The sequence below is a fragment of the Actinomycetospora aurantiaca genome, from assembly GCF_037401875.1.
GTDB classification, from domain to species: domain Bacteria; phylum Actinomycetota; class Actinomycetes; order Mycobacteriales; family Pseudonocardiaceae; genus Actinomycetospora; species Actinomycetospora aurantiaca.
This window is the reverse complement of the sequence record NZ_JBBEGN010000001.1, coordinates 454,385-512,055: the sequence shown is the minus strand read 5'-3', so window position 1 is coordinate 512,055 and position 57,671 is coordinate 454,385. Positions and strand designations below refer to the sequence as shown.

Here is a 57,671-nt window from a genome sequence, read left to right as displayed (position 1 = left end):
GCTGGCGGCGGCGTGGGTGGCCGCGGCGGAGAAGCAGGAACCGGACCTGCCGTCGTTGCAGGTCCTGCAGGTCGGTGGCGCGAAGTGCGGCTCCGAGCTCGCCGCGCGCATCGGCCCGGCGCTGGGCGCGCGGCTGCAGCAGGTGTTCGGCATGGCCGAGGGCCTCGTCAACTACACCCGCCTCGACGACCCCGACGACGTCGTCGTCCACACCCAGGGCCGGCCGATCTCGCCGGCCGACGAGGTGCGGGTGGTCGACGAGCAGGACCGGGACGTCCCGCCCGGCGAGGTCGGCGCCCTGCTCACCCGCGGGCCGTACACGATCCGCGGCTACTACCGGGCCCCCGAGCACAACGCGACCGCGTTCACCGCGGACGGCTTCTACCGCACCGGCGACCTGGTGCGGATCACCGCCGGCGGCGACGTCGTCGTGACCGGGCGGGTCAAGGAGCAGATCAACCGGGGCGGGGAGAAGGTGGCGGCCGAGGAGGTCGAGAACCACCTCATGGCCCACCCGGCCGTGCTCGACGCGGCGATCGTCGGGGTGCCCGACGAGTACCTCGGCGAGCGCACGCACGCCTACGTGATCCCGCGCGACCCCGACGAGACCCCCGCGCCGGCCGACCTGCGCCGGTTCGTGCGCGACCGCGGCGTGGCCGCCTTCAAGGTGCCCGACCGCGTCGAGGTCGTCGACGCCTTCCCCGTGACGGGCGTCGGCAAGACCAGCCGCCGGGCGCTGCGCGCCGCCCTGGCGGACCGTCATCGAGAGAAGGGCACCGCATGAGCAGCCTCCCGACCATCTCGCCCTACCCGATGCCCCGCGCCGGGGAGCTGCCCACCGGCCGAGCCGGCTGGGACGTGGACCCGGCCCGCGCGGTGCTGCTGGTGCACGACATGCAGCGCTACTTCCTCGCGCCGTTCCACCGCGACGCCGAGCCGATCAGCGTGCTCGTCGACCACGTCGCCCAGCTGGCCGAGGCGGCCCGCGCGGCCGGGGTGCCGGTCGTCTACACCGCGCAGCCCGGGGAGCAGCCGGCCGAGGACCGGGCCCTGCTCATGGAGTTCTGGGGCGAGGGCCCGGCGGCCGCGTACCGGGAGGACCCGGACGTCGTCTCGATCATCGACGAGCTCGCCCCGCAGCCCGGCGACGAGGTGCTGACGAAGTGGCGCTACTCGGCCTTCGCGCGCACCCCGCTCGCGGAGCGGCTCGCGGCGTGGGGACGTGACCAGCTCCTCGTCACCGGGATCTACGCGCACATCGGGTGCATGGTGACGGCCGTGGACGCCTTCATGCGCGACGTGCAGCCCTTCCTGCTCGCCGACGCGCTCGGGGACTTCTCGCGCGAGCGGCACGACCAGGCGCTCGAGTGGACCGCCCAGCGCTGCGGCATGGTGACGACGACGGCCCACGCCCTGGCCGGGCTGCGGGCGGGCGCGGTGGTGGCCACGCCGTGAGTGCGCCGCCCTCGACGCGACCGGCCCCGGAGACGGGTGGGCCCGCGCGCCGCCCGCGCTCGCGGCGGGCGACCGGGCTCGTCGTCGGGCTGGTGGCGCTCGGCGTCGTGCTGCTCGCCTCGCTGGCGGTGGGGTCGCGGGGGATCGCTCCGGGCACGGTCCTCGACGTCCTGCTGCACCCCGCGACGCGCGACGCCGGCGGCGACCTCGCCACGGACGCCGTCGTCGTCCTGGACCAGCGCCTGCCCCGCACGCTGCTCGGGCTCGCCGTCGGGCTCGCGCTCGGCGCCGCGGGCGCGCTGATGCAGGCGCTGACCCGCAACCCGCTCGCCGACCCCGGCGTCCTGGGCATCACCTGGGGCGCCTCGGCCGCCGTCGTCCTGGGCATCGTCGCGTTCGGCGTCGCGACCGTGACCGGCTACGTGTGGTTCGCGCTGGTCGGGTCGGCGGTGGTGGCGGTGGTGGTCTACGCGCTGGGGCAGTCCGGCCGGTCGGGGGCGACCCCGGCGCGGCTGGCGCTGGCCGGGACCGCGATCGGGGCGTCGTTGCAGGGCGCCGTGTACGCCGTGGTCCTCGTCGACTCGCGCAGCTTCGACCAGTTCCGCGTCTGGCGCGTCGGGTCGCTGTCCGGCCGCGACCCGGACGCGCTCGTGCAGGTGCTGCCCTTCCTCGCCGTCGGGGCGCTGCTCGCCCTCGGCGTCTGCCGGGCGCTCAACGCGCTGGCGCTGGGGGAGGAGACCGGGCGGGCGCTCGGGGTGAAGGTCCCGCAGGTGCGGGCGGTGACCGGGCTCGCGATCGTGCTGCTCTGCGGCGGGGCGACCGCAGCGTGCGGGCCGGTCGCCTTCGTCGGGCTCGCCGTCCCGCACCTCGCGCGGTGGGTCACCGGGCCCGACCAGCGCTGGGTGGTCCCGTACTCGATGGTGCTCGGCGCGCTCCTCGTCGTGGGCGCGGACGTCGTCGGCCGTGTGCTCGCGTCGCCCGCGGAGCTCGAGGTCGCGATCGTCACCGCCTTCGTCGGCGCCCCGGTCTTCCTCGCGATCGCCCGGCGGCGGCGGGTGGTGGCGCTGTGAGTGCCCCCGTGACCACGCGGGTCGGCGAGTGGTCGGTGCGCGTGCGCCCGCGGCCGGTGGTCGTGGTGCTCGTCCTGCTCGTGGCCGCCGCGGCGCTGGGCTCGGTGGCGCTGACCCTGGGCGAGTACCCGCTGCCGCTGTCCGGGGTGCTCGACGCCCTGCTCGGCTCCGGCTCGCGGGCGCAGCGGTTCGTGGTGCTCGAGCTCCGCGCCCCCCGGGTCGTGCTCGCCCTGGTGGTCGGGGCCGTGCTCGGGGTGTCCGGGGCGATGTTCCAGTCGCTGGCCCGCAACTCGCTGGCGAGCCCCGACCTGCTCGGGTTCACCACCGGCGCCGCCTCCGGGGCCCTCGTCGCGATCGTGCTGTTCGGCGCGGGGGCGCTGGGGACCGCAGGCGGGGCGGTCGTCGGGGTGGTCGTCACCGCCGCGGTCGCGCTGGCGCTGCTCGGCGGGGACACCGGCGGCTACCGCCTGGTGCTCGTCGGGATCGGGCTGAACGCGATCCTGTACTCGCTGAACAACTACCTCATCCTGCGCTCGGACCTCGCCACCGCCTCGGCCGCGCAGACCTGGCTCGTCGGGAGCCTCAACGGCCGGGACTGGACCACGGTCGCCGTCGTCGCGATCGGCCTGGTCGTGCTGCTCGTCCCGGCCCTGCTGATCTCCCGGCGCCTGGACCTGCTGGGCATGGGGGACGAGGCCGCGAGCTCGATCGGGGTGCCGGTCGTCCCGACGCGCATCGTCGCGCTCGTCGTCGGGGTGGTGCTGGTGGGGACCGCGACGGCGGCCGTCGGGCCGATCGCCTTCGTCGCCCTCGCGGCCCCGCAGCTGGCCCGCCGCCTGACCGGCTCGACCGGCCCGGGCCTGCTCGCGGCCGGCGTGCTGGGCGGGGTGCTGCTGCTGGCGGGCGACGTGCTGGGCCAGCGGCTCGCCGCGCCCGCGCAGTTCCCGGCGGGCACGATGACCGCGTCGATCGGAGGGCTGTACCTGGTGTGGCTGTTGGCACGGGAGTGGAGGGCCGGGAGATGAGACTCCAGGCGAGCGGCGTGACGTTGGCCTACGAGGCCCGGACGGTCAGCAGGGACCTGGACGTGGCGATCCCGGACGGGTCCTTCACCGTGGTGGTGGGGCCGAACGCGTGCGGGAAGTCCACCCTGCTGCGCGGGCTCGCGCGGATGATCCGCCCGGCGGCGGGCACGGTGTCCCTCGACGACCGGCCGATCTCGTCGTACGGCGCGAAGGAGGTCGCCCGCCGGCTCGCGCTGCTGCCGCAGAGCCCGGTGGCGCCGGACGGGATCAGCGTCGCCGACCTCGTCGCCCGCGGCCGCTACCCGCACCAGTCGCTGCTGCGCCAGTGGTCGCCCGCGGACGAGGAGGCGGTGTCGCGGGCGATGGCGGCCACCGGGGTCGCCGAGCTGGCCGAGCGGTCCGTCGGGGAGCTCTCCGGCGGCCAGCGCCAGCGGGTCTGGATCGCGATGGTGCTCGCCCAGGACACCCCGCTGCTCCTGCTCGACGAGCCGACGACGTTCCTCGACATCGCCTACCAGCTCGAGGTCCTGGACCTGCTCGCCGACCTGCACGCCGCCGGTGACCGCACGCTGGTCGCCGTGCTGCACGACCTCAACCAGGCCTGCCGCTACGCCACCCACCTGATCGCGATGCGCGACGGCGCCGTCGTCGCGCAGGGGCCGCCCGCCGAGATCGTGTCCTCGACGCTGCTGGCCGAGGTCTTCGGGCTGGTCGGCGAGGTCGTGCCCGACCCGCAGACCGGCACCCCGATGATCGTGCCCGCCGACCGGGAGGCCCGACGGACCGGGCGTGCGGGACTGCGGGCCGGTGTGAGCGCGGCCACTGGATCGGGCTCCTCGTCCGGTTAGGGTGGGCTAAGACGATGACGACGACGGGAGACGACGGCGTGGCCCTGGATCGGGAGCGACTGCGGGTGGACGTGGCCGACGCGCTCGGCGAGCCACCGGAGCAGATCTCCGACACCGACGACCTGCTCGACCGCGGGCTGGACTCGATCCGCCTGATGGGGCTCGTCGAGCGCTGGCGCGGGACCGGGGTGGAGGTCGGCTTCATCGACCTCGCGGAGGAGCCCACCCTCGAGGCCTGGTCGCGCCTGCTCGCCGGATCCTGAGCCCGCCCGCTCCCGCTCCACGCCCCCGATCCGAGGAGGTCGCAGCGATGACGAACCCGTTCGACGACGAGGACGGCCGGTTCCGCGTCCTGGTCAACGACGAGGACCAGCACAGTCTCTGGCCGGTGTTCGCGGCCGTGCCGCAGGGGTGGACGGTCGTGCTCGGCGAGGGCGCCGACGGCGTGGCGCGCCCGGAGGCTGTGGCGTACGTGGAGGAGCACTGGACCGACCTGCGCCCCCGGAGCCTGCGCGAGCGCACGGCCGCAGACCGCGCGGGGTCGACCGCTGACGTCACCGGTGTTGCCCCGAATGGCTCAGCAGGAGAAGGAAGCCTAGCCTCACCCGCGACGTCGTCGTCGGCAGCGGCCGGGGGGAACCAGGGATGACCAGCAGCGAGACCGCCGTCCACCCGTGGATCGACAGCGCCCCGGCGCCGGTCTCCCGGGAGCTCTACGCGGTCACGCCCCGCCTGGCCGAGGTCGTGCGCGTGGTGCCGCTGAGTCCGCGGATGGTGCGGGTGACGCTCTCCGGTGACTTCAGCGAGCTGCTCGGGCGCGCCCCGACCGACCACGTCAAGATTTTCTTCCCGCCGGAGGGCGCGGAGCTCCCGGTGATGCCGCAGGTCGGGCCGAACGGTCTGGTCCCGCCGCCGCCCGGGTCGCCGCGCCTGTTCCGCGACTACACCCTGCGCCGGGTCGACCGCGCCCACGGCGAGATCGACGTGGACATGGTGCTGCACGCCGGCGGGCTGGGCTCGACCTGGGCGGCCGCGGCGGCGCCGGGGATGAAGGTCGGCGTGCTGGGCCCGCGGGGCTCGGAGGTCGTGGACCCCGACCTGGACTGGCTGGTCCTGGCCGGTGACGAGACCGCCCTGCCCGCGATCGGGCGCTGGCTCGCGGAGCTGCGCTCCGGGGTGTCGGTGCGGGTGGTCGTCGAGGTGGCGGACGCCGGGGAGGAGCAGGCGCTGCCGTGCGCGGCGGACGTCGACCTCGTGTGGCTGCACCGCGACGGCGTCCCGGCCGGGGAGTCCACCCTGCTGGCGGACGCCCTCGCCGGGTTCGAGTTCGAGTTCCCGACCGGTCGGGGCTTCGTGTGGGTCGCCGGCGAGGCGGTGTCGCTCAAGCCGGTCCGCCGGATGCTGCGCAACCACCCGGCGCTGGACGCGTCGTGCGTCGACGTGGACGGCTACTGGCGTCGCGGGGTGGTCAACCACGACCACCACGCCGCCTCGGAGTGATCACCGAGCACCTGCGGTGGTCGGGCACGGTGGTCGACCGCCGAGGGTGCTCGTTCGTCGGGGGCGTGTGAGGCGTCCTGTCGGCCGGCCATGATCAACGAGCACCTGCGGTGGTCGGGCGGGGTGGTCGACCGCCGAGGGTGCTCGCTCGTCACAGGAGCTTGCGACGGAACCGCTCCACGAGGCGGTCGGCGTGCCGAGGTGCCGCGAGCTGGACGGGCGCGACCCGCGTGATGTCCCAGTCGAGGTCGTCCAGGTCCCCGTCGCGCAGGCAGTCCTTGCCCTGCCCGAACGGGGATCGGTGCTCCGGGCCGTCGTACTCGGCGCCGACCGGACGGCGGCCTGGGGGCGGATCGGGCCAACCGAGGTCGAGGTGCGCATCGAAGCCGGACTTCAGCAGGATCGGGTACTGCGTCTCCGGCCGTGGCAGCCCTGCGAGCACGAACAGCAGGCGGAGCCGGGTCTCCTGCGGCGACATCGCGCCGCCGTCCATGAACTCCGCGACCCGTCGGACCTGGACGATGCCGCGCGCCCTCGGGTGCCGTGCCGCGACCTCGAGCAGGTGCTCGGCCGTGAGGTGGCACCGCCAAGCCAGGGCGTCCACCGCGGCCACGGCCTCGACGAACGGGGTGCGCCGAGCGAGGTCGAAGGCGGTCCGTGCCGGGGTGGTGATGCGGGCGCCGTGCCGCTCGGTGACCTCGTCGTCGGGTAGCCGGTCCACGCGTACCCGGACGCGTGCGGGTGTGATGCGCCGCGGCGTCGGCATGATCAGCTCCGCGTCGTCCCACGGGCAGTCGGCCTTCCAGGCGAGAGCAGCCAGTGGTCCGGCGATGACGCCGACGCCGCGGCTCCACACGCTGAGCGTCTGCACCCGGAGGGCGACCGTCTGCTCGACGTCCGCCGCGATCCAGGTGTTCGGGGCGACGCGGAGGTAGCCGGGTCCACGCAGCTTGCCCCACGAGGTGTCGCCGGCCGCGACGGCATCCGAGGCGCGAAAGGGTTCCACACCCGCTTGGAGTGCCGGCGCGGCCGATCGGTTCCCGCGAGTTCCGCCGCCCGTGATCAACGAGCACCTGCGGCGGGGATCCCGCGCACGGGCCGCTGAGAGTGCTCGTTGATCATCAGCCAAGTGGCGGAGCGCTGGGGCCTGGGTATGGGGGCGGGTGCGACAACATTCCGATCGGTCGGTGCTCCGCCCATGAACGAGCACCTGCGGCGGTGATCCCGCGCGCGGACCGCCGAGAGTGCTCGTTGATCATCGGCCGGGTCACGGGCCCTAGGTCTGGGTGGAGGCGGGTGCGGCCCAGCGCCGATTGTCGGGCGGGGCACCCCCGACCTTGATCAACGAGCACCTGCGGCGGGGGACCCGGCCCTCGGACCGCCGAGAGTGCTCGTTGATCATCGGGGGGCGGGTGCGGCCCAACGCCGACCGGCGGGCGGCGCGCCCCCAACCATGATCAACGAGCGCGTACGGCGTGGATCGGGCGGGCGGAGCGCCGAGGGTGCTCGTTGATCAACCGACCCGCCGTCGGGAATGGTCGCGCCTACTGACCCGCCGTCGGGAATGGTCGCCCGCGCCTCCGCGGAGGAGCAGACTCGGCCCGATGGGGACGACCATCGTGGGCGCGCGGGTCTTCGACGGCGAGCGGTCGCTGGGGGTGGCGACGGTCGTCGTCGACGACGCCGGGCTCGTCGCGGGCGTCGAGCCGGGGGAGCGGGCGCCGGTCGACGGTGAGGTCGACGGGCGCGGCGCGACGCTGCTGCCCGGGCTGATCGACGCCCACGTGCACCTGCGGGGCGCGGGGAACCTGGGCCAGGACCTGCGGCACGGCGTGACGACCGTGCTGGACATGTTCTCCGCGCCGCCGCAGTTCACCGCGATGCTGCGCCGCCGGGCGGCCACCCGCGACGACGAGGCCGACGTGCGCAGCTCCGGGCTGATGGCCGGCGCGGTCGACGGGTGGCCCGCCGTGATGCTGCCGCCGGACCCGAACGGCTGGCGGATGCCGGGGCTCTCGGGCCCGGACGACGCCGAGCGCTTCGTGGCGGACCGCGAACGGGAGGGGTCGGACTACCTCAAGGTGTTCGTCGAGAACGCCGCGGACGTGACCCGGCCGACGCTCACCCCGGAGACGGTCGCGGCGGTGTGCGCGGCGTCCCGGCGGCGGGGGCTGCTGACGGTGGCCCACGCGCCCACCCGCTGGGCCGCCGCCACCGCGCGGGCGGCCGGGGTGGACGTCCTGACCCACCTCCCGCTGGACGGGCCGCTCGACGACCCCGCCGGGCTCGTCGTCGTGCCGACCCTGACGATGATGGCCGCCCTGACCACGACGGAGTCGGTGCGCGAGCTGCTCGCCGACCCGCGGCTCACCACGCGGCTGCCGCAGCCGGTCGTCGCCGGACTGGAGGCGGGGGACCGGGGCGGCCTGCCGACGTCGTCGGCGGTCGGCGCGTCCTACGCGCACGCCGAGGAGAACCTGGCCCGCCTGCTGGACGCGGGCGCGACCGTCGTCGCCGGGACCGACGCGAACGACGTGCCCGGCCGGCCCGCCGCGGTCCTGCACGGCGCGTCGATGCACCTGGAGCTCGAGCTGCTCGTCCGGGCGGGCATGACGCCGACCGACGCGCTGGCGGCGGCGACCTCGCGGGCGGCGGATGTGTTCTCCCTGCACGACCGCGGTCGCATCGCACTCGGGCGGCGCGCGGACCTGCTCCTCGTCGACGGCGACCCGACCACCGACGTCACCGCGACCCGCGACCTGCGCACGGTGTGGCGGCTCGGGGTGCCGCACGCGGAGTCCGACCCGGTGCGGGCGGTCGACGTCGACGAGGTCGGTACCCCGCGGCGGCGGTAGGTCGGCGGTGAGTCTCAGCGCTGGTCGGGTTCGCGCGAGGCCACCTCGACGACCTCGGTGACCTCGACCGCCTCCGGCTCGATCGGCGCGTGCTCGGTGACACCGGGCGGGGGCTCCTCCTCCGGCGTGTGCAGCGAGGCGCGCCGCAGCGGGGGCAGGACGGCGGCCAGGGCCGCCGTCGCGACGACGCAGACCGCGCCGCCCGCCGCGATCGCCGGCCCCGGGCCGAGCAGCCGCGAGGCCACGCCGGCCTCCACACCGCCGGCCGACGGCCCGACCGTGGCCTGCGCGAGCCACACGCTGGAGACCCGGCCCTGGAGGTGGTCCGGCGTCGCGTCGGCGAGCAGCGCGCGGCGGAGGATCTCCGAGATCATGTCGGCGGCGCCCGCGATCGCGAGGAACGGCAGCGCCCACGCCAGCGAGGGCGACAGCCCGAACGCGGCGATCGCGGCGCCGTACAGCCCGACCGCGACGAGCAGGACCCGGCCGGTCCGCCGCACGGTGGTGGTCCACCCGCTGGTGAGCGCCGCGATCATCGCGCCGACGGCGGGCGCGGTGTAGAGCAGCCCGGCCGCCTGGGGCCCCTGGTCCAGGACCTCCACGACGACCTGCGGGAACAGCACGTGCGGCAGGGCGAAGAGCATGGCGGCGACGTCCACGAGCAGCACGCCCCGCACCACCCGGTTGCGCACGACGAAGCCCGCGCCCTCGCGCAGTGACTCGAGCGGGTGGGCGGTCACCTCACCGGACGGGCGCAGCGACGGCAGGAACCACAGCAGCGCCGTCGTCACGGCGGAGGCGACCGCGCAGAGCCCGAAGTTCACCGCGAGCCCGGGCCCGGCGATGAGCAGGCCCGCGACGGACGGTCCGACGACCGCGCCGATCTGGGTCGAGAGCGCCACCAGCGCCCCGGCGGCGGCGAGCTGGTCGCGGCGCACGATCGCGGGCGTCACGGCCATCAGCGCCGACTGGCTCACCGCGGTCGCCCCGTTCACCGCGACGCACACGTAGAGCACCCACAGCTGCGGGTTCGGCACGGCGGCGTTGACCGCGAGCACCCCGAAGACGACCGCCGCGGCCCCGCGGCAGACGAGGATGATCGTCCGGCGGTCCCAGCGGTCGGCGACGACCCCGCCGGCGAGCGTGCCGACCAGGGTGGTGGCGCCGACCAGCGCGGCCGCCAGGCTGACGTGCAGCGACGACCGGGTCATCGCGTAGACCTGCCAGGGCACGCCCACCGTGGTCAGCGCGATGCCGAACAGCGAGACCACCCGGGCGGCGAACACGAGCCGGAACTCCGCGCTCGACCGCAGGGGCGAGACGTCGATCATGAACAGCCGCATCGCGCTCCCTCGCCGATTCCGATGTTCCGCCGTTCGCCGAACCGTAGGTGAGGCTAGCCATACCAGCCACACCGCGGGGTGGGCCACCGGAGAGAGACTGAACCCTCACTCTGCGCAACGAGCAGGTGGTGTGGGTAGTCGACCGTGGACGTGGCGAGCATCGCGTCCGGCCAGCGGTTGTCCCGCGAACTTAGGGTTGCTTTACTCGCCGACCGGCGGACGTGCTGACGGGATCGAGGAGGAGCAGGTGGCGGACGGCGAGCTCCCGCTCACCGCGGCGCAGGCGGGCATCTGGTTCGCCCAGATCCTCGACCCGGGCAATCCCGTCTACACGACGGGGGAGCGCGTCGACCTGCACGGCGCGCTGGACGCCGAGGCGTTCGTGACGGCGGTCCGGACGGCGGTCGACGAGGCCGACGCGCTGCACGTGCGGGTCCGCGAGGTGGACGGCGAGCCGCGGCAGCGGTTCCTCGCCCCCGGGGAGCGCCCCGACTGGAGCGTCGAGCGCGTCGACCTGCGCGACGAGGCCGACCCGGAGGCCGCGGCCGCCGCGTGGATGCGCGCGGCGCTCGCGGAGCCGATCGACCCGTCGTCGGGAACGCTGCTCTTCGGGCAGGCGCTGCTGCGCCTCGGCGAGGACCACCACGTCTGGTTCCACCGCTACCACCACCTGGTCATGGACGCGTACGGCTTCTCGCTGATCGCGCGCCGCGTCGCCGCGGTGGCGAGCGCGCTGGTCGCGGGCGAGGAGATCCCGGCCCGCCGGTTCGGCTCCGCGGCCGAGCTCCTCGCCGGCGAGCACGAGCTGAGCGCGGCGCACCGCGAGGCCGACCGCGCGTTCTTCGCCGAGCGGTTCCCGTCGGCGCCCGACGCGGTCACCCTCGGCCCGGGCGCGGCCCTCACCTCGCACACCTTCCTGCGCGAGGGCACGACCCTGCCCGCCGCGGTGATCGAGGGCCTCGGGTCGTCGTGGCCGAACGCGGTCGTCGCGGCGGTGGCGGTGCTGCTCGCCCGGCACGGGTCGGGCGGGCCGGAGGACGCGCCGGGCGAGGTCGTCGTCGGCGTCCCCATGATGAACCGCCTGACCGGGCCGAACCGGTCGGTGGCCTCGACGACCCCGGGCATGCTCGTGACGATCGTGCCGGTGCGCGTGACGGTCGACCCGGCGGCCACGGTGGCCGACCTCGTCGCGTCCGTGGCCGCCGAGGTGACCGAGGCGCGGGAGCACGCGCGGTACGGCGTGGAGGACCTGCGGCGCGACCGGTCAGGCCGCACGGAGCGGTCCGTGCCGTGGGTCAACGTCAAGCCGTTCGCGGACGCCCCGACGATCGGGGACGTCACCGGCACCGCCCGCCCGGTCTCCGGCGGCCCCGTCCACGACCTCGCCGTCAACGCCCAGCGCGCGCCCGACGGCTCGCTGCACCTCGACGTCGACGCCAACCCGGCGGCGCACGACCCGACGGTGCTCGCCGGCCACACGCGCCGCCTCGCGAGGCTCATCACGACGATGGCCGGGGCGGGACCCGACGTGCGCGTCGGCGCGCTGCCCCTGCTCGACGACGAGGAGGCCGCGGCCGCGCTCACGGCCGGGACCGGCCCGTCGCTGCCGGTCGACTGGTCACGGCGGTCCCTCGCCGGGCTGCTGGGCGACGCCGTGCGCGAGGGCGGGGACCGACCCGCCGTCGGGACCCTCACCTACGCCGAGCTGGACCGGCGGGCCCGGGCGGTCGCCGCGGAACTGGTGGCCGCGGGTGCGGGGCCGGACGCGCTGGTGGCGCTGGCGCTCCCGCGGGACGAGCAGCTGGTCGTCGGGGTGCTGGCCGCCGTGTACGCCGAGGCCGGATGGGTGCCGCTGGACCTCGACGTCCCGCCGGCCCGGTTGGGCGCGATCCTCGAGGACGCGGCACCGGTGGTGGCGCTCGTGGCCGCGGACACCGCGGCGGCGTTCGGGGAGGCGGCGCCGGGCGTGCCCACCCTGGATGTCAGCAGTGCGGCCATGCTGACGTCGGACGGCACAGAAGCACCCGGTACGGACGCCCACGCGGCTCACGTCATCCACACCTCCGGCTCGACCGGCCGGCCGAAGGGCGTCGTCGTCCCGCGGGCGGCGCTGCGGACGTTCCTGCTCGACATGCTCCCGCGGACGGCCCTGGCGCCGGGCTCGACGCTGGTCGCGGTCACGACCGTCGGGTTCGACATCGCCGCGCTCGAACTCCTGGTACCGCTGCTGGCCGGCGCGCGGATCGTCGTCGCGCCACGGCGCACCGTGCAGGACCCGGCGAAGCTCACGGCGCTGATCGCCGAGACCCCGCGCCCGCTGACGGTGCAGGCGACGCCGACCCTGTACCGCGCGCTGCTCGACGTCGGGGCCACGCTGGACGAGGTCACCGTGCTGGTCGGCGGCGAGGCGCTGCCCGCGTCGCTGCACGCCGACCTGCTCGCGGCCGGTGCCCGCTCGGTGACCAACCTCTACGGCCCCACCGAGACGACCGTCTGGTCGACCACGTCCGGGGGCACCCCCATCGGCCGCGCCATCACGGGCACGACGGCCCACGTCCTGGACCCGGCGCTGCAGCCGGTGCCGCCGGGCGTCGTGGGGGAGCTCTACCTCGCCGGGGCCGGGGTCGCGCGCGGCTACCTCGACCGGCCGGGGCTGACCGCGGAGCGCTTCGTCGCCGACCCGCACGGGCCCGCCGGCACCCGGATGTACCGCACCGGCGACCTCGCCCGCCGCGACGACGACGGCGACCTGCACTACGTCGGGCGCGCCGACCAGCAGGTCAAGGTCCGCGGCCACCGCATCGAGCCGGGGGAGATCGAGGCCGCGCTCGACGAGCTGGACGGGGTGTCCCGCAGCGTCGTGACGGTGCGCGACGACCGGCTCGTCGCCTTCCTCGTCGGCCCGTCCGACCTGGACGTCGGCACCGTCCGCGAGCGCCTCGGCGGCCGCCTGCCCGCGCACCTGCTGCCCTCCGCCGTCGTCGTGCTCGACGCCTTCCCGGAGACGCCGAACGGCAAGATCGACCGCAAGCGGCTCCCCGACCCCGGGACGTCCCGACGGCGGGCCGCGCGGGCCCCGTCCGGACCGGCCGAGACCGAGGTGTGCGCGCTCGTGTCGGAGCTCCTCGGCGCCGAGGCGGGCCCCGACGACGACTTCTTCGCCCTCGGCGGCCACTCCCTGCTCGCGGCCCGCCTCGTCGCGCGGCTCGGGCGCGGCCTGACCGTGCGCGACGTGTTCGACGCCCCGACGCTGGCGGACCTCGCGGCGGCCCTGCCGGCGGAGGACTCTTCCGCGTCCGAGGCCGGCAGTGACGCATCGCCGGCACCGGAGGTGCTGTCGCGCGACGGCGAGGCGCCGCTGTCGCCGGCCCAACGCAGCCTGTGGTTCCTCCACCGCCTGCAGGGGCCGACGGCGACCTGGACGATCCCGCTGGTCCTGTACGGCACGTTCGAGGACGGCCCGCTGGAGGCCGCGCTGCGCGACGTCGTCGAGCGGCACGAGCCGCTGCGGACGATCCCGCGCGAGGACGACGACGGGGTGTGGCAGCGGGTCGTCGAGCCGGACGTGCGGCTGCACCTCACCGACACGCAGGACGCCGAGGCCGCGATCGAGCAGGCCGTGCGGGAGCCGCTCGACGTCGGGAACGAGATCCCCCTACGGGCCACGCTCGTGCGGAACGGGGCCGAGGACGCCCTGGTCCTCGCCGTGCACCACGTGGCGGCCGACGAGTGGTCGCTCGCGACGCTGGTCGACGACCTCGCGCACGCCTACGACGCCCGCCGACGGGACGAGGCCCCGGCGTTCGCCCCGCTGCCGACGACCTACGGCCGGTACAGCCGCGCACGCACCTGGTCGCCCGCCGCCCTCGACCGCCGGCGGGAGCGCCTCGCGGACGCGCCCGCCGAGGTGACGGTCGCGCCCGACCGTCCGCGGCCGGCGCGCCCGACCCCGGCGGGCGGCGAGGTCCGGTTCACCTGGGACGCCGCGCTGCACCGCGACGTGCGGGCCCTGGCGCGGGCGACCGGGACGACGACGTTCATGGTCGTGCACGCGGCGCTGGCGGTGCTGCTGGGCGAGGACGACGTCGTGATCGGCGCGCCGGTGGCACGGCGCGACGAGGAGGAGCTGGAGCCGCTCGTCGGGTTGTTCGTCGGGCTGGTGGCGCTGCGGGTCCGGACGGCGGGGGCAGGGACGGTGCGGGAGCTGCTGGCGCGGGTCCGCGACGCCGACCTCGACGCGGTCGCCGACGCGGACGTCCCGTTCGACACCGTCGTCGCCGCCGTCGACCCGCCGCGCGTCCGGGGCCGGCACCCGCTCTTCCAGGTCATGCTGTCCCACCGCGAGGTGCGCGCCGAGGAACCGTGGCGCTCGGAGCTGCGCGGCACCGGGACGGCCAAGCTCGACCTCACCGTGGAGCTCACCGAGACCCGCGGGGCCGACGGGATCGGCGGCCGGCTGGAGTACGCCGCGGAGCTGTACGACGAGGCGACCGCCCGGACGGTCGTCGACGAGCTCGAGCGGGTGCTGCGCGCGCTGGTGGCGGACGCCGACGGTGCGCTGGCCGGGTTGAGCGAAGGGGCCCTCCGGTCGGGTAGTTCGAGCGATGGTGCCCTTCGCTCGGAACCGGGCGGCGCGGCTCCGGATGGCGAAGGGCGCCCTTCGGCGACTAGTTCGAGCGAGGGTGCCGTTCGGTCGCCGGAGGCGGAGCGCGCGCTGGTCGGGGTGATCGCGGACGTGCTCGGCGTCGAGACGGTGGCAGCGGACGCCGACTTCTTCGCCCTCGGCGGCGACAGCATCGCCTCGATCCGCGTGTCCTCCCGCGCCCGGGGTGCGGGCTGGCTGATCGAGGTGGCGGACGTCCTGGACCTGCGCACCGCCGCCGGGCTCGCGACCGTCGCCCGACCCGCCGACGGGACCACCCCCGCCGTCACGAACGCACCGCTGGTGGACCTCGACGAGGACGAGTTCGACGACCTCGGGTTCGACGAGTGAGCGCCCGTCCGAAGGGCGTCGCGGACGTCCTCCCGCTCACGCCGCTGCAGCGCGGGCTGGTCTACCTCGCACGCCGCGACGGGGACGAGGGCACCGACGAGGGCACCGACCCGTACACGATCCAGCTCGTCCTGCACGGCGACGGCCCGGACCCCGAGCGGCTGCACGGCGCGCTCGACGCGGTGCTGGCCCGCCACGACGTGCTGCGCGCCGCGATCCGCGACCGCAAGCGGGGCGAGCCGGTCGCGGTCGTCCCGACGACGGCCCGGGTCGGGTGGCGCGACGAGACCGCGGCCTCCGACGACGAGGCCGAGCGGCTCGTCACCGCGGAGCGCACCGCCCGCTTCGACCTGGCGACGCCGCCGCTGGTGCGGGCGCTGCTCGTGCGGGTGGGCGAGGGCTGGCGGCTCGCGATCACGATCCACCACGTCGTCGTCGACGGCTGGTCGCTCGGCCCGCTGCTGCGCGAGCTGCTGGCGACGGCCGAGGGCACGCCGCCGACCGGCGACCCCGTCCCGTTCCGGCGCCACCTCGAGCACCTCGCGACCCTCGACCGCGACACCGCCGCGAAGCGCCTCGCCGACGACCTCGCCGGGATCGACGAGCCGACGCTGCTGGTCGGCGCGTCGTCGGGCACCGGCCTGCCGTCGTCGGTGACGGTCGACCTGCCACCGCTGCGCAGCGACCGGCACACGCTCGCGACGCAGCTGCAGGCGGCGTGGGGGATCGTGCTGGCGCGGCTGACCGGTCGCGACGACGTCGTGCTCGGCACGACCGTCTCGGGCCGCCCGGCCGCGCTCGACGGGGTCGAGGACATGATCGGGCCGTTCGTGACGACGCTGCCGACGCGCGTGTCGGTGGCGTCCCCGGGCACGGTGGGCGACCTGCTCGACGACCTCGCCCGCCGCGGCCGCGACCGACTCGCCGACGAGCACGCCGACCTCGCGGCCGTGCAGCGCCTGACCGGGGTGGACGGCGAGCTCTTCGACACGCTCGTCGTCGTCGAGAACGTGGGCCTGGATCCGTCGAAGCTGGCCGCGCTCGCCCCGTCGGTGGGCGTGCGCGAGGTGACGATCCACGACGCGACGCACTACCCGGTGTCCGTCGTGGCCCTTCCGGCGCACGGCGACGAGCCCGCGCGGCTGCGGCTGGCGCACCGGCTGCCCGACGCGGACGCGGCGGTCCTCCTGGACCGGCTGGTGCGGGTGCTGGGCGCGCTGGAGGACCTGGACGCGCCGGTGGCGGCGATCGAGGTGACCTCGCCGGAGGAGCGCCGCGAGCTGATCCGGGTCGGCAACACCTCCGAGCGCTCGACCCCGACGACGTGGCCCGCGCTGTTCACCGCGGCGGCCCGGCGCGACCCGGAGAAGCCGGCGGTCGTCGTCGGCGGGCCGGATCCGGCCGTCGTCGGGACCCTGACCTGGGCCGAGCTGGACGCGCGGTCGTCGGCGGTGGCGTCGGCGCTGCACGCCCGAGGAATCGGCCCGGGCTCCGTGGTGGGCGTGTCGCTGCCGCGGTCGCCGGACCTGATCGTCGCGCTGGCGGGCGTGCTGCGCTGCGGAGCGGCGTACCTGCCGCTGGACCCGGACTACCCGGCGGACCGGCTGGAGTACATGGTCGCCGACTCCGGGGCGGCGCTGGTGATCGACGATGTGGATTCTCTGACGTCCAACGTCAGCATGGCCGCACTGCTGACACCACCCGACCCCGACGACGCCGCCTACCTCATCTACACCTCCGGCTCGACCGGCCGACCCAAGGGCGTCGTCGTGCCCCACGCCGGGGTCGCCGACCTGATCGCCACGGCCACCGACCCGGAACGGCTCGCCGTCACCCCGGACTCGACGGTCGCGATGTTCGCCAGCGTGAGCTTCGACCTGGCCTTCTTCGAGATGTCGATGGCGCTGTGCGTCGGCGGGACGCTCGTCGTCGTCCCGACCGCCCTGCGCGCCCCCGACCACGCCCTCGCCGCCTACCTGCGCGAGCACGGCGTCACGCACGCCGCGCTGCCGCCGAGCGTGACCGGCGCGCTGCCCCCGGACGCGCCGCTGCCCGAGCCGATGACGATCCTCGTCGGGACCGAGGCCGTGCCGCCGGAGCTGGTCGCGCGCTGGGGGTACGGCCGCCGGTTGTTCGACGCGTACGGCCCGACCGAGGTCACCGTCAACGCCACCCTCGGCGCGCTGCGCCCGGACGACGTGGCCCGGACCGGCGCGGCCCCGATCGGGCGCGTCGACGTCGGCGGGCGGGCCTACGTGCTCGACCGCCGCCTCCAGCCGGTGCCCACCGGCGTCCCCGGCGAGCTCTACCTCGCGGGCGCCGGCCTGGCCCGCGGCTACCACGGTCGCCCCGACCTCACCGCCGACCGCTTCGTCGCGGACCCATTCGGCGGGCCGGGCGAGCGGATGTACCGGACCGGCGACCTCGTCCGCCGCCGTCCCGCGCTCCTTCCCGACGGCGGGTCCGACCCCTGGCCGGGCGAGCTCGACTACCTCGGCCGGGTCGACGAGCAGGTGTCCCTGCGCGGGTTCCGCGTGGAGCCGGGCGAGGTGGCGTCCGTGCTGGCGGAGGACCCGGGCGTCGGGCAGGCGCTCGCGGTGGTCCGGCATGACGACGGGCGCGCGCGCCTGGTCGCCTACGTGACGCCGGGTTCCGGGGCACCCGAGCCGGCCGCGCTGCGCGAGCGCGCCGCCGCGCGGCTGCCCGAGCACATGGTGCCCGCGGCCGTCGTCGTGCTCGACGCCTTCCCGCTCACGCCGAACGCGAAGATCGACCGCGCGCGGCTGCCCGCCCCGGAGTTCGCAGGTGGCGGCGGCCGCGCGGCGTCGACGGAGGCCGAGCGCGCCCTGTGCGGGGCGCTGGCCGAGGTGCTCGACCTCGAGGACGTCGGCCCGGACGACGACTTCTTCGCGCTCGGCGGCGACTCCATCGTCGCGTTGTCGCTGGTCAGCCGGGCCCGGCGGGCCGGCTGGATCCTCACGCCCCGCCAGGTCGTCGAGCAGCGGACGGCGGGGGCGCTGGCGACCGTGGCGGTGCGCGAGGTCGCCGAGGAGGCCGCACCGGTGGCCGACGACGGGACGGGGCGCGTCGAGCTCACCCCGGTCGCCCGCGCGTGGCTCGAGCGGGGGTACTCGCGGCGCTACCACCAGCGGGTGCTGGTCGACCGGCCCGACGGGGACCTGCCGGCGGCCCTCGACGCGGTCCTCGCGCGCCACGACCTGCTCCGCGCGCGCCTGGTCCGCGGCGACGAGCCGTACCTCGACGTGCCGGCGCCGGGCTCGGTGTCGGCGGCCGACGTCCTCGGTGATCACCAGACCTCCACGCGGCCGGAGGGGGACGCCGGAGCCACGTCAGGGACCGATGATCATGACGCTCTGGTCGAGCGCACGGCCGACCGGCTCGACCCGGAGGCCGGGCGGATGCTCACGGCCGCCGTCGTCGGGGACCGCCTGCTGCTCGTCGGCCACCACCTCGTCGTCGACGCGGTGTCGTGGCGGGTGATCACCGAGGACCTGCAGCGCGCCGCGGCCGGCGAGACCCTGGATCCGGTCCCGACCTCCTTCCGCACACACACCGCCGACCTCGCCGAGCAGGCCTCCACGCGGGCGGGCGAGCGCGAGCACTGGCTGGCCGCCGCCCCCGACCCCGGGCCCGCCGACCGGGGCACCGTCTCCGACCAGCGCCACCACCACGTGACCGTGCCCGCCGAGGTGGCCACCCCGCTGCTCACCGAGCTTCCCGCCGCCGTCCGGGGCGGCATCGACGACGTCCTGCTCACCGCGATGCTGCTCGCGACCGGCGCCGACGAGCTCGTCGTCGACCGGGAGCGCCACGGCCGGGAGTCCGACCGGGACCTGTCGCGGACGGTCGGCTGGTTCACCGTCACCCATCCCGTCCGGCTGCGCCCCGCCGCCCATCCCGGCGCCACGCTCAAGGCGGTCAAGGAGCAACTGCGCGCGACGCCGGGCGGCGGCGCCGGATGGGGCCTGCTCCGCGAGGTCGCGCGCGACGCCGACCTGCGCGCGGCCGCCACGCCGCCGGTCCTGGTCAACTACCTCGGCCGCACCACCGGCGACTTCAGCGGCGGGGCCGACGACGACATGCCGCTCGCCCACGTCCTGGAGGTCAACGCCCAGCGCGCCGACGACGACGGGCTCCTCGCGCGGTTCTCCACGGCGGTCCTGCCCGACGACGAGGTCGCGGCGCTGGCCGACGCCTTCGTCACGGCGTGCCGGCAGCTGGTCGCGTCCGAGGTGCAGGGCGCGACCCCGTCGGACTTCCCGCTCGTCGCGCTGACCCAGGACGACGTGGACGCGCTGGGCGCGGTCGACGACGTCCTCCCGCCCAGCCCGCTCGCCGAGGGCATCCTCGCGACGACGGCGCTCGAGGGCGACGACGACGTGTACGCGGTCGCCCTCGAGATCGAGCTGTCCGCCGCGCCGACCGACGAGCAGCGGGCCGCCCTGGACCGCGCCGCCACCGCGCTGATCGCCCGGCACGACGCGCTGCGCGAGTCGTTCCCGCAGGTCTCGAGCGGCCGCTGGGTCACCGCGATCGGCACGGAGCCGGTCAGCCCGCTGTGGACCTACCGGGTGGAGGGCCACCGGCTCGTCGTCGAGGCCCACCACGCGGTGCTCGACGGCTGGTCGGTGCCGGTCCTGGTGCGCGAGTGGTTCGCGCTGTGGACCGCGGCGCTGGACGGCGCCAGGGACGACGCCGACCTGGTGGCCGCCGCCGGACTCGGCCCGACCTACCCGCACCGCCGTCACCTCGCCCGCCTGGACGCGCGCGACACCACCGTCGACCGGGAGGCCTGGCGCGCCGCCCTCGCGGACCTCGACGGCCCGACGCTGCTGGCGGACGCCCTGTCGTCGGGAACGGGCGAGGGCACCGGCGAGCGCGACCGGGTGCTCGACTCCGCCGGCCTGGCCCGGACCGCCCGCGACCTCGGCGTCACGGCGGCGACGATGCTGCAGGTCGCGTGGGCGCTGGTGCTGTCGCGGACGACGGGTCGCGACGACGTCGTCCTCGGCCAGACCGTCTCGGGCCGACCGGCGGACGTCGAAGGGGTCGACGACGCGGTCGGGCTCTACATCACGACGATCCCGGTGCGGGTGCGGCTGCGCGACGACGAGCCGCTCGCCGACCTCGTGGTCCGCGTCCAGGCCGAGCAGGCCGCGCTGCTCGACCACCACGACCTCGGGCTCCAGGGGATCCAGCGCGCCGCCGGGGTGGGGGATCTGTTCGACACCCTGCTCGTCGTCGAGAACTACCCGCTGGACCCGGCCGCCGTCGACGCCGCGCTGCCCGCGGGGCTGCACGTCGAGGCCGTCCGCAACGACGACGCCCCGCACTACCCGGCGAGCCTCGTCGCGACCCCGGGCCCCGAGGGCCTGCACCTGCGGCTCACCCACCGCCGGCACGTCGTGGACGACGCCGCGGCCGACGCCCTGCTCGACCGCGTCGAGGCCGCGCTGCGCCTGCTCGTCGAGTCCCCCGAGGAGGCCCAGGGCCCGCTGGACCTGCTCGACGACGCGACCCGGGACGCCGTCCTCGCGGGTGGCCCCGACCGGGCCTTCCCGACGACGACGCTGGCGGCGGCCGTCGTCGCGGGCCTGCGGCGCGAGCCGGACGCCCCCGCCGTCGTGACCCCGGACGGGACGACGGTGACCCGGCGCGAGCTCGACGACCGCTCGGCGGCGCTGGCCTCCGGGCTCGCGTCCCGCGGCATCGGGCGCGGGGACGTCGTCGGCGTGGCGTGGCCGCGGTCGGCGGAGCTCATCGTGGCGCTGGTCGGCGTGCTGCGGGCCGGCGCCGCGTACCTCCCGCTGGACCCGGACCACCCGGCCGACCGCCGCGAGTTCATGCTCGTCGACTCCGGGGCACGGGTCGTCCTGGACGACAGCAATGCGTCACTGCTGTCACTGGACGCCAGCAGTGACGCATTGCCGGCACCGGAGGTGCACCCCGACGACGCCGCGTACGTCCTCTACACCTCCGGCTCGACCGGCCGGCCGAAGGGCGTCGTCGTCACCCACGCCGCGATCATGAACCGGCTCGCGTGGATGCAGGAGCGGTTCGCGCTCGGAGCCCACGACGCCGTCCTGCAGAAGACGCCGTCGACGTTCGACGTCAGCGTGTGGGAGTTCTTCTGGCCGCTGGTCGACGGGGCGCCGATGGTGCTGGCCGCCCCCGGCCGGCACGGCGACCCGGAGCACCTCGTCGAACGGATCGCGGCCGGGAGCGTCACGACGCTGCACTTCGTCCCCTCGATGCTGCGGCCGTTCCTGGACCACCTCGGGAGCACGGCGACGGCGGTCGGATCGCTGCGTCGCGTCGTCACCTCCGGCGAGGGCCTGCCCGGCGCGCTCGCACGGCGCTGCCTCGATCTGCTGCCCGGCGTCGAGCTGCACAACCTCTACGGCCCCACCGAGGCGGCCGTCGACGTCACCGCGATCCGCGTCGAGGGCGCGGACGTGACGATCGGGCCGCCGGTCGCGAACACCGGCGTGCGGGTCCTGGACACCCGCCTGCGCCCGGTCGCCCCGGGCGTCGCCGGCGAGCTGTACCTCACGGGGATCCAGCTCGCCCGCGGCTACCACGGCCGGCCCGCGCTGACCGCCGACCGCTTCGTCGCGGACCCGTTCGGCCGCCCCGGCACCCGGATGTACCGCACCGGCGACGTCGTCCGGCGCCGTCCCGACGGCGACCTCGAGCACCTCGGCCGCGCCGACGACCAGGTCAAGATCCGGGGCTTCCGGGTCGAGCTGGGCGAGGTCGAGAGCGCGCTCGCGGCCGACCCGGGTGTCGCGCAGGCCGTCGCGAGCGTGCGGACGACGGAGGCCGGGGCGGTGCGGCTCGTCGCGCACGTGGTGCCCCACGGCGACGTCGACCCCGAGGAGCTGCGGCAGCGGGCCGCCGCGACCCTGCCCGAGCACATGGTCCCGTCGTCGATCGTGCTGCTCGACGACCTGCCGCTGACCCCCAGCGGCAAGGTCGACCGCCGCGCGCTGCCCGACGACGTCCCCGACGTCGGGTCGCGGGGCCGGGCACCGTCCGGGCCGGTCGAGGAGGCCCTCGCGGACGCGGTCGCCGCCGTGCTGGGGGTGGAGCTGGTCCCCGCCGACGCCGACTTCCTCGCGCTCGGGGGCGACTCCATCCTCGCGATCGCGGTCGTCGCGAAGGCCCGGGCCGCGGGGCTGCAGGTCACGCCGCGACAGGTCCTCACCCACCGCACGGTCGAGGCCCTGGCCGCCGCGGCCGGCGAGGTGACCGGGGCGGTCGCCGAGCAGGACCCGACCGAGGCGCCGCTCCCGCCGATCGCGGTCGCGCTGCTCGACGCCGGGCCCTGGCGGCGGTTCCACCAGTGGCGGGCGTTCCCCCTGGCCGAGGCGCCGGACCTCGACGCGGCGGTCGCGGCCCATCCCGCCCTGCGCGTCCGGGTCGACCCAGAGCGCCGCCGGATGGTCGTGCAGGACGAGCACCCCGGTCCGGTCGTCGTCGAGGCGGACCTGCCGGTCGAGCAGGCCGCGCGCGAGGCGGCGGACCGGCTCGACCCGGAGCGCGGGGTGGTCGTGCAGGGCGTGCGGACGACCGGTCAGCTCGTGGTCGTCATCCACCACGTCGCCGTCGACGCCGTGTCGTGGCTGCACCTCGACGGGCCCGCGACCCCCGGCTACCTGCGCTGGACCACGCGGCTCGCCGACGAGGCCCCGTCGCTGCGCGGCCAGCTCGACGGCTGGGCGGCGGTCCTGCGCCGCGACACCGACGCGCTCCCGACCCGCGACATCCTCGACCCGCGCCGGGACGTCGCCTCCGCGCTGCACCGCCGCGAGCTGCGCGTCCCGGCGGCGGGGCTGGCGTCCGCGGCCGCCCGGGTCGGTGGCGGTGTGGAGGACGCGGTGCTGGCCGCGCTGGCGCTCGCCGTGACCGGCGACCTGGTCGTCGAGGTCGAGGCGCACGGCCGTCCGGACGAGCTGTCGGACGTCGTCGGCTGGTTCACGACGGCGGCTCCGGTGCGCGTCTCCTCGTCCTCGGACCCGGCCTCGTCCCCCGTCGCTCCGCTCGCCCTGGCCCGCACGCTCCGCCACGCCGTCGCCGCGCGCCGCCGCCTCCCCGGGCCGGACCGCGCCTTCGGCCAGCTCCGGTGGCTCGACGACGAGGGCGCGCGCGTGCTCGGGGCGCTGCCCGGGCCGGAGGTCGCCCTGAACTACCTGGGCCGCTCCACCGGCGGCGGTGGCGGCCTGCACGGCGGCGGCGACCCCGACCGTCCCGCGACCGTGCCGCTGTCGATCGACGCCCTGCTCGAGGACGACCTGCTGGTGGTCCGCGCCGCGTGGCCGGAGGCGGTCCTTCCCGACGACGGGGCGGGGGAGGTCCTGGACGCGTTCGCCGCGGCGATCGGCGAGCTCGCCGGGCTGGCCGGGGCCGACCTCGGGACGCTCGCCGGACCCGCCGTCGTGACCGCCCCGCTGTCCGACGCCGCCCTGGAGCAGGTGCTGGCCGAGGTCGGGGCACCCGTCGTCGACGTCCTGCCGCCGAGCCCGCTGGCCGAGGGACTGGTGCTGCTCGCGCCGGGGCCCGACGCAGCAGACTCGGGCGCGGACGACCCGTACACGATCCAGCTGACCATCCCGCTGTCCGGCGCCGTCGACGCGGCGTCCCTGGAGGCGGCGCTCACCGCGACCGTCGCCCGCCACGACGCCCTGCGCACCGTCCTCCCGGCGGGGCCCGACGGACGACCGGTCGCGGTCGTCCTCGCCGACCCGGCGTCCAGGATGTTCCGGGTCGACCGCCGCGCGCCGGACGCCGTCGCGGCCGACGACCGACGGCCCTTCGACCTCGCCCGCGGCCCGCTGCTGCGCGCGACGCTCGCCGACGGGGCGCTGGTGCTGACGGTGCACCACGTGGCGATCGACGGCTGGTCCATGCCGATCCTCGTGCGGGACCTGCTCGCGACCTGGGCCGGGTCGGCGCCCCGGGACGCGGCGCCCGCCCACCGCGACCACCTGGCCCGGCTCGCCGCGCGCGACCCCGAGGCCGACCTGGCGTCGTGGCGCGAGCACCTCGCGGGGTTCGAGAGCCCGACCGTGCTCGCGCCCGATGTCACGGTGGACGGCGGGCGCCCGACCCGCGAGCCGGTGCCGACCACGGTCGACCCGGCCGCGGTGGCGCGGCGGCACGGGGTGACCGTCGCGACCGTCCTGCAGACCGCGTGGGGCGTGCTGCTCGGGTGGGCGACCGGGTCCGACGACGTGGTGCTGCTGCAGACCGTGTCGGGTCGGGGCCCGGAGGACGGGGACACCGTCGGGCTGTTCATCGACACCGTGCCGGTGCGCGTCCGGCCGCGGGCGGGGACGACGGTCCGGGCGCTGCTGGGCGAGGTCCGCGACGCGCAGGCGGCGCTGACCGGGGCCGAGCACGTCGGGCTCGCCGCGATCCAGCGGGCGGCCGGGCTGCCGGAGCTGGGCGACACGCTGCTCGTCGTCGAGAACTACCCCGTCGACGCCGCGGCGCTGCCCGCGCCGCAGGGCGTGGAGGTCGGGCCGATCGCGGCGGACGACGGGACGCACTACCCGGTCTGCGTGGTCGGGACGGGGGAGGGCGTGCACCTCGCGCACCACCTCGGACAGGACGAGGGCCGGACGTGGGTCCAGCGTCTGGGACGCGTGCTGGACGCCCTGGCGCAGGACGGGCCGGTCGCGGCGATCGACCCCCTGGACGAGGCGTCGCGCCGGCTCGTCGTCGAGACCTGGAACGACACCGCGGTCGACGCGGGGGAGCGGACGTGGCCGGAGTGGTTCGACGCGACCGTGGCCTCGTCGCCGGACGCGACGGCCGTCGTCGGGGAGACCCTCGACGGCACGACGGCGAGCTGGACCTACGCCGAGCTGGACGAGCGCTCGGCGGCGGTGGCCGCGTCGTTGCGGGCGCGGGGGATCGGGCCGGAGGACGTCGTCGGGGTGGCGCTGCCGCGGACCCCGGACCTGGTCGTCGGGCTGGTCGCCGTGCTGCGTGCGGGTGCCGCGTACCTGCCGCTGGACCCGGACTACCCGGCGGACCGGCTGCGGTTCACGGTCGCGGACGCGGGCGTGCGGGTCGTGCTGACGGTGCCGGAGGTGTCGCTGCCCGACTTCGACGATGTGGATTTCGTGACGTTGGGCGTCAGCAAGGCCGCAGTGCTGACACCACCCGAGGTGCTCCACCCCGACCACGCCGCGTACGTCATCCACACCTCCGGCTCGACCGGCCGACCCAAGGGCGTCGTGGTGCCGCACCGGGTGGTGCCGTCCCTCGTGGCCACCGCGACCGACCGGCTCGGACTCCGGCCCGGGGCACGGGTGCTGCAGTTCGCCTCGCCCGGGTTCGACGTGGCCTTCTGGGAGCTGACGATGGCGCTCGCGGTCGGCGCGACGCTGGTCGTGGCGCCGAGCCGCGTCCGGGTGCCCGACCGCGCGCTCACCGACTTCCTCGCCGAGCACCACCTCGGCGCGGGCGACGTGCTGATCCTCCCGCCCGCCCTGGTCGCGGCCCTGCCCGACGACGCGGAGCTGCCGGACGAGGCGGTGCTCCTCGTGGGCACCGAGGCCGTGCCGCCGGCCGTCATCGAGCGCTGGGCCGCGCGGATGCGCGTGTTCAACGCCTACGGCCCGACCGAGGTGGCCGTGAACTCCACGCTCGGCGAGACCGACCCGGCGTCCGGGGCGAGCGGGCGGGTGCCGATCGGCGTGCCCGACCCGAACACCACCGCGTACGTCCTCGACCCGGCCCTGCGCCCGGTGCCCCCGGGCGGGGTCGGCGAGCTCTACCTCGGCGGTCCCGGCCTGGCGCGGGGCTACCTGGGCCGCCCGGACCTCACCGCCGACCGCTTCGTCGCGAACCCCTTCGAGGGGCCGGGGACGCGGATGTACCGGACCGGCGACGTCGTGCGCCGCCTGCCCGACGGCCGGCTGGACCACCTGGGCCGCGCGGACGACCAGGTCAAGGTCCGCGGGTACCGCATCGAGCTGGGCGAGGTCGCCGCCGCGGTCGCCGGCGCGCCCGGGGTGGAGCGGGCGGTCGCGGACACCCGCCCCGGCCCGGGCGGGACCCGGCGGCTCGTGAGCTGGTTCGTCGGGACCGCCGACCCGGAGACCCTCCGCGGGCACCTCACGGACGTGCTGCCCGCGCCGATGGTGCCGACGGCGCTCGTCCCGGTCGCCGACATCCCGACCCTGCCCTCGGGCAAGACCGACCGCCGCGCCCTCCCGGAGCCCGACCTGGACACGGCGGGGCGGGCACCGCGCACGACGGCCGAGCGGGAGATCGCGGAGGTCGTCGCGCAGGTGCTGGACCTCGCCGCGCTGCCCGACGTCGACGCCGCCTTCACCGACCTCGGCGGCCACTCGCTGCTGCTCCCGGTCCTGCGCCGGGGGCTCGCCGGGATCGGGCTCGACGTCGGGATCGCGGAGCTGCTCGGTCGCCCGACGGTCGCCGACCTCGCCCGCCTCCGCGACGGCGGGCCCTCCGACGGGCCGGGGCGCCGGGTCAGCCTGCGCGAGGGCGACGGGCGACCGGTCGTCCTGCTGCCCGGCGCCGGCGGCACGGCCTACCCCTACGCCGCGCTGGCCGCGACCCTCGGCGACCGCCCCGTCCGGGCGCTGCAGGGAGCGGAACTGCTCGGCGAGCCGGGCGCGACCACCATCGACGCGGCCGTGGCGGACGTGCTGGAGCAGCTGGACGAGCTCGAGGCCGGGGAGGTCGACCTCGTGGGCTGGTCCTACGGCGGGGTCGTGGCCGCCGCGGTGGCCCGGGAGCTCGGGGACCGGCTCCGCTCGCTCACGCTGCTCGACGCCTGGCCGGGCCTGGGTGACGCCGACCCCGGCGACCCGGCCGCCTTCCTCGCCGACGTGCTCGGCGTCGGGCCGGTCGACGACGAGACCGGGCTCGCGTCCGCGGTCGCCGCCGACGCGGCGCTGGCCGAGCTCTACCCTCCCGACGTCCTGCACGGCGCGGTCCGCCACGTCGAGCACGCCCGGGCGGTCCTGCGGACGCACCGCCCGGAGCCGCTGGCCACGGACGCGCCCGTGACCGTCGTCGTCGCGACGCACGGCGGCAGCGACACCGGCGAGCACGTCGAGCGGGCCCGGGCGGTCTGGGCGCCCGTCCTGCCCGACCACGCCCGGTTCGTCACGGTGGACGCCGACCACGTCGGGCTGCTGCGCCCGGGCGGGGTGGCGTCGACCGGACGGTTCGTGCACGAGACCATCACCGCAACCACGGACACGGAGGACGCACAGTGACGTACCGACCCACCCGACGGTCCCTGCTCGCCGGCGCGGGCGGGCTGGCCGCGCTGGCGGCGCTGGCCGCGTGCGGGGACTCCGGCGGCGGCACCGCCGGGCCGACGAACGCCGACGGCCCCAGCCGCCAGATCCAGGGTGCGAACGGTCCGGTCACGATCCCGGCGAACCCGCAGCGCATCGCGTGCGTGGACTTCTACACCACCTACGCCCTGCTCGACGTCGACGTCACGCCGGTCGCCACCGCGCAGGCCACCGTCGGCGGGGTGTACGCGCCCTACCAGCAGCGCTACGACGCGATCCCGAAGCTGGGGCAGCCGACCTCGATCAACGTCGAGGCGGTCGCGGCGGCCACGCCGGACCTCATCCTGGGCACGAAGGTCCCGACGATGCAGCCCGGCCTGGAGCAGAACCTGCAGGCGATCGCGCCGACGGTGATGTTCGACGCCGGCAGCGAGCCCGGCACGTGGAAGCAGCGCGCCCTGGCCACCGCGGACGCCGTGAACCGGGCGGCGGCCGGCCAGCAGGTGGCGGGGGAGTACGACCAGCACGCCGCGCGCATCCGTGAGCAGTTCGCCGCCACGCTCGGCCGCACGACGTGGGGCCTGGTCCGCGGCAGCTCCGGCGGGGCCTTCTTCGCGGACTACCCGACCTCGTGGAGCGGGGTCGTGCTCGCCGACGCCGGGATGCGGTTCGGCGCGGCGACCGCGGGCAAGCGCGGTGCGGGCCAGCGGCTGTCCTACGAGCAGGCCTCGCAGCTCGCCGACTGCGACGTCCTGCTCTACCTCGCCGACGCGCAGGGGCAGGTCGAGGCGAACACCCAGGCGCTGCTCGCCCAGCCGGTGTTCCAGCAGCTCCCGGCGGTCGCGGCGGGGCGGGCGTTCCCGCTGCCGAACTACTACGCCACGCACTACCGCCAGGGCGACGCGGTGCTCAGCACCCTCGAGCAGCTCCTGCCGCGCCTGTAGATCAGTCCTCGTCGGCGGGCCCGAACTCCAGGGTCGCCGACCCGTCGCGGACCGACGTGACCCGGTAGGTGATGTCGTCCAGGGTGTTGGAGCCGCCCTCGCCGGAGGTGATCCGCGAGCCTCCGGCGGTGACGGTGACGGTGTCGGTCCCGACGTCGGTGACCGTCACCGACCCCGCGTCGCCGAGGTCGACGACCGTGCCCGGTGTGACGGTGACGGTGCACTGCGCGTCCGGGCAGTCCACGGCGCGGGCAGCGGACTCCGACAGGGCCGGCTCGGCCGGCTCCGTCGGCTCGGCGGCGCACGCGGTCCCGCCGAGGCCGACCAGACCCGTCGTCAGGAACAGTGCGAGACGCGGCAGGACCCCCATGGCGGCGGAGTCTGGCACCGTCGCCCGGACGGGTCGGGCACCGACCCACCCCGACGACCCGTGTGGGTGGCCCTCACGTGTCCAGCAGCTCGGGGGCGACGATGTCCTCGACGGTGTACCGGCGGGACATGCCCTGCTCGTGGTGGTGGCGCAGGAACCCCTCCAGCGCGAACCGGTTGGCCGCGACGCCGTACGGCCACCAGTCGTCGCCGAGCAGCGCGTCGTTGCGCTCCACCAGCGGGTTCAGCCACGGCACCATGACCGGGGTCTCGTAGAGGCGGCGGAACCGCCGGTAGCGCTCGGCGCCGGCCTCCTTGGCGGCGAGGAACGCGGTGTAGAGCGCGCGGGCGAGACCCGGGTGGGCCTCGAGCAGGTCCCGGCGGGCCACCACGGCGTGCATGAACGGGAAGATCCCGGTCCGGGCGTACCAGTCGCGCTCGAGCGGCTCGTAGTCCGGGAACAGCCGGGCGACGTCCGGTGAGCCGTCGAGGAACGGCTGCGGCACGTTGGCCGTGAACAGGGCGTCGATCGCGCCGCGGGCCAGCATCGCGGACAGCGTGTCGTCCGGCGGTGCGAAGGAGACGTCGACGTCGTCGGGGTGCGGGTGGGTGGTGAACTCGAAGCCGCGGGGCAGCGGGGTGTCCAGCCCGCCCACCACCCAGCGGTTCTGCTCGGGCCGGAACCCGTACTCGTCGGCGAGGACGCCCTTCATCCAGGTCCCCGGGTCCTGGCCGTACACGCCGAACTCGCCGATCGTCCTCCCGACCAGGTCGGCGGGCCCGGTGATGCCCGACCCGGCGTGCACGTAGATCGTCGAGTGTCGGAACGCGCGGCACGGGAAGGCGGGGATGACGACGTACGGCGCCCCCTGGTCGAGCGCCCGCAGCAGGAACGTCATCCCGAACTCCGAGACGGCCGTGTCGCCGCGCACGAACTGCGTGAAGACGTCCGGCAGGGTCGCTCCCGTCATCATCGTGGTGTCGACCCCCTCGACGGTCACCGACCCGTCGAACAACGCCTCCGTGGTGTCGTAGCGGAAACTCCCGATCCTCATGGCTGCTCCTCCCCGTTTCCTCCGGTTCGATCGCCTCCCGACGATCGCGCCGGAGCCGGGGGAGCGGCCAACACCGATCCGGTCCGCGTCATACCCGATCGGTATAGCGTCTCCGGGCGTGGAGCTGCGGGCGCTGCGGTATTTCGTCGCCGTCGCCGAGGAACGGCACATCGGCCGGGCCGCCGACCGCCTCCGCATGACGCAGCCGCCGCTCAGCCGCGCCATGCACCGGCTGGAGGCCGACCTCGGCGCGACCCTGTTCGACCGCACGCCCGCCGGCGTGGAGCTGACCGAGGCCGGGCGGATCGCCTACGAGGACGCCCGCGTGCTGCTCGAGCACGCGGACCGGCTCGAGGCCCGGGTGCGGTCGACCGCCGGGCGCTCGACGCTCGCGGTCGGGTCGCTCGCGGACACCGCGGAACTCGTGGGCGGGCGGATCGTGCCGGCGTTCCGGGAGGCGCACCCGCACGTGGCGGTGCGCGTGCACGAGTCCGATCTGGGCGACCCGAGCGCGGGGCTGCGCGCCGGCCTGGTCGACGTCGCCCTGACCCGGCTGCCGTTCACCGACACCGGGTTGCGCACGCACGTCCTGCGCACCGAGCCGGTCGGGATCGTGGTGCGCGACGACGACCCGCTGGCCGGCGAGTCCGCCGTGCGCCTGGCGGAGCTGCCGGGCCGTCGGTGGGTGCGGCTGCCGCCGGACACGGACCGGGTCTGGACCGACTACTGGACCGCGCCCGCGCTGCCGGACGACCACCAGACGCCGGTCCGGACGATCCAGGAGTGCCTGCAGGCCGTGCTGTGGAACGGCATGTCCGCGCTGGCCCCGCTGGACCAGGTGATCCCCGCCGGGCTCGTCACCGTGCCCGTCGCGGACCGGCCCCCGAGCGGGCTGGTCCTCGCCTGGCCGGCCGCGGGCCCGTCACCGCTCGTGCGCTCGTTCGTCCGCCTCGCGGCGGCGACGTACCGCCGCCGCGAGGCCAGGGGTCACCGGGGCGCCGTGGGGAGGACCTGACGGCCCCAGGTGGCGTTGGTGACGACGGCGAACGAGGCGTACCAGGCCGCGAGCGCGGTGAGGATGCCGACGTAGCCGCCGACCGTCGCGATCGCGTCGGCCCCGGTCAGGTCGCCGACCGCCAGGAGCAGGAACGTCAGGAACAGCCCGGCGAACACCGCGATCAGCGCGCCGGTGGTGCGCAGCGACGCGATCAGCATGTAGCCGGTGAAGACCGCCCACCCGACCAGGAACAGGCCGGTCGCGGTGGTGTGCTGCGCCTCGGGCAGGGCGGGCTCGACGAACTGCACGTAGGCCGCGAACGCGAGCCAGAACGAGCCGTAGCTGACGAACGCCGTGGCGCCGAAGGTGTTGGCCTTGCGGAACTCCCACATCCCGGCGAGCAGCTGGGCGAGGCCGCCGTAGAACAGCGCGAGCGGGAGGACGGTCGTCTCCAGCGCCTCGGGGGCCAGGCCGGCGTTGAACAGGCTCAGCAGGAACGTGGTCAGCGCAAAGGCCGCCAGTCCGAGTGGGCCGGGATCGGCGATGCCGCGCGTCGGGTCCGGGGCGGCGGCCTCGCTCGCGGGCTCACTCACTCCTGTGGTGCGGGTGGTCGGGCGGCTCTCACTGGTCGTGGACATCGGTGTCCCTCCCCGTTGCGGATCGTGCCCGCGAGTGCCCGACCGGGTGTCGCCTCAATCACTCCACGGGATCGGCATCCGGGTGATCGTTGGCATCCGGAACGATGCTTGGGCACGACACACACCGACCGGCAGCAGGGCGGCGAGCGCGACCAGCGCCGGCAGCGGGTCGACGCCCGCACCGACCGCCAGGACCGTGACCAGCACGGACATCGACGCGGCCGCGGCCACCAGGCTCCCGGGCGCCGTGCGGGACCGGCAGGCGCCCCCCGCCACGCCCGCCGTCACGAGCGCGACCACGCCCGGCGTCGCGACGACCGCGCCCGCGAGCGGTACGAGGGCCAGCGTGGCCAGGCCGGACGCGCCGAGCAGCAGGGCCGCCCCGGCCGTCACGGCGTGCTCCAGGGCCGGGCGGACGACGGCACGCGTACGGAGGGTGACGACGACGGCGATCAGGACCGCGCCGGCGGCCACCGGCCCCGCTCCGCCCGGGACGCCGGGTCCGACGAGCCCGGCCGCGGCGGCCCCGACGGCGACCGCGGCCGCGAGCACCGCCAGCGCGGGGCCGTGCTCGTGGCCGATGACCAGGGCGCCGGCCGCGAGGGTCAGCAGCGCCGGCACGGCCAGGGCGGCGATCCCGACGACGAGCGCGAGCGCACCCGCCGTCGGGACGGCCAGCAGCGCGAGGGCGGCGGTGCCCAGCACGAGCAGCGCTGCGACGAGCGACCACGCCGCGAGCAGCGCGGCGACCACGCCGGCACACCGGGCGACCAGCATCGACGACCTCCGGGAGAGTGGGATTCCCCCGGAGCATCGGCGGTGCGGCCGTTCGGGTGACGCGCGCGGGCACGATTCACCCGGACGTGCTGTAGGTGGTTGTCAGGCCCGGCGGGCGATCCCCGCGACGAACGCCGCCTGGCCCGCGTGCTGGATGTCGTCGTCGACGACGCTGATGATCCGCACGCCCCGGGTGACCGGCGGGTCCCACGCGTCGTCGATGACCTCGTCCAGGTCGGCGTCGGAGAGCGTGCGCAGGTAGGCCAGCGTGCGCTCGTGGACGGCGTCGTAGTAGCCGGTGAGCAGGGCCGGGTCGGTGACGTGCACGGCGTCGACCTGCTCGCGGGTGTGGCCGTAGCCGATCGAGGTCGGGTCGAGGTCGAACCCGAACCGCCCGGCCCAGCCGAGCGCGGTGTAGGCCTGCTCGCTCCCGGCGAGCTCGGCGAGGTGGTCGTCCTGCACCCGGATGAGGTGCCAGACCAGCCAGCCGACCGGGTTGGCGTCGGGGTCGAGTCGCAGGTTCAGGGCGCGCTCGTCCAGACCCTCCACCGCGCGGTGCACGTCGGAGCGGACCCGGCTGAAGGCGTCGGCGAGGACGTCGGAGCTGTTCACGGGCGGCGGAGTACCCGGTAGCCGCGCCGCGCACCGTGACGTGATCGTGACGCGCCGTCATCAGATGGGGCGCTAACGGTCTCGGGGACCTCCTCGACAGCCCGTTCAGAGTAGTCAACTAGGCCGGTCGACGACGACGTCGCGAGTAGCCGCAGGGGCAGGGGGACAGCGACGTGGGACGAGACGTGGTGCGTGCCCGCCGCGGGAAGTCACGGGCGGACGCACGCGGGCTGCACGCGGTGCCGGCGGACCCGGTGTTTCTCGAGGCGCCGCGGGCGTGCACGGGACGGGTGTTCTCCGGCAGCGCGCCGGTGCGGCTCTCCGTGCTCATGCCCGTCTTCGACGAGGAGCGCACGATCGCGGAGTCGGTCCGCTCGGTGCTCACGCAGAGCTACCCGTGCGAGGTGGAGCTGGTCGTCGTCGACGACGGCAGCACCGACCGCACCCCGGTCGAGCTGGCCGCCGCGGTGCGCGAGCACGCCGCCCGCGAGGAGACCGCCCGGGCCGAGGGTCGCCCGATCGGCGCCCGCCTGCGCGTGCTGACCCACGCCCGCAACGCCGGCAAGGGCGCCGCCCTCTCGACTGCGGCCGCGGTCGCCCGCGGCACCCACCTGCTGCCGTTCGACGCCGACCTGGAGTACTGCGTCGACGACATCCCCCGGCTGCTCGAGCCGGTGATCCGCGGGCGCTGCGACGTCGTCTACGGCACCCGGCTCTTCGGGGCGAACACCGTCTACCACAGCTACCACTACGCGCTGGGCAACAAGTTCACGACCTTCGCCGCCAACGTCCTGTTCAACGCCGCCCTCACCGACCTGCACACCTGCCTCAAGCTCGTCCCGACGGCGTTGTTCCGCCAGTTCACCCCGCGCTCGCGCGGCTTCGCCCTGGACACCGAACTCACCGCCTGGCTGCTGGGCCACGGCGTGCGGCCGTTCGAGGTGCCGGTCAGCTACTACGGCCGCAGCCACTCGATGGGCAAGAAGATCACCTGGCGGGACGGCGTCGCGTGTCTGCGCACCCTCGGCCGCGTCCGCTTCGAGCGGCGTCCGCCGCTGGTGATCGAGCGCGAGACGCCGGTGACGCCGGTGGTCCCCGTGGTCCCCGTCGTCCCGGCGCCGCGCGTGGCCGACGCGCCGGCGGTGCCGTGAGCGCCGTGAGCCCCGTGACCGTGGTGGTGTGCAGCCGCGACGGTGCCCGCGGGATCGTCGCCTGCCTCGACGCGCTGGAGGCGCAGGAGCTCCCGCCGGCGGCCGTGGTCGTCGTCGACGACGGCTCCACCGACGCCACCGCCGAACTCGCCGTCCGGCACCCGCTGCGCCCCGTTGTCGTACGGCACGAGGTCAACCGCGGCCTGGGGGCCGCCCGCACCACCGGGATCGCCCGCGTGGCCACCGACCTCGTCGCCTTCACCGACGACGACTGCCGCCCCGGTCCCGGCTGGCTCGCCGGCCTGGTCGCCGCCCTGCCCCCGGACGCGGTCGCGGTGGGCGGGTCCGTGCACGCGGCCTCGACCGACACCGCGGCCCGCCGGTACGCCGACGCGACCCGCCCGCTCGCGCCGGTCGAGGAGGCGACGACGCGGTCGTCGCCCTGGGCACGACTCGCCGGGTACGTGCGCGCCGCGCGCCGCGCCCCGATCGATGGCGCCCCGCGCCCGGTCGCCTCGCTCGTGGGGGCCAGCATGCTGGTGCGGCGCTCCGCGCTGGCGGCGGTCGGCGGGTTCGACCCGGCCATCCGGTTCGGCGGCGACGAGGAGGACCTCTGCCGGCGGCTGCGCGCCGAGTTCGGGCCGGCCGCGGTCCGCTTCGCGCCGGACGTCGTCCTGCACCACGAGTTCGACCCGCACCTGCGCGACGTGCTGCGCCGCGCCCGGGCGTACGGGCGCGGGAACGCGCGGACGTTCCGGGCCTCGGGCTCGCGGGTCCCGCCGGTGCGGCCGTTCCCGCTGCTCCTGGGCGCCTGCCTGCTCGCGGGGCTGCGGTGGCCGGCGGCGCTCGTCACGGGCCTCGTCGCCCCGGTGCTGCTCTACCCGCCGTCGCGCTTCGGCGGCCGGGTGCCGTTCTCCTACGTCGCGGCCGCCGAGGACGCGGCGACGTTCGCGGGCTTCCTGCAGGGGAGCCGGCGATGAGCATCTCCGTCGTGATCGTGTCCAAGGACGAGCCGGCGCTCGCCGGGACGCTGGCCGCGCTCGTCTCCGACCCGGAGCTCGACGTCGTCGTCGTGGACGCCTCCGCCGGTCGATTGGACGGCATCCGCGACGGGTTCCCCGCCGTGCGGTGGTTCGCCTACACGCCGCCCCCGGGGGTCCGGACCTCCATCGCCCACCAGCGCAACGTCGGCGTCGCCGTCGCGCGCGGGGACGTCGTGGTGTTCACCGACGCCGGGTGCGTGCCGCAGCCGGGTTGGCTCGCGCGCCTGGTCGCCCCGATCCTCGCGGGGGAGGACACGGTCGCGTGCGGGCCCGCCGTCGGGACGGACGTCGACCTGTACGGCGGGGTCGCCCAGCGCGGCACCGGCCGCTACGTCGACGACGCCCCGACGATCAACCTGGCCTTCCGGCGCACGGCGTGGGAGGAGGTCGGCGGGTTCGACGAGCGGTTCGCCTACGGCTCGGACGTCGACTTCACCTGGCGGCTCGCCGCCGCCGGACACCGCGCCCGGAACGTCCCCGACGCCGTCGTCACGCACGACTGGGGCGGCGCGCGGCGCCAGCTGCGCCGCGCCCACGCCTACGGCCGCGCCCGCGTCCGGCTCTACGGCAAGCACCGCGACCGGCTGCGCGGGGTGCTGCGCCGCGACCCGGTGCCGGTGGCCTACGCGCTGTTCCTGGTCGGGCTGCCCCTGGCGCTCCGGTGGCCCGCCTACGTGGTCCTGCTGGCCGTGCCGCTGCTCCGGAACCGCAGCCGGCGTCCCCTGCTCACCGTCGCCGACCACCTCGCCTACGGCGCCGGGGTGCTCCGCGAACTGCCCCGCGAGGTGACCCGGTGAAGGTGCTCGCCCTGCCCCGCGACCCCGGGCCGTTCCAGCCCGGCCTCTACGGGCCGATGGCCGACCGGCACGAGGTCCGGTACGTGTCCGGGCCGACGTCCTCGCACACGCTGGACGTCCTGCTGGTGCCGGTGCTGCTGGTCGCGGGCCGGTGCTGGGGCGCGCGGGTGCTGCACGTGCACTGGACGTTCGGCTTCGTGCCGGCCTGGGCGTCCGGACGGCGGGTCGCGCGGGTCTTCCGGGCGTGGTTCGGGGGCTGCCTGCGGCTGGCCCGCCTGCTGGGCCTGCGGGTGCTGTGGACCGCGCACAACACCCTGCCGCACGCCCCGGTCTTCGACGACGACGAGGCCGCGCGCCGCACGCTCGTCGCGGCCTGCTCGGCGATCGTCGCGCCGACCGCCGCCGGTGCCGCCGAGCTGGAGCGCTTCGGCCCGCGCTGCCCGGTGCACGTCGTCCCGCTCGCCGCCCTCCCGGCGCCCGACCCGGTGCGCCCGGCCGCCGCGGTCCGGGCCGCCTACGACGTGCCCGACGACGCGGTGCTCCTCGCCTTCGTCGGGAAGGTGGAGGCCTACAAGGGCGTCACCGACCTGCTGGACGCCCTGCCGGGGCTGCCGTCGGTCGTGCTCGTCGTCGCGGGGGAGTGCCGGGACGCGTCGCTGGCGTCGCGCCTCGCGTCCCCGGATGTCAGCACTGCGGCCATGCTGACACTGGACGGCACAAGAGCCGCAACGTCGATCGCGGTTCGCCTGGACCTACGCCGGCTCGACGACCTCGAGCTCGCCGAACTCCTCGCGGCCGCGGACGGGGTCGTGCTGCCGTTCCGGTCGGTGACGACGAGCGCCTCGGTGCTGACCGCCATGGCCGCCGGCGCCGCCTGCCTGGTCCCCGACCTCCCCGCGTTCGCCGACCTCCCCGACGGCGCCCTCCTGCGCTACGCCCCCGGCCGCACCGACGCCGAGCGGGTCGCCGCGCTGGCCGGGGGACTCCGCACCCTCGTCGGCGGTGGCGCCCGGCTCCGCGCGGCGGTCGGCTCCCGGGCCGCCCTGGTCGCCGCCGGCCGGGACCCGCAGCGGATCGCCGACCGCTACGCCGACCTGATCGACACCCTCGCCGACCGTGCGACCGGCGCCTCTCTGACGTCAGGTGTCGGCGATGGACCAGTGCTGACACCGAGCGCCCCCGGCGCCCGGGTCGTCCTGCTCACCCCGTGGGCGCCCGCCGAGGACGGCCTCGCCCGCCACAGCGCCGACCTCGCCGCCGCACTGGCCGCCCCATCAGCCGCCGCGCCCGGCGTCGCCGGCACCGCCGTCGTCACCACCTCGCCCGGCCCCGCCGACGCCACGACCACCCGGCTCCCCGGACTCGTGACGCCCGGCCGGATCGCCGCCGCCGTCCGCGCCCACGAGCCCGCCGCGGTGCACCTGCAGTTCACGGTCCCGGCCTGGGGCGCAGCCACCCCGGCGCTGGTCGCAGCATTGCGCCGGCTCCGCCGCGAGGGGACGCGCACCGTCGTGACGCTCCACGAGGTCACCCGCGAGCTCGCGCTGCTCGGCCCGGTGGCCCGCCGGCTCTACCGCGCGCTGGCCGCCGCGGCAGACGTCCTGGTGGTCCACACTCCGGCCGCGCTCGAGGGCCTGGCCACCTGCGGCGTCGACCTCGAGCGGGTCACCGTCGTGCCGCACGGCGCTTTCGGCAGCGCGACCACCAGCGCACCGACCCTCGGTGCCCGCGAGGAGACCACCGTGCTGTGCTTCGGCTACCTCCACCCCGACAAGGGCCTCGAGCGGGCGATCGACGCGGTCGCCGCGCTGGACGACCTCCCCGGCGCCCGCCTCGTCGTCGCCGGCGCCGTGCGCCCCCGCCGCGGCGTGTTCCGCGCCTTCGGCCCCCGCGACCACCGGTACGCCGCCGAGCTCCGCCGCCGCGCCCTCGGCAGGAACGTCACCTTCACCGGCGCGGTCGACGACCCGACCCTGGACCACCTCCTCGCCACCGCCGCCGTCGTCGTGCTGCCCTACCGCACCGCCACCCAGAGCGGCGTGCTCAACCGCGCCGTGGCCGCCGGCGCCGCCGTCGTCGCCACCGACCTCCCCGGCCTGCGCGCCGACCTCCCGCCCTCCGCGGTCACCGTGCCCGCCGCCGACCCCGACACCACCCCCGCTCTCGCCGCCGCCCTGTCCGCCCTGCTCGCCGACCCCGCCCGCCTCGCCCGGCTCCGCGCCGACGTCGCCCGCACCCGCGCCGAGCACGCCCCCGAGCGCCTCGCCGCCGCCCTGCTGGATCTCTACCAGCGACCCCCGACAGCCATCCCGGGACCGCGCGCCGCCACCGACACCTCCACCGACACCTCCGCCGACACCGCCGCCGACACCACCGCCGACCCCACCCCGGCCGGAGCCCTCCGATGAGCCGCCCCCGCAACCCGGCCGGCCTCGCGGTCCTCGCCGCCCGCTCCGCGGCCTGCACCGCCGTCCTGCGCGCCCGCGGCGTCCGCACGAGCGGGCTCGTCCGCTGCGACGGCCTGCTCCCGGCCCTGCACACCGGCGGCACCGTCGTCCTCGGGGCCGAGCTCTCCCTCCGCGCCGTCACGGGCCGGATCGAGCTCGGCGCCCACCCCGGCGGCACCCTGACGATCGGCGACCGCGTGTTCGTCAACCAGGGCGCGAGCCTCGTCGCGACGACGGGCATCGAGATCGGCGACGACGTCCACGTCGGCGACCTCGTCGGTGTCGCCGACACCGACCACCACGCCGTCGACCACCTGGCCGCGGTCCGCACCGCTCCGGTCGTCGTCGAGCACCACGCCTGGATCGGCCGCGCCGCGACCCTGCTGCCCGGTGCCCACGTCGGGGCGCACGCCGTGATCGGGGCCGGGGCGGTCGTCACCGGGGTGATCCCGCCCGGGGTCCTCGCGGTCGGCGTCCCCGCCCGACCGGTCCGCGACCTCGCCCCCGCACCCCTCGGATGGAGGCGCGCATGACCACCGCGACCCCGACCCGCCTGACCCGTATCCGCCACGTCGCCCGCGAGAGCTTCGTCCGCAACTCCGCGCTGCTGATGGCGAACTACGTCATCTCCGGGCTGCTCGGCTTCGCGTTCTGGGCGCTCGCGGCGCGGATGCTGCCCGCGGACACGGTCGGGACCGTCTCCGCGCTCGTCGCCGGACTCGGCTTCGCCGCCGCCGCCGCCGGCGTCGGCATGCCGAACACCGTCGTGCGCTTCCTGCACGCCGAGCCCGACCAGCGGTCCTTCGTCCTCGCCGCGGTCGGTCTCGTGGGCGCGACCAGCCTCGTCGTCGCGACCGCCATCGTGACGGTCCCCGGCGGACTCGGTCTCCCGCTCGGCCCGACCTCCCGGCTGCTCGTCGTCGCGCTCGTCGTCGCGATGGCGGTCGGGCCGGTGGTCGACGCCGTCATCGTGGGCTTCCGGGTCACCGGCAGCATCGTCGTCAAGAACGCCCTCGCCGGCGCCGTGCGCATCGCCGCGCTGCCGCTGCTCGCGCTCGCCGGCGTCGACCAGCACGACGGGCTGATGTGGGCGCTGCTCGTCTCCACCGCGCTGGCGGCCGTCATCTCGTTCACCGTCGGTCTGCGGCAGACCCGATCCCTTCCCGACGACGAGCGGGCGCGGCACCCGTTCGCGGCCCTCGCCGGGAAGATCACGTTCTCCGGCGGCAACTACGCCTCGATGCTCGTCTCGATCGCGCCGCTCGCGTTCACCCCGATCGTCGCGGTCGCCCTGCTCGGCCCCGCCGCCGGCGCGTTCACGACCGCGGCGCTGCTGCTCGTCTCGGCGCTCAACGCGATCCCGACGACGATCTCGCAGTCCCTGTTCGCGGAGCTCTCGACGAAGGTGCACGACACCCGGGTGATCGTGCGCCGCGCCCTGCGCGGGACGTACACGCTGGTCGCACCCGCCGTCGGGATCGTCGTCGTGATCGCGCCCTTCGTCCTGGCGGTGTTCGGGCCGGAGTACACCGCGGCCACGTGGTGCCTGCGGCTCATGGCGCTCGGCAGCCTGCTGGGCGCCTTCAACTACGTCGCCGACGTCGTCATCAACGCCGCAGGCCGCATCGTCGCGTTCACCGCGGTCAACACCGTCGGCTCCGCAGTGGTGCTCGCCGCGACCGTCGTGGGCGCGACCCACTCGCTCACCGGCCTCGGCCTCGGCTGGCTCGTCGGCCAGGGCTGCTACTCGCTGCTCGCCGGTGCCGCACTGCTGTCCGGGAGGACCTCATGACCACCCTGTCCGTCGTCATGGCGACCTTCCGCGGCGCGCGGTGGCTGCCCGAACAGCTCGCGAGCATCGCGCGCCAGACCCGGCGTCCGGACGAGCTGGTGGTCTCCGACGACGGGTCCGACGACGCCACGCCGGCCGTCCTCGCCGACTTCGCCCGGTGGGCGCCGTTCCCGGTGCGGATCCTCGACGGCCCGCGTGCGGGGCTCGCGGACAACTTCCGGCACGCCCTGGAGGCGTCCCGCGGCGACGTGATCGCGTGGTCCGACCAGGACGACATCTGGCTGCCCGCGAAGCTCGAGCGGTGCCTGGACACCCTCGCCGGGACCGGGGCCGACCTCGTGCACCACGCCGCCCGCGTCGTCGACGCCGACGCCGAGTCGCTCGGGTTCAACCACCCCGACCCGCGCCGCACGATCTGCCTGGACCCGCTCCAGGGCGACCCCTGGCACGTGGCGTCCGGCTTCGCGACCGTCTTCCGCCGCCGCCTCCTCGACGACCTCCGCCACGGGCGCGGGCTGGACCGGGTCGCCTGGGACACCCGGCCGAACTCCCACCAGACGCTGCGCGCGATGCACCACGACCACGTCGTCGCCCTGATCGCCTTCGCCCGCGGCCGGCGCTGCGAGCTCGCCGAGGAGCTCGCGCTGTACCGCCAGCACGGCGCCAACGCGGCGGGCGCGCCGACCGTCCGCGGCGCGGCCGCCTGGTGGGGCGCGCTGTCGATCGGCGCGGACGAGTTCGCGATCCGGGCGGACGCGGCGCGCGGGTACGGGGTGTGGCTGCAGTCGATCGGGGTCTCCTCCGGCGGCTACTTCGAGCGGCTCGCCCGGCGCTGGGACCGCCGGGCGGAGACCTACCGCGACACCGACGGCGCCACCCTCGGGGTGCGGGTGACCCGGGGGCTCGGCGTCCTGGCCCGCCGGGCCACCGGCGACCACGACTACGCCGCCACCGACCGCGGCGGCATGGGCGTCGCCGCGCTGGCGAAGGACGCCCTCGCCACCGTGATCGGGACGCAGGCATGAGCACCCTCGAGGCCACTCCGCCGACCGCGGTCCACCGCCGGCCCGCCCGCGGCGTCCCGTGGTGGGTGGAGGCGCTCGGACTGCTGCTCGCCCCGGGGATCGTCGCGGTGCTCCTGCGCCTGACGCCGATGTCGGTCGGCCTGCAGACCCGGTGGACGATGGTCGACCCGAACTTCTCCACCGCCTACGCCCGCCACGGCGCGGACCTCATCGAGCGCTTCGGCACCGCGGACTACTTCTGGGTGCGGGTCGGGCAGATCCTCCCGGCGCACCTGGCGCAGCTCGCGTTCGGCGACGTCGGCGGCTTCGTCGTCCTGCGCTACGCCTTCGCGCTGCTCGCGACGGTGCCCGTCTACCTCTGGCTGCGCCGCCGCTCGCTGTCGGCCGGGGCGCTCGCCGTCGTGGTCATCCTGACCTCACCCGTCGTCGCGATGGCCTGGGGCTCGGACTATCCCGACGGCGCCGCCCTCGCCTACCTGCTCGCCGGCCTGCCCCTGCTGGTGTTCCCGACGACGGGTGCGCGGCGCCTGGTGGCGCGGGGCCTGGCCGGGGTGTTCCTCGGCCTCGCGGTGCACGCGCACCCGGCGGCGTTCCCGCTGGTGGCCGCCGCGCTGCTCGCGGTCCTGGTCAGCGGGTGGTCCCGGCACGCGGGCGTGCGCCGGGCGCGGACGCGGCGGGTGGTCGTCGAGCTCGCGGCGGTCGTGCTCGGGATCGTGGCGGCGACCGGGCTCGCGGTACTCGGCGCGCTGCTCGTGTACGGGCGCGCGGACCTGTTCGGGCCCACGGTCGACCAGCTGCTCCGCCTGCAGCGGCCCGACCAGATCCGGCTGTGGCACTCCACGACCTGGGCCTGGGCGCAGCGCGCGACCTACCTGCTGGTGCCACCCGCCGTCGTGATCGCGTGGGCCTGGCGGTGTGCGCGGCGGCGGCGCCGGACGGGGGAGTGGCCCCCGCGCGGGGACGCGGTCGTCGTGCTGGGCAGCGGTCTGGGTCTCCTCGCGTTCCTGGCGATCCAGGCGTCCAGCGGGTTCACGCTGGAGTACTACTTCTACTCGTCGCTGCTCTGGGCGGGCGCGTGCCTGACGACGGCGCTGCTGCTCTCGGCGGTGTCGTCGTCCTGGTGGCCGGTCGTGGCGGTACTGGGGCTCGCGGTGCTGCAGTCCTGGACGGGGTCGCCTCGGTTCGGGGTGGTCCCCGTGGGGCTGGCCGTGGCGGTGGTGGTCGTGGTGGCGGCCGTCGTGGCCGGTGGTCCCCGACGGCGGGCCGCGTCCGTCCTCGTCGTGACGGTCGGCCTCGTGCTGCTGACCACCGGCCAGCCGAGCACCGCCTACGCTCCCGGGCAGGTGCGCTACCCGCTCGCGGACTACGGGGCGGTCGGCGGTCATCCGGACCGGTCGGCGGTGACGGCCTACTCGACGATGGCCTCGGTGGTCGACGTCGTCCCGCGGGCCCCGGTCCGGGCGCTGACCTGGGTGGAGCCGCCGGCCGCGGGCTCCCTGCCCGACGAGGTGCCGTCGCGCGCCGCGGCCCAGTACCTCGGGCCGGTGCACGGCCTGTCGTCGTCGATGCCGGCGCTCTCGGCTGCGGACCGGAAGAAGCTGGACGCCGCTCCGGGTGCGCAGGTGATCCTGCTCGGGTCCCGCGGCACGACCTTCGCGGCGGCCCGGGCGGCGTTGGCCCCGTGGTCGCCGAGCGTGGAGACGGAGGCCGTGGTGGACGGGACCCTGCACGTGGAGGTGCTGCGACTCGGGGCTACCGCCGGGGCGCCCGCGACATCGCCCCGGTGAGGCGGTCCAGCAGGTCCCGGGCGAGGGCCTGCTCGGACTCCGACAGCGAGCGGCAGACCGCGTCGATCTCCTCGATGGCGGGGAGCCATGCCTGCCGCGTCGACGCCCGGCCGGTCTCCGTGTCGGTGACCCGGACGCGTCGGCGGTCGTCGGGATCGCGGACGCGTTCGACGTGTCCGCTGCGCTCCAGCCGGTCGACCAGCATCGTGGTCGCGGGGGACGAGACGCCCAGCCGGCCGGCGAGCTCGACGACGCCCATCGGGCCGTGCTCGCTGAGCAGCAGGATCGCCGTCATGTCGCCGACGTTCATCGCCATGTCCCGGGCGGTGCGGACCGTCAGGTCCTGGGAGGCGCTGATGAGGCGACGGACCGCCAGCGTCGTGTCGGTCAGCGCCTCGAGTCCGGGTTCCCGGCGGATCGCCTCGTCGCTCATCCTCACGTCCTCAGGTCGTTAAGTTCCTTACCGACCGGGTAGCCCGGCGACATGGGTGCACCGAGGATTCTGGTGTCCGGCGCGAGTATCGCCGGACCCGCCGCCGCGTCGTGGCTGGCCGCGGCCGGGTGGGACGTGACGGTGGTCGAACGCTCCGACCACCTGCGCGACGAGGGGCAGAACGTCGACGTCCGCGGCGCGGGGCGTGAGGTGCTGCGCCGGATGGGGCTCGAGGACGCCGTCCGGGAGCACCACACCAGCGAGACCGGCCTCGCGTTCGTGGACGAGGACGGGCGGGCGTACGCCTCGTTCCCCGCGGGCGCCGGGGACGCGGACGGTGCCCCGACCGCCGAGCTGGAGATCCTGCGGGGGCAGCTCGCCCGGGTCCTGTACGACCACTCCGCCCGCCGCGCCGAGTACGTCTTCGGCGACCGGATCACGGCGCTGCACGACGACGGCCGCGGCGTGGACGTGTCGTTCGCCCGCGGCGCGGACCGCCGGTTCGACGCCGTCGTGCTCGCGGAGGGCTCCCGGTCGCGCTCGCGGGACCTCGTGTTCCCGGAGCCGGCGATCTCCGAGCTCGGTCTCGTCGGGGCCTACGTGACGGTCCCGCGGGTGGCGGCCGACGACCGCCAGTGGCGCATCTACTTCGCGGGCCGGGGGCGGCTGGTCCACCTGCGTCCGGACAACGTGGGGAGCACCCGCGCCATGCTGAGCCTGTACACCGACCTGCGCGGGTTCGACCGCCTCGACCGCGAGAACGCCGTCGAGCTGTTCCGGGCGACCTACGCCGACGTCGGGTGGGAGGCCCCACGCGTCCTGGCCGCCCTCGACGACCCCTCGCTCTACGTGGACCAGATCGCCCAGGTGCGGCTCCCGACCTGGCACCGCGGGCGGGTGGTGCTGCTCGGCGACGCGGCCTGGTGCGCGGGGCCGTTCGGGACCGGGACGACGAGCGCCCTCGCCGGCGCCTACGTCCTGGCCGGTGAGCTGGGGTCCACCCCGGACGACGTCCCGGGCGCGTTCGCCCGCTACGAGCGCTTGCTGCGCCCGATGACCGACAAGGCGCAGACGTTCGTCCCGCGCCACGGCCACCCGCGCGTGGAATGGCACCGCACCCTGCTCCGGACCGGACTCCGACTCCTAGGTGGCCCGGTCGGCCGGGCCGTCGGCCGCGTCCGCGGGCAGGTCCCGCCCCCGCCCGTCGACCTGCTCACGCTGCCCGACTACCCGGCCCGAGCGACGGCGGGCGTGTAGGGGTCGGGCTCAGATGGTCCAGGGGCGGTTGTGTCGGGGGGTGCGGGTGGGGTCGAGCCACTTGGGTGGGATGAACCAGGGCAGGTGGTCGTGCATGACGATCTCCCAGCCGGAGTGGTGGACCAGTCCGTGGTGGTAGGTGCAGAGCAGTCCGAGGTTGTCGGGCTCGGTCTCGCCGTGGTGGGCCCAGTGTCGGATGTGGTGGATCTGGCAGTGGCGGGCTTTGCGGCGGCAGCCGGGGAACGCGCAGTGCCGGTCGCGGGCCCAGATGGCGCGCCGTAGCCCGGCCGGTGGGGTGCGGGACGCGCGGCCGACGTCGAGGACCTCGCCCTTGGAGCCGAGGACGATGGGGATGATCTCGGCGTCGCACGCCAAGCGGCGCACGGTCTCGGGGCGGATCCAGGTGGTGTCCTCGAGCAGCGCGAGGGCCTTCGAGCGGTCGGCGAGCTGGTCGCGCAGCGTCTCGAAGTCGAGGGTCACGGTCAGCTGCAGCCGCGGAACGTCTCTGGCCCGCGCCGGCCGCGGCCTCGGCGGCGGAGACGGAGACGGCGGCGGTGGTGCTGCCGGGCCGTCCGGGCCGTCGCTGTCGTCGGCGGGGTCGGCGGGGTCGGCGTCCGGGTCGGGATCGGGCGCGTCCGCGCTGGTGCCGGTGCCGGATCCGTCGGGGTCTCGGTCGGGGTCGGTGTCGTGGCTGCCGGCATCAGCGCCGGCGTCGCTCCCACGCGCGGTGTCCTCGGCGCACGGGTCGGGCTCGGGGTCGTCGTCGGGCAGGAACTCCTCGTCCGCACCGCCGAACTCGATCTGCCCGTCGGCGTCGGTTGTCTGGTGGGGTTCGTCGAGGCCGGCGGCGTACCCGGCGGCGATCAGGTCCATCAGGGCGCCGGCCTGGCGGGACGGTTTGGACTCCCGCGCCTCCACGTGCGGGTCTTCGCCTCGTGCCCCGTCGGTGGTGGTGGGGGCGTGTCCGGTGTCGGGGTCGGCGACGGCCGCGGACTGCGGCGGCAGGGTCGCCCCGCGGATGGCCTGGTCGAACAACTCCGCCGCGACCGGGTCACGCAGAATGGTCTTGGCGTGCAGGTCACCGTTCTTACGCCGGGTGTAGGTCAGCTCGTTCTCCCGCGGCGGGTCCTCGGCCGGGGTGGCTCCGTCGGGGTCGAGCCGATCGGCGATCACCCCCGCCGCCCGTGCGAGCGCGGCCGGGCAGTGCGTGCGCGCCAACTCGGCGAGCTGTTCCTCGGCGGTGGCCAGCACCTCGGCGTCGAGGTCGTCGACCCCCCGCAGCCGGGTCATCGTCTTCCAGATCACCTCGACGTGCCCGTCCCCGGCGGCACCGTCGTCGACCACCGTCGAGGTGGCGGGCAGGTCAGGCTCCACGGTGGCCCCGGCGGGGGTGACCCGAGGGTGCAGCGCCTCGGCGTGTCTGGTCAGTCGTTTGGTCTCGGCCGGGTCGAGCCGGGCGTGGTCGGTCAGCAGCCGCGGAAGGTCGCGGTAGCCGGACTCGGCGACCGCGTCCGAGGCGTCCAGGGCGGTGATCGCCCGGTAGACCCGCGCCCCGGCCCGCCGGTAGGCGGTCATGGCGTCGGCGATCTCGGCCAGCGCCGCGCGCGAGGACCGCGACAGCTTCTCCGCGGAGTCGGGCGGCTCGACCCCGGGCACCGCCCACCCGGCGTCGGGCTCAGGGTCCGGCGGGCGGAGCGGCAGGATCCGCGCCAGCCGTTCACCCGGTTCGCCCGACGGCGGGGGCTGCTGTCGTTCGGCGCGGGGTTGCCAGGACCCGTTCGGGTCCAGGTACCACACCGCCGCCGTCATGCACCCATGATCGAACACGTGTTCGATAAGATCAAGAGCCGTTCGGAGCAATCCTCGATGTGCGTCCTGCAACGCGGCCCCGATGTGGTCCGACTCGGCACGGCCGTGTGCGTCCCACAACTCTGGATCGCGCTGACCTACAGCAGGGACCGCACCCGGGCGGCCTCGCGGGTGAGGTGATCCCGCTCGGCCACGCCGGCTGCGGCCTTCGAGGCCGCGACGTACAACTCGGCGGCCACCTCCAGGTCCCCGGACCGCTCGTGCAACCACGCCAGCACCGCGTCCCGACGCGGCACGTCCGCACCGACCTCCGCCACCGCCGCCAACCCGGCGGCCGGGCCCGACGCCTCCCCGACCGCCACCGCCCGGTTGAGCCGCACCACCGGGCTGTCGGTGAGCGCCAGCAGCTCGTCGTACCACTCCACGATCTGCGGCCAGTCCGTCTCCGAGGCACTCGCCGCGTCGGCGTGCAGCGCCGCGATGGCGGCCTGCGCCTGGTACTCGCCCAGCCGGTCGCGGGCCAGGGCGTTCTGCAGCACCACGACGCCCTCCGCGATCAGGGCGGTGTCCCACCGCGACCGGTCCTGGTCCCGCAGCGGCACCAGCCGCCCGTCCACCATGCGGGAGGAACGGCGCGCGTGATGCAGCAACATCAGCGCGAGGAGCCCCGCGACCTCGGGCTCCTCGGTCAGGGCGACGAGCTGGCGGGTCAGGCGGATCGCCTCGGCGGCCAGGTCGACGTCGCCGCCGTAGCCCTCGTTGAACACGAGGTAGAGCACCCGGAGCACCGTCGGGAGGTCGCCGGGCTGGTCCAGCCGGACCCCGGCGATCCGCTTCTTCGCCCGGCTGATCCGTTGCGCCATCGTCGCCTCGGGCACCAGGGACGCCTCGGCGATCTGGCGCGTCGTCAGTCCCCCCACCGCCCGCAGCGTCAGCGCGACGGCCGACGCGGCGGGCAGGGACGGATGCGCACACAGGAAGTACAGACGCAGCGTGTCGTCGACGTCCGACACCTCGACGGGGGCCGACGACGAGAAGTCCGCCTCCTCCCGTCCGCGTCGCGACGACTCGGATCGGACGGCGTCCAGGAACTTCCGCCACGCCGCCGCGACCAGCCAGCCCTTCGGGTCGCGGGGCGGGTCGTCCGGCCAGGTCTCGACGGCGCGGATCAGGGCCTCCTGCACGGCGTCCTCGGCCGACGCGAAGTCTGCTCCGCGCCGGACGAGGACACCGATGACGGACGGGACCAGCTCCCGCAGCAGCTCGTCGTTCATTCGAAGAGGGAGGTCCCGGTGTGGAACGGCCGGACCTCGAGCCACTCGTGGATCGGCTTCCCGCCGGCACCCGGCGCGGCGGACAGCTCCCCGGCCAGCTCGACGGCCCGGTCCCACGACTCCACGTCGATGACGTACCAGCCCGCGATCAGGTCCTTCGTCTCCGCGAACGGACCGTCGGTCACCGGCGGGCGCCCCTCGCCGTCGGACCGCACGAACGTGCCCTCGATCGAGAGCGCCTGCGCGTCGACGAACTCTCCGTTGGCCTCCAGGCGCGCGCCGAAGTCGCGCATGAACGCCATGTGCGCGTCGATCTCCTCCGGGGTCCAGTGGTCCATCGAGGGCTGGTCGGTCGCCGGGGTGGGGCCACCGCGGTAGTGCTTGAGCAGCAGGTACTTCATCGCGATCTCCTTCGTCGTGGCGGCCCGGGGCGGGCCGCTCGCACCCCGGGGACGGAGCCGCCGCGGCCGTCTCGACACCTCGCGCCAGAATTTTTCCCGACGACGGGTCGGGTCCTACAGTTCGCCCGTGGCCGCGAGCGTGATGGCATTCGCCGAGCAGGAACGCGACGACCTCGCGGAGCTGCTGCGGTCACTGGAACCCGCGCAGTGGGACGCACCCACGCTCTGCGAGGGCTGGACCGTCCGCGACGTCGTGGCGCACGTCCTGAGCTACGAGGAACGCGGCCCGGCCGGCCTCGCCCGGACCTTCGCCCGCGGTCGTGGCTCGTTCGACCGCATGAACGCGGTCGCAATGGCCGACTACGCCGACCACGGTCCCGACGAGCTGCTGGCCCTGCTCGAGCGCAGTCGTCGGCCCCGGGGCCTGACGACGATGTTCGGCGGCCGGATCGCGCTGACCGACGGGATGATCCACCAGCAGGACATCCGTCGAGCCCTGGGAGACACGCGGACCATCCCGAACGAGCGTCTGGTCGCCACCCTGGACTTCGCCCGGAGCGCGCCGCCGCTGCGCTCGAGCGCGCGCATCCGCGGGCTCCGCCTCCGGGCGACCGACCTCGACTGGAGCACCGGCGAGGGCGACGAGGTGTCCGGTCCGGGGGAGGCGCTCCTGATGGCGATCGCCGGACGATCCGTCGCCCTGGACGAGCTGACCGGCCCCGGGCTGCCGACGCTGGCCGCGCGTCCCTGACCCGTCACCCGAGGAGGTCGAGCAGCGAACGCGCTGCCCGCGCGGCGCCGTCGGCATGACGACGGGTGTCGGCCTCCAGGGAGTCCGGGTCGTCGAGACCGTGGCCCCCGGGCAGCGTGAGCCACCGCCGCAGCAGGCGCGGCGTCATCTCCGGGTGGAACTGCAGGGCGACGGAACGATCGGCGCGGAAGGCCTCGACGCCGTCGGGGGAACGCGCCAGCACCTCGGCCCCGGCGGGCGCCGTCAGCTGCTCGGCGTGCCACTGGAACCACGGTCCGGCCCGGATCTCCGGGACGACCGGGTCGACGGGGTGCCAGCCGACGCGACGCGCGGGCAGCGGCGTCGTCGCGACCCCGAGCGCCTCACCCAGCAGCTGCCCGCCGAAGCAGAGGCCCAGCGTCGGCCGGCCGTGCTCGTGGCGGCGGGCGAGGAACTCCACCTCGCGGCGGGCCCAGCCGTCGATGGCATGACGAGGCCAGGGCGCACCGACGGTCACGACGAGGTCCCACGCGAGCGGGTCGGGGTAGGTCACGACGACGTCGGGACGCGTGAAGCGGTCTTCCGGGACGACCGTGAACCCGGAGACCGAGAACCCGCGCCGTTCGAGGTCGGTTCCGAGGTGCTCGATCGCGGCGACGTGGTCGTGGCCGATCACCAGGGCCTGCTTCACGTGAGCCGGTCTACCCCACCGGGGCGAGCGCCCGGAACTCCGCCCGGACGTCGGCCTCGCAGAGCGGTCCCCACGACCGCACCGAGTGCGTCACCGCCGCGCCCGACTCCCACACGGACGCCGGGGACGCCGGCAGGCCCACCCACCGCACCGCGAGCGGATCGCCCGGCCGCGAGAACTCGCCCAACGAGAACCCGCACGCCCGGACCGCCGCGCCCATCAGGTGGTCCTCCCCGGCCCGCGAACCCGCGAGCGCCCCGCACGTCAGCCACCCCGCCCCGTCGAGCGCCTCGGCGCACCGACGGGACAGCAGGTAGGCCCCGCCCAGCCCGTGCGCCCCGTCCCGCGGCAACGCGCGGACCGCCCGCCGCACGGCCGGCCGTCGCAGCCCCCGCCATCCCGCCTCCGCACGCAGCAGGGCACGAGCAGGCCCGAACGAGCGCTCCCCGCCGTCGGGACCCACCCGCACGGCACCGAGCAACCCGAGCGACAAGTCCGAGGCGAAGCGCGACACCGCCGAGGACACCAACCCGCCCCGCAGCACCAGCGCGTCCGTGTCCAGCCGCAGCAGCACGTCCCAGTCGTCCTGCAGCGCCCGCCGGATCCCCGCGCCGAGCTTCACGAACAGCCCGCCCTGACCCCCCGGCGCACCGGCCGGAGCGGGCACGACCACCGTCGACGCGGGCCACCGGGAACGATCCGAGTCGTTCACGACGACGAGGGTGGTCGGCACCCCCAGCCGCTCCACCGACGCGAGCGTGTCGTCCACGAACTCCGCCGGCACGGACGGTCCGACCGGCACGACCACCGCGGCCCGCGTCGTCACCGGAACACCGGCGAGGTCACGTGCCACGCCTCGGGGTGCGCCGCGATCTCCTTCTCGAACACCGCCGCGACGCTCTCGAGCACCTCCGACACCGTCCCCGACGTCGAGATCTCCGGGTGCACGTCGAAGTGCACGCGGCCGTCCCGGGCGACCCAGCAGGTCATCGGGAGCAGGGCGGACCCGGTCCGGACGGCCAGCGCCACCGGTGCCGCGGCCAGCGCCACGCGGCGGCCGAACATCGGCACCTCGACGGTCGCGCCCACGGAGTACCGGTCGATCATCATCCCGACGACGCCGCCCTCGCGCAGTCGCGTCATCAGCGCCGCGGCCGTGCGCGACCGGGCGGACGGGTCCACCCACTCCATCTCGGAGTTCCCGCCCGCGGCGCGCACGCGGTGGATCACCGACTCCGTCACCGGCGACCCGAACACCCGCGCCACGCCCAGCAGCCCGCGCCCGGTGCGCTCGCGGATCGCCGTCGACAGCGCCGCGCTGCCCCACTCGTAGCGGCCCATGTGGCAGCTGACGAGCACCGCACTGCGGTCCGCCGGGAGGTGCTCCACGCCCGTGAGGTCGACCGCCGCCGACACCCCGGCCACCCCGAGCGCGGGCATCCGCAGCATCGACACCCAGTGCTCGTAGTACTGCCGCAACGACGCCGCGAGCACCCGCTCCGGCACCTCGCTCCCGAGCACCACCCGCAGGTTCTCCCGGGCCCTCATGACGCCGGGTCGGCGGAGCCTGCGCATCCCGGTCGCGATCGCCCACCCGAAGACGTCGACGACCGGCTCCACCAGCAGTCGCGGCGAGATCCGCACCACCACGTCGGCCACCCGTCGCCGGGCCGACTCCGGCAGCCGCCCGAACACACCCCCCGTCGCTCCGCTCGCCCCGGTCATCGGTGCCACACCGTGGACGTGCCGTTGGTGTAGACGACGTCGTAGTGCGCGTCGAGGAACTCCCGGGGGAACCGGTAGGTGGCCATCTGCCCGGACGTCTGCGAGCGCACCTCGCCCTCCCGGATGTTCGCCGACGTGCCGTAGATCCACGCCGACTTGTCGATCACCGCCGGGACGATCTCCGGGAACACCCCGACCTGCCGTCCGGTCCCCAGCAGGAACCGCAGCGTGCCGTAGCGGTCGGCGTAGACCACCTGCCGTTTCGACGACGGCTGGTCGCCCAGCCAGCGCGCGGCCGTCACCTCCGCGCGGTAGGTGTAGAAGCGCTGGAAGTCCTCGCCGCCGCCCGCGAGGTTGATCCGCCCGCCGCCGGAGGCCGCCGGCAGCAGCGACGAGTTCAGCGCGAACAAGGCCCCGATCATGACGACGGCGCCCGCCGTGACCACCTTCAGCCGACCCGATGGGTCGAGCTCCGCTCCGCTTCGTCTCCCGGGCCGGGCCAGGGCCTGCGCCGACCACCCGACCCCGACGACGAGCACCATCAGCGCCTGCAGCAGCGCGCGGTCCTGGTTGTAGGCCTGGGCCAGCGTCCCGGAGAGCCGCAGCATGGCGAGCGCGGCGACCGAGCCGAGGATCATCGCGCCGACGAGCCGCTCGGTCGGGCTCGAGCGCCGCCGCAGCGTCAGCACCAGCCCCGCGACGGCCGCCATCAGGTAGGCGACCTGCTGCAGCCCGAACCCCACCAGCAGCTGCGGGATCGAGGCCGCCGGCGCGGAGCCGGCGTCGGCGATCGGGTACGACCCGGCGTCGGGAACGGGCAGCACGTAGCGCCGGTCGGCGGCGTAGAGTTCCGTGACGAGCCGCTCGTACTCCGGCGCGGAGACCTGCGGCGTGGTGTTGCCCTTGATGTAGCCGGTGAGCAGGTCGTCGCCGAGCGCACGGTTCGGGAGCAGGTCGAAGCCGGAGACCTCGAAGCCGAGCGCGGCGTCGGAGACGTTCGACGACGAGTGCGTGATCGTCGAGTTCCACAGCCCGGCGCCGAGCACGAGGGTCACGACGGCGAGCCCCGCGAGCCAGGCCGTCCCGAGCTGCCGCCACCGCCGCCGCACCGCCGAGGCCAGCAGCGCCACCACGAACCCGCCGCCGAGGACGACGATGCCGAAGTAGGTCGACGAGTAGTGGGTGACGACGACGCCGAGCGCGAGCGCCACGACCATGGCGGCCTGAGAGATGCGCGACCCGGACCGCCACACGAGCACCAGCAGCAGCGCCGCGAACAGGACGAAGCCGATCTCCTGCTTGGCCAGGCCCGGCATCTGCTGGCCGAAGTTGGGCTGCACCACCAGAAGTGCAGCGCCCAGGAACGCCCAGCGCGGGGCCAGGAACCGGCGGCAGAGGGCGTAGACGATCACCGGCGTCGTCGCGAAGACCGCCGGGAAGACGACCTTGACGAGGATCTCCGCGGACACGCCGGAGAGGGCGTGCAGCTGCGCGGGCAGCACCGTCACCGACAGCATCGCGCCGTAGGCGTCGCCGGGCCGGAAGGAGTTCCACCACCCGGCGTCGATGGTCTCGAGCATCTTGCGGAACTCGGTCATGACGTCGTAGCCGTAGATCGACTCGGCGCGCAGGCTGAACGACCACAGCACCGCGAGCCCGGCCGCGTAGAGCGTCGCGCCGAGGAACACGTCGTCCGCGCGCCCGGCCACCACGAGCCCGCCGACGAGCGCGCCCAGCACGAGCACCGCGCCGACGACGGCGAGCGAGCCGGTGACGACGGTGCCGGCCGCGACCGGCCCGGACGTCGTCGCGCCGAGGCTGTCCGCGGCGTTCAGCCGCAACGCGCCGAGGAGGGCGACGAGCGGCACGACGGCGGGCGCGAGCAGGTCCCAGCGCCCCAGCAGCCGGGCCCAGCTGTGGCGGGCGAAGGATCGGACGCTGTCGGCGGTCCGGACGTGCCGCCGGGTCGCGACCACCACGAGCAGCACGAGGCAGACCGCCTCCAGCGCCACCAGCACCGGCCCGGGCCGCAGCGGTGCCGCCACACCGACCAGCGGTCCCACCGTGTTCAGCCCCAGCCCGGTGCCGAGGAGCACCAGCAGCGAGGCGGGCACGGTCAGGGGGACGGTCAGCGCCGGCGGGAGGCGGAGCGCGCGCACGAGCAGGACGCCGGGCAGCGTCAGGACCAGCACGAGCAGCACGGCCTGCGCCACCCAGACGCCGCGCAACGGGACGAGCGCGGCGATCGCCGCGAGCCCGGCGGCCGCGAGGACGACGTCGGGGCGGGCGGAGAGCAGGTCGCCCGGCTGCGTCGGCTCCTCGTCGCGGTGGTGGGCGTTGGGGCGGGGGACGAGGTCCACGTAGGTGGTCATGACGGGCTCCCGGCGGTCGCGGGGTCGGGGCGGAGGGTGGTGACGGCGGGTGGGGCCGGCTCGTGCGCCGCGGACGGGGTCGCGCGGGGGAGGACCGAGCCCAGCGCGGCCGCGACCCGGTCGGCGGTGCCGGCCCAGCCGTGGTGCGCGAGCCAGGCGTCGGCGCCCGCGCGGTCCGGGGGGTCGTCCAGCGTCCTGCGGATCGCGGCGGCGAGGGCGGTGACGTCGTCGGCGCACACGACCCCGCCGGGGGCGTCCGCGACGAGGTGGCGGGCGAGGTTGTCGGGGGCGGCGGTGGTGACGACGGGGAGCCCGCAGGCGACGGCCTCGAGGGCGACGATGCCGAACCCCTCGCGGGCCGAGGGCAGGACGAACACGCGGGCGCCGGCGACGAGGCGGTAGAGCTCGCCCGCGTCGTCGACGTCGGCGTGGACGGTGACGTCGAGGCCGAGCTCGGCCGCCCTCGCCGTCAGGAACGCCTCCTGGGGGCCGCGCCCGATCAGGCGGGCGGAGACGCCCGGGCCGAGGGCGGCGAGCGCGTCGAGCAGCAGGTCGACGCGCTTGTGGGGGAGGAGGCGGCCGACGGTGACGACGTCGACCGCCGGCGCCGGGGCCCCGCCGAGCGCCCGCGTGACGGCGCCGAGGTCGACGCCGTTCGGGGCGACGACCACCGGGGTGCGCACGACCTCGCCGACCCGCAGTGCCGTCTCGGCGGACGCGGCGACGACGAGGTCGGGCAGGCGCATCGTGAACCGCTCGAACGCCCACGCGAGGGTGCCGGCCGGGCCGAGGTAGTCGCGCCAGTAGGCGCGGCTCCAGACCTCGTGCCAGGTGACCACGAACGGCCGCCGCCGGAGCTTCGCGACCAGCGCCAGCACCGGCAGGTGCAGGTAGGGCATGTGGTCGGCCTCGAGGACGTCGAACCGCGCGCCGAGCAGCCGCAGGCACCCGAGCGCGAAGGCCAGCGCCTGCCGGATCGACCGCCGTCCGCCGACGTACATCCCGTGGGGGGCGCAGACGCCGTGGTAGGTGACGCCGTCCTGACGCCGGGTCCGCCCGCCGTCCCACCAGCGCATCGTGTGCACGTGCACCTCGAACCGCCCGGCGAGGCGCCGGGTCAGCTCGGCGGTCCGCTGCTCCTTGCCGCCGGCGTGGAACGGGGCGATCGCGTCCGTGACGGTCGCCAGCACCGGGCGGGTCATCGCGGGGCCGCGCAGGCGACGTGGCGGGTGACCGGCTGTGCCACCCCGGCGACCGCGATCGTCAGCAGGATCCGCGGCTCGGAGCAGACGACCGTGACCGGCACGGTGCGGTCCCGCCGGGCCCCGGGCGCGACGTCGGTGGTGCCGGTGGCGAGGACGCGGGGCCCGGCGTTCGTCGTCGCGCCGATCGTCCAGCGGTAGGACGCCGGGTCGGTGCCCCCGTTGCCGAGGGTGAACGTCACGGGCACGACAGTGCTCGACCCCAGCGGCAGCACCGCGGGCAGCGGCGTCGCCGGGTCGGCGAAGATCTCGGTGAACGACTGGGGCGGCGGGGTCAGGCCGAGCCACGTGGTGAAGCGGCCGCCGGGCACGGTCTGCGCGAGGGCGAGCACCACCAGCAGCGCCGCCACGGCCGTGCTGACGATCCACACCCGACGTCGTCCCAGCCGCCCCTCGGCGACCGCCCCGTGCACCGCCACGTCGTCCCCCTCGCGCTGCCCTGCTCCGTCGAGCCATTGGTCGGCCGAACGGAGCAGTGCGTTACCGCGAGTGGCAGGACGTCATCGGACCGTGACCGGCGTCAGGCGTACCGACGCCGGGCAGCCCGCCGGGCGAACCCCCACGCGCCCACGAGGGCGAGGGCCAGCTCCACCCCGCCGAGCACCAGCGCGCCGATCGCGGGCCCGCTGACGTGGTCGGACAGGCGCGGGTGCAGCGCTCCGCCGCCCTGCGACCCGGCCACGAGGGCGAGCGCGAGCGTCACCTGCATGCCGAGGGCGGCCGGGAACGCGAGCCACGGGGTGAACCGCTCGCGCCCGAGGACGAGGTCGACGACGGGCAGCAGCGTCAGGACCCCGAAGACGACGAGCGCCAGGACCGCGGGCCCGAGGGCGAGGTCGAACGCGCCGAGGGCCACGCCGTCGGCGTCGTGCGCGATCGGCAGGAACAGCCCGGCGATGCCGAGCACGCACAGGGCGAAGGCGGTCCAGGGGCGACTGGTCGGGCCGCACGTCAGCAGCCACCACCGGGCGCGCAGCCGCAGGCCGCGCATCCCCGGGACGTCGAAGCGCTCGCGCGGCACCCGCTCGAGGGGCGTGAGCGGCATCCGGTCGTCCCGGGCGGACTCGTCCCGTGCGAACTCTCCGGCCGACATGGGCCCTCCCGCCGTGCGCACCGATCGTCGCGCAGCGGCTACCCCGCGTTCACGAAGATCACGCCGACCTCACGGCTCGTCACACGGCTCGTCACACGCCGAGACGGTCCAGTGCCGCCCGGAGGCGCTCGGCGTAGCGGGCGTGGCCGGCGTCGGTCGGGTGCACGCGGTCGGGCCCGATGAGCGGCCCGCCGTCGTAGGCGCCCGCGAAACACCGCTCCGCCATCGGGTCGACGAAGTCCGCGCCCGCCGCCCGCGCGGCCCCGGCCAGGGCGTCCCGCCACGCGTACGCCTTCTGCGAGGTCTTCTCGTCCCAGAACGGGCCGACGACGACGATCCGCGCGCCCGGCAGCCGCGTGCGCAGCTCGCCGTAGAGGTGCGACGCGGCCGCGCGTACCGCCTCGACGGGCAGGCCGATGTCGTTGCGCGACCCCTCCACGACGACGAGCTGCGGCCGGGCCGCGACCACCCGCTCCAGCTGCGTGGCCTCGAAGGGGCCCGCCGAACCGGGGTTGACGTACCCGGTGCCGCCGACGGCCGTGTTCGTCACCGTCCACTGCCGCTCCGCGCCGACCCGCTGCGCCCAGTTCGCGGCGCCCTTCCCGCCGTACGGGGTGCCCTCGGAGATGCTGTCCCCGATGACGGCCACCGGGCGACCGGTCGCGGTGGCCGGGGAGGCGACCGCAGCACGGACGTCGCGCGGGGCGTCGTACCCGGCGGTGACGACCGCGACGACGGCGATCACGACGACCGCGGCCGCCGCGACGAGCGGCAACCGCGCGTGGCGGCGCAGGTGGCGGACGGCTCGGCGCATCCGGCGGCGGGCTCGGGTCACGGGCGGGTGCTCCCTCCGGGATGGTGCTGACTCGGGGGAGGAGATCGGAGCGTGCTCGCCCGCTGTTACTCCGTTCGGCCTAACGTATCCAGCTCTGGAGGGCAGTCACGAAGTGTGACGAGGTTCGGATGGCCTAGCCGTCGGGGATCCGGCCACGCTCCGCTACCTTCTGGGTCATGGACGAGCTGGATCGTTCCGCACGGGTGCTGGTGGCCGGGTCGGGTGGCCTGGTGGGGTCGGCGGTGGTGCGGGCGTTGGGGGCGGCGGGGTTCTCGGATGTGGTGGGGGCGCGCTCGGCGCAGGTGGATCTGCGGGACGCGGCGGCGGCGCGGGAGTTCGTGACGGCGGCCCGGCCCGACGTGGTGGTGGACGCGGCCGCCCGGGTCGGCGGGATCGCGGCGAACGACGCGCGGCCGGTGGAGTTCCTGCACGACAACCTGCGGATCCAGGCGAACCTGCTGGACGCGGCGCATGCGGCGGGGACGGATCGGTTGTTGTTCCTGGGGTCGTCGTGCATCTATCCGAAGTTCGCCGAGCAGCCGATCCGGGAGGACTCGCTGCTGACGGGGCCGTTGGAGCCGACCAACGATGCGTACGCGATCGCGAAGATCGCGGGGATCATGGGTGTGCAGTCCTACCGGCGGGAGTACGCGCGGCGGTGGATCTCGGCGATGCCGACGAATCTGTACGGGCCGGGGGACAACTTCGATCTGGAGTCCTCGCACGTGTTGCCGGCGTTGATCCGGAAGTTCCACGAGGCCACCGTGAACGGTGATCCGGCGGTGACGGTGTGGGGGACGGGGACGCCGCGGCGGGAGTTCCTGCACGTGGACGATCTGGCGGCGGCGTGTGTGCACCTGCTGGAGGCCTACGACGATCCGGCGCCGGTGAACGTGGGCACGGGGGAGGACGTGACGATCGCGGAGCTCGCGTCGCTGGTGGCGCAGACCGTGGGCTTCAC

General features: G+C 75.8%; 42 protein-coding genes and 1 pseudogene (2 of these 43 running past the window's edge). 24 read left to right on the top strand and 19 right to left on the bottom strand.

Annotation, left to right across the window (positions count from 1 at the left end):
• The 8 genes and pseudogenes from WCD74_RS02310 to WCD74_RS02275 all read left to right on the top strand — a co-directional run.
• A protein-coding gene (locus tag WCD74_RS02310) for a (2,3-dihydroxybenzoyl)adenylate synthase (RefSeq protein ID WP_337693200.1) crosses the window boundary here: on the top strand, nucleotides 1-784 show its 3' portion. The gene continues 824 nt to the left of window position 1, outside the view; only the last 784 of its 1,608 coding nucleotides appear in the window; its start codon lies off the left edge, out of view; the stop codon is at nucleotides 782-784.
• On the top strand, nucleotides 781-1,455 hold the full coding sequence (locus WCD74_RS02305) for an isochorismatase family protein (protein WP_337693199.1): 675 nt from the start codon (nucleotides 781-783) through the stop codon (nucleotides 1,453-1,455). The genes WCD74_RS02310 and WCD74_RS02305 overlap by 4 nt, the downstream gene beginning before the upstream one ends.
• The gene (locus WCD74_RS02300; RefSeq protein WP_337693198.1) at nucleotides 1,452-2,525 is read left to right on the top strand and encodes a FecCD family ABC transporter permease; all 1,074 of its coding nucleotides are present in this window, start codon (nucleotides 1,452-1,454) and stop codon (nucleotides 2,523-2,525) included. The genes WCD74_RS02305 and WCD74_RS02300 overlap by 4 nt, the downstream gene beginning before the upstream one ends.
• Entirely contained in the window at nucleotides 2,522-3,550 is a 1,029-nt protein-coding gene (locus WCD74_RS02295; protein ID WP_337693197.1) for a FecCD family ABC transporter permease, read from the top strand. The genes WCD74_RS02300 and WCD74_RS02295 overlap by 4 nt, the downstream gene beginning before the upstream one ends.
• Complete coding sequence (locus tag WCD74_RS02290; RefSeq protein WP_337693196.1) at nucleotides 3,547-4,398, top strand: ABC transporter ATP-binding protein; 852 nt, start codon at nucleotides 3,547-3,549, stop codon at nucleotides 4,396-4,398. Before WCD74_RS02295 ends, WCD74_RS02290 begins: the two co-directional genes overlap by 4 nt.
• Nucleotides 4,399-4,412: 14 nt before the next feature.
• Entirely contained in the window at nucleotides 4,413-4,661 is a 249-nt protein-coding gene (locus tag WCD74_RS02285; RefSeq protein ID WP_337693195.1) for a phosphopantetheine-binding protein, read from the top strand.
• Nucleotides 4,662-4,708: 47 nt separating this feature from the next.
• Nucleotides 4,709-4,915 (top strand): annotated as a pseudogene (locus WCD74_RS02280) (MbtH family protein); the annotation flags it as partial.
• A gap of 128 nt (nucleotides 4,916-5,043) precedes the next feature.
• Entirely contained in the window at nucleotides 5,044-5,898 is an 855-nt protein-coding gene (locus WCD74_RS02275; protein WP_337693194.1) for a siderophore-interacting protein, read from the top strand.
• 151 nt (nucleotides 5,899-6,049) lie between these two features.
• On the opposite strand, the gene WCD74_RS02270 is transcribed toward WCD74_RS02275, so the two are convergent.
• Complete coding sequence (locus tag WCD74_RS02270; RefSeq protein WP_337693193.1) at nucleotides 6,050-6,904, bottom strand: type IV toxin-antitoxin system AbiEi family antitoxin; 855 nt, start codon at nucleotides 6,902-6,904, stop codon at nucleotides 6,050-6,052.
• Nucleotides 6,905-7,502: 598 nt separating this feature from the next.
• Here WCD74_RS02270 and WCD74_RS02265 point away from each other — a divergent pair.
• Nucleotides 7,503-8,753: an amidohydrolase family protein gene (locus tag WCD74_RS02265; RefSeq protein WP_337693192.1), complete on the top strand. Its 1,251-nt coding sequence runs from the start codon at nucleotides 7,503-7,505 to the stop codon at nucleotides 8,751-8,753.
• Between the two features lie 14 nt (nucleotides 8,754-8,767).
• On the opposite strand, the gene entS is transcribed toward WCD74_RS02265, so the two are convergent.
• Complete coding sequence (entS, locus tag WCD74_RS02260; protein ID WP_337693191.1) at nucleotides 8,768-10,096, bottom strand: enterobactin transporter EntS; 1,329 nt, start codon at nucleotides 10,094-10,096, stop codon at nucleotides 8,768-8,770.
• A 247-nt stretch (nucleotides 10,097-10,343) separates the two neighbouring features.
• Here entS and WCD74_RS02255 point away from each other — a divergent pair, with 247 nt between their 5' ends.
• From WCD74_RS02255 to WCD74_RS02245, 3 genes are read left to right on the top strand one after another with little or no spacing between them, the layout of a single operon-like run.
• Complete coding sequence (locus WCD74_RS02255) at nucleotides 10,344-15,089, top strand: non-ribosomal peptide synthetase (protein ID WP_337693190.1); 4,746 nt, start codon at nucleotides 10,344-10,346, stop codon at nucleotides 15,087-15,089.
• Nucleotides 15,086-27,370, top strand: coding sequence for a non-ribosomal peptide synthetase (locus WCD74_RS02250; RefSeq protein WP_337693189.1), 12,285 nt, complete (start codon nucleotides 15,086-15,088; stop codon nucleotides 27,368-27,370). Before WCD74_RS02255 ends, WCD74_RS02250 begins: the two co-directional genes overlap by 4 nt.
• Nucleotides 27,367-28,338: an ABC transporter substrate-binding protein gene (locus WCD74_RS02245; protein ID WP_337693188.1), complete on the top strand. Its 972-nt coding sequence runs from the start codon at nucleotides 27,367-27,369 to the stop codon at nucleotides 28,336-28,338. The genes WCD74_RS02250 and WCD74_RS02245 overlap by 4 nt, the downstream gene beginning before the upstream one ends.
• A gap of 1 nt (nucleotide 28,339) precedes the next feature.
• On the opposite strand, the gene WCD74_RS02240 is transcribed toward WCD74_RS02245, so the two are convergent.
• Both WCD74_RS02240 and WCD74_RS02235 read right to left on the bottom strand, forming a co-directional pair.
• Complete coding sequence (locus tag WCD74_RS02240; RefSeq protein ID WP_337693187.1) at nucleotides 28,340-28,708, bottom strand: hypothetical protein; 369 nt, start codon at nucleotides 28,706-28,708, stop codon at nucleotides 28,340-28,342.
• Between the two features lie 73 nt (nucleotides 28,709-28,781).
• A complete protein-coding gene (locus WCD74_RS02235; RefSeq protein ID WP_337693186.1) occupies nucleotides 28,782-29,762 on the bottom strand; it encodes an ABC transporter substrate-binding protein in 981 nt (326 codons plus the stop codon).
• A gap of 118 nt (nucleotides 29,763-29,880) precedes the next feature.
• On the opposite strand from WCD74_RS02235, the gene WCD74_RS02230 reads away from it, so the two are divergent.
• Complete coding sequence (locus tag WCD74_RS02230) at nucleotides 29,881-30,777, top strand: LysR family transcriptional regulator (RefSeq protein ID WP_337693185.1); 897 nt, start codon at nucleotides 29,881-29,883, stop codon at nucleotides 30,775-30,777.
• Here the strand turns inward: WCD74_RS02230 and WCD74_RS02225 are convergent.
• The 3 genes from WCD74_RS02225 to WCD74_RS02215 form a co-directional block, all read right to left on the bottom strand.
• Nucleotides 30,750-31,397 carry an acetate uptake transporter gene (locus WCD74_RS02225; protein ID WP_337693184.1) on the bottom strand — a complete coding sequence of 216 codons (648 nt, stop codon included), beginning with the start codon at nucleotides 31,395-31,397 and terminating at the stop codon, nucleotides 30,750-30,752. The genes WCD74_RS02230 and WCD74_RS02225 overlap by 28 nt on opposite strands.
• Before the next feature lie 54 nt (nucleotides 31,398-31,451).
• On the bottom strand, nucleotides 31,452-32,174 hold the full coding sequence (locus WCD74_RS02220) for a hypothetical protein (RefSeq protein WP_337693183.1): 723 nt from the start codon (nucleotides 32,172-32,174) through the stop codon (nucleotides 31,452-31,454).
• A 102-nt stretch (nucleotides 32,175-32,276) separates the two neighbouring features.
• Nucleotides 32,277-32,786 carry a mycothiol transferase gene (locus WCD74_RS02215; protein WP_337693182.1) on the bottom strand — a complete coding sequence of 170 codons (510 nt, stop codon included), beginning with the start codon at nucleotides 32,784-32,786 and terminating at the stop codon, nucleotides 32,277-32,279.
• Nucleotides 32,787-32,959: 173 nt separating this feature from the next.
• On the opposite strand from WCD74_RS02215, the gene WCD74_RS02210 reads away from it, so the two are divergent.
• From WCD74_RS02210 to WCD74_RS02175, 8 genes are read left to right on the top strand one after another with little or no spacing between them, the layout of a single operon-like run.
• The gene (locus WCD74_RS02210) at nucleotides 32,960-33,937 is read left to right on the top strand and encodes a glycosyltransferase family 2 protein (protein WP_337693181.1); all 978 of its coding nucleotides are present in this window, start codon (nucleotides 32,960-32,962) and stop codon (nucleotides 33,935-33,937) included.
• Between the two features lie 5 nt (nucleotides 33,938-33,942).
• Nucleotides 33,943-34,917 (top strand): glycosyltransferase family 2 protein, encoded by a 975-nt coding sequence (locus WCD74_RS02205; protein WP_337693180.1) that lies wholly within the window; start codon nucleotides 33,943-33,945, stop codon nucleotides 34,915-34,917.
• Nucleotides 34,914-35,777, top strand: coding sequence for a glycosyltransferase family 2 protein (locus WCD74_RS02200; RefSeq protein ID WP_337693179.1), 864 nt, complete (start codon nucleotides 34,914-34,916; stop codon nucleotides 35,775-35,777). Before WCD74_RS02205 ends, WCD74_RS02200 begins: the two co-directional genes overlap by 4 nt.
• Nucleotides 35,774-38,185 (top strand): glycosyltransferase, encoded by a 2,412-nt coding sequence (locus WCD74_RS02195; protein ID WP_337693178.1) that lies wholly within the window; start codon nucleotides 35,774-35,776, stop codon nucleotides 38,183-38,185. Before WCD74_RS02200 ends, WCD74_RS02195 begins: the two co-directional genes overlap by 4 nt.
• Nucleotides 38,182-38,757, top strand: coding sequence for an acyltransferase (locus WCD74_RS02190; protein WP_337693177.1), 576 nt, complete (start codon nucleotides 38,182-38,184; stop codon nucleotides 38,755-38,757). The genes WCD74_RS02195 and WCD74_RS02190 overlap by 4 nt, the downstream gene beginning before the upstream one ends.
• On the top strand, nucleotides 38,754-40,016 hold the full coding sequence (locus tag WCD74_RS02185) for a lipopolysaccharide biosynthesis protein (protein ID WP_337693176.1): 1,263 nt from the start codon (nucleotides 38,754-38,756) through the stop codon (nucleotides 40,014-40,016). Before WCD74_RS02190 ends, WCD74_RS02185 begins: the two co-directional genes overlap by 4 nt.
• Entirely contained in the window at nucleotides 40,013-41,041 is a 1,029-nt protein-coding gene (locus tag WCD74_RS02180; RefSeq protein WP_337693175.1) for a glycosyltransferase, read from the top strand. Before WCD74_RS02185 ends, WCD74_RS02180 begins: the two co-directional genes overlap by 4 nt.
• Nucleotides 41,038-42,828: a hypothetical protein gene (locus WCD74_RS02175; RefSeq protein WP_337693174.1), complete on the top strand. Its 1,791-nt coding sequence runs from the start codon at nucleotides 41,038-41,040 to the stop codon at nucleotides 42,826-42,828. Before WCD74_RS02180 ends, WCD74_RS02175 begins: the two co-directional genes overlap by 4 nt.
• Here the strand turns inward: WCD74_RS02175 and WCD74_RS02170 are convergent.
• Nucleotides 42,794-43,261 carry a MarR family winged helix-turn-helix transcriptional regulator gene (locus tag WCD74_RS02170; protein ID WP_337693173.1) on the bottom strand — a complete coding sequence of 156 codons (468 nt, stop codon included), beginning with the start codon at nucleotides 43,259-43,261 and terminating at the stop codon, nucleotides 42,794-42,796. The genes WCD74_RS02175 and WCD74_RS02170 overlap by 35 nt on opposite strands.
• 72 nt (nucleotides 43,262-43,333) lie before the next feature.
• On the opposite strand from WCD74_RS02170, the gene WCD74_RS02165 reads away from it, so the two are divergent.
• A complete protein-coding gene (locus WCD74_RS02165) occupies nucleotides 43,334-44,518 on the top strand; it encodes an FAD-dependent monooxygenase (protein ID WP_337693172.1) in 1,185 nt (394 codons plus the stop codon).
• A 9-nt stretch (nucleotides 44,519-44,527) separates the two neighbouring features.
• Here WCD74_RS02165 and WCD74_RS02160 read toward each other — a convergent pair whose 3' ends face one another.
• The 3 genes from WCD74_RS02160 to WCD74_RS02150 all read right to left on the bottom strand — a co-directional run bounded on the left by WCD74_RS02160 (nucleotide 44,528) and on the right by WCD74_RS02150 (nucleotide 48,002).
• Nucleotides 44,528-46,327, bottom strand: coding sequence for an HNH endonuclease signature motif containing protein (locus tag WCD74_RS02160; RefSeq protein ID WP_337693171.1), 1,800 nt, complete (start codon nucleotides 46,325-46,327; stop codon nucleotides 44,528-44,530).
• 137 nt (nucleotides 46,328-46,464) lie between these two features.
• Nucleotides 46,465-47,601, bottom strand: a complete 1,137-nt coding sequence (locus WCD74_RS02155) for an RNA polymerase sigma factor (RefSeq protein WP_337693170.1) — start codon at nucleotides 47,599-47,601, stop codon at nucleotides 46,465-46,467.
• On the bottom strand, nucleotides 47,598-48,002 hold the full coding sequence (locus WCD74_RS02150; protein ID WP_286056150.1) for a YciI family protein: 405 nt from the start codon (nucleotides 48,000-48,002) through the stop codon (nucleotides 47,598-47,600). The genes WCD74_RS02155 and WCD74_RS02150 overlap by 4 nt, the downstream gene beginning before the upstream one ends.
• Before the next feature lie 142 nt (nucleotides 48,003-48,144).
• On the opposite strand from WCD74_RS02150, the gene WCD74_RS02145 reads away from it, so the two are divergent.
• Nucleotides 48,145-48,753 carry a maleylpyruvate isomerase family mycothiol-dependent enzyme gene (locus WCD74_RS02145; RefSeq protein ID WP_337693630.1) on the top strand — a complete coding sequence of 203 codons (609 nt, stop codon included), beginning with the start codon at nucleotides 48,145-48,147 and terminating at the stop codon, nucleotides 48,751-48,753.
• 4 nt (nucleotides 48,754-48,757) lie between these two features.
• Here WCD74_RS02145 and WCD74_RS02140 read toward each other — a convergent pair whose 3' ends face one another.
• The 8 genes from WCD74_RS02140 to WCD74_RS02105 form a co-directional block, all read right to left on the bottom strand.
• On the bottom strand, nucleotides 48,758-49,423 hold the full coding sequence (locus WCD74_RS02140) for a type 1 glutamine amidotransferase (RefSeq protein WP_337693169.1): 666 nt from the start codon (nucleotides 49,421-49,423) through the stop codon (nucleotides 48,758-48,760).
• Between the two features lie 10 nt (nucleotides 49,424-49,433).
• The gene (locus WCD74_RS02135; protein ID WP_337693168.1) at nucleotides 49,434-50,249 is read right to left on the bottom strand and encodes a hypothetical protein; all 816 of its coding nucleotides are present in this window, start codon (nucleotides 50,247-50,249) and stop codon (nucleotides 49,434-49,436) included.
• The gene (locus WCD74_RS02130) at nucleotides 50,246-51,148 is read right to left on the bottom strand and encodes a lysophospholipid acyltransferase family protein (protein WP_337693167.1); all 903 of its coding nucleotides are present in this window, start codon (nucleotides 51,146-51,148) and stop codon (nucleotides 50,246-50,248) included. Before WCD74_RS02130 ends, WCD74_RS02135 begins: the two co-directional genes overlap by 4 nt.
• Complete coding sequence (locus WCD74_RS02125; RefSeq protein ID WP_337693166.1) at nucleotides 51,145-53,520, bottom strand: hypothetical protein; 2,376 nt, start codon at nucleotides 53,518-53,520, stop codon at nucleotides 51,145-51,147. The genes WCD74_RS02130 and WCD74_RS02125 overlap by 4 nt, the downstream gene beginning before the upstream one ends.
• Complete coding sequence (locus WCD74_RS02120) at nucleotides 53,517-54,722, bottom strand: glycosyltransferase family 4 protein (protein WP_337693165.1); 1,206 nt, start codon at nucleotides 54,720-54,722, stop codon at nucleotides 53,517-53,519. Before WCD74_RS02120 ends, WCD74_RS02125 begins: the two co-directional genes overlap by 4 nt.
• On the bottom strand, nucleotides 54,719-55,201 hold the full coding sequence (locus WCD74_RS02115) for a hypothetical protein (protein ID WP_337693164.1): 483 nt from the start codon (nucleotides 55,199-55,201) through the stop codon (nucleotides 54,719-54,721). The genes WCD74_RS02120 and WCD74_RS02115 overlap by 4 nt, the downstream gene beginning before the upstream one ends.
• Nucleotides 55,202-55,302: 101 nt before the next feature.
• Nucleotides 55,303-55,875 (bottom strand): hypothetical protein, encoded by a 573-nt coding sequence (locus WCD74_RS02110; RefSeq protein WP_337693163.1) that lies wholly within the window; start codon nucleotides 55,873-55,875, stop codon nucleotides 55,303-55,305.
• Nucleotides 55,876-55,966: 91 nt separating this feature from the next.
• Nucleotides 55,967-56,710: an SGNH/GDSL hydrolase family protein gene (locus WCD74_RS02105; protein ID WP_337693162.1), complete on the bottom strand. Its 744-nt coding sequence runs from the start codon at nucleotides 56,708-56,710 to the stop codon at nucleotides 55,967-55,969.
• Nucleotides 56,711-56,886: 176 nt separating this feature from the next.
• On the opposite strand from WCD74_RS02105, the gene WCD74_RS02100 reads away from it, so the two are divergent.
• Nucleotides 56,887-57,671: the 5' portion of a GDP-L-fucose synthase family protein gene (locus tag WCD74_RS02100; protein ID WP_337693161.1), read on the top strand. It continues 166 nt past the right edge of the window; only the first 785 of its 951 coding nucleotides appear in the window; it begins with the start codon at nucleotides 56,887-56,889; the stop codon falls past the right edge of the window.

Coding starts and splice junctions, on each gene's coding strand:
- WCD74_RS02175 (WP_337693174.1), top strand. CDS start 41,038: ATGAGCACCCTCGAGGCCACTCCGCCGACCGCGGTCCACCGCCGGCCC.
- WCD74_RS02220 (WP_337693183.1), bottom strand. CDS start 32,174: ATGCTGGTCGCCCGGTGTGCCGGCGTGGTCGCCGCGCTGCTCGCGGCG.
- WCD74_RS02185 (WP_337693176.1), top strand. CDS start 38,754: ATGACCACCGCGACCCCGACCCGCCTGACCCGTATCCGCCACGTCGCC.
- WCD74_RS02120 (WP_337693165.1), bottom strand. CDS start 54,722: ATGACCCGCCCGGTGCTGGCGACCGTCACGGACGCGATCGCCCCGTTC.
- WCD74_RS02155 (WP_337693170.1), bottom strand. CDS start 47,601: ATGAACGACGAGCTGCTGCGGGAGCTGGTCCCGTCCGTCATCGGTGTC.
- WCD74_RS02170 (WP_337693173.1), bottom strand. CDS start 43,261: ATGAGCGACGAGGCGATCCGCCGGGAACCCGGACTCGAGGCGCTGACC.
- WCD74_RS02290 (WP_337693196.1), top strand. CDS start 3,547: ATGAGACTCCAGGCGAGCGGCGTGACGTTGGCCTACGAGGCCCGGACG.
- WCD74_RS02305 (WP_337693199.1), top strand. CDS start 781: ATGAGCAGCCTCCCGACCATCTCGCCCTACCCGATGCCCCGCGCCGGG.
- WCD74_RS02190 (WP_337693177.1), top strand. CDS start 38,182: ATGAGCCGCCCCCGCAACCCGGCCGGCCTCGCGGTCCTCGCCGCCCGC.
- WCD74_RS02235 (WP_337693186.1), bottom strand. CDS start 29,762: ATGAGGATCGGGAGTTTCCGCTACGACACCACGGAGGCGTTGTTCGAC.
- WCD74_RS02200 (WP_337693179.1), top strand. CDS start 34,914: ATGAGCATCTCCGTCGTGATCGTGTCCAAGGACGAGCCGGCGCTCGCC.
- WCD74_RS02125 (WP_337693166.1), bottom strand. CDS start 53,520: ATGACCACCTACGTGGACCTCGTCCCCCGCCCCAACGCCCACCACCGC.
- WCD74_RS02180 (WP_337693175.1), top strand. CDS start 40,013: ATGACCACCCTGTCCGTCGTCATGGCGACCTTCCGCGGCGCGCGGTGG.
- WCD74_RS02150 (WP_286056150.1), bottom strand. CDS start 48,002: ATGAAGTACCTGCTGCTCAAGCACTACCGCGGTGGCCCCACCCCGGCG.
- WCD74_RS02275 (WP_337693194.1), top strand. CDS start 5,044: ATGACCAGCAGCGAGACCGCCGTCCACCCGTGGATCGACAGCGCCCCG.
- WCD74_RS02225 (WP_337693184.1), bottom strand. CDS start 31,397: ATGTCCACGACCAGTGAGAGCCGCCCGACCACCCGCACCACAGGAGTG.
- WCD74_RS02130 (WP_337693167.1), bottom strand. CDS start 51,148: ATGACCGGGGCGAGCGGAGCGACGGGGGGTGTGTTCGGGCGGCTGCCG.
- WCD74_RS02285 (WP_337693195.1), top strand. CDS start 4,413: ATGACGACGACGGGAGACGACGGCGTGGCCCTGGATCGGGAGCGACTG.
- WCD74_RS02240 (WP_337693187.1), bottom strand. CDS start 28,708: ATGGGGGTCCTGCCGCGTCTCGCACTGTTCCTGACGACGGGTCTGGTC.
- WCD74_RS02265 (WP_337693192.1), top strand. CDS start 7,503: ATGGGGACGACCATCGTGGGCGCGCGGGTCTTCGACGGCGAGCGGTCG.
- entS (WP_337693191.1), bottom strand. CDS start 10,096: ATGCGGCTGTTCATGATCGACGTCTCGCCCCTGCGGTCGAGCGCGGAG.
- WCD74_RS02160 (WP_337693171.1), bottom strand. CDS start 46,327: ATGACGGCGGCGGTGTGGTACCTGGACCCGAACGGGTCCTGGCAACCC.
- WCD74_RS02145 (WP_337693630.1), top strand. CDS start 48,145: ATGGCATTCGCCGAGCAGGAACGCGACGACCTCGCGGAGCTGCTGCGG.
- WCD74_RS02110 (WP_337693163.1), bottom strand. CDS start 55,875: ATGTCGGCCGGAGAGTTCGCACGGGACGAGTCCGCCCGGGACGACCGG.